54 protein-coding genes and 1 tRNA gene (1 of these 55 only partly in view) are annotated in these 56,589 nt (G+C 73.4%); 15 read left to right on the top strand and 40 right to left on the bottom strand.

The features are described from left to right. Positions 1-264, top strand: partial view of a hypothetical protein gene (locus Q6349_RS04895; protein ID WP_171247036.1) — the 3' portion only. 72 nt of this gene lie to the left of the window's left edge; the window shows 264 of its 336 coding nt (coding positions 73-336); its start codon lies off the left edge, out of view; it ends in the stop codon at positions 262-264. Between the two features lie 57 nt (positions 265-321). On the opposite strand, the gene Q6349_RS04890 is transcribed toward Q6349_RS04895, so the two are convergent. The 3 genes from Q6349_RS04890 to Q6349_RS04880 all read right to left on the bottom strand — a co-directional run bounded on the left by Q6349_RS04890 (position 322) and on the right by Q6349_RS04880 (position 3,418). Continuing rightward, positions 322-397: transfer RNA gene (locus tag Q6349_RS04890), tRNA-Thr, on the bottom strand. A 125-nt stretch (positions 398-522) separates the two neighbouring features. Next, a complete protein-coding gene (locus Q6349_RS04885; RefSeq protein WP_304603129.1) occupies positions 523-1,389 on the bottom strand; it encodes a thioredoxin domain-containing protein in 867 nt (288 codons plus the stop codon). Positions 1,390-1,534: 145 nt separating this feature from the next. Continuing rightward, positions 1,535-3,418: a serine/threonine-protein kinase gene (locus Q6349_RS04880; RefSeq protein WP_304603128.1), complete on the bottom strand. Its 1,884-nt coding sequence runs from the start codon at positions 3,416-3,418 to the stop codon at positions 1,535-1,537. A gap of 154 nt (positions 3,419-3,572) precedes the next feature. On the opposite strand from Q6349_RS04880, the gene Q6349_RS04875 reads away from it, so the two are divergent. From Q6349_RS04875 to Q6349_RS04860, 4 genes are all read left to right on the top strand, one after another. Then, positions 3,573-5,045 carry a trehalose-6-phosphate synthase gene (locus Q6349_RS04875; RefSeq protein WP_171247033.1) on the top strand — a complete coding sequence of 491 codons (1,473 nt, stop codon included), beginning with the start codon at positions 3,573-3,575 and terminating at the stop codon, positions 5,043-5,045. Next, entirely contained in the window at positions 5,038-5,877 is an 840-nt protein-coding gene (gene otsB, locus Q6349_RS04870; RefSeq protein ID WP_304603127.1) for a trehalose-phosphatase, read from the top strand. Before Q6349_RS04875 ends, otsB begins: the two co-directional genes overlap by 8 nt. 221 nt (positions 5,878-6,098) lie before the next feature. Then, complete coding sequence (locus Q6349_RS04865) at positions 6,099-7,220, top strand: ABC transporter ATP-binding protein (protein ID WP_171247031.1); 1,122 nt, start codon at positions 6,099-6,101, stop codon at positions 7,218-7,220. A 158-nt stretch (positions 7,221-7,378) separates the two neighbouring features. Continuing rightward, a complete protein-coding gene (locus tag Q6349_RS04860; RefSeq protein ID WP_304603126.1) occupies positions 7,379-8,665 on the top strand; it encodes a DUF4032 domain-containing protein in 1,287 nt (428 codons plus the stop codon). Positions 8,666-8,936: 271 nt separating this feature from the next. On the opposite strand, the gene rlmB is transcribed toward Q6349_RS04860, so the two are convergent. Genes rlmB through Q6349_RS04845 form a run of 3 tightly spaced genes read right to left on the bottom strand, consistent with a single transcriptional unit; the run spans position 8,937 to position 12,585 of the window. Next, positions 8,937-9,923 (bottom strand): 23S rRNA (guanosine(2251)-2'-O)-methyltransferase RlmB, encoded by a 987-nt coding sequence (rlmB, locus tag Q6349_RS04855; protein WP_171247029.1) that lies wholly within the window; start codon positions 9,921-9,923, stop codon positions 8,937-8,939. Next, positions 9,923-11,353 carry a cysteine--tRNA ligase gene (gene cysS, locus Q6349_RS04850; protein WP_304603125.1) on the bottom strand — a complete coding sequence of 477 codons (1,431 nt, stop codon included), beginning with the start codon at positions 11,351-11,353 and terminating at the stop codon, positions 9,923-9,925. The genes rlmB and cysS overlap by 1 nt, the downstream gene beginning before the upstream one ends. 47 nt (positions 11,354-11,400) lie before the next feature. Then, positions 11,401-12,585, bottom strand: a complete 1,185-nt coding sequence (locus Q6349_RS04845) for an alanine racemase (protein WP_304603124.1) — start codon at positions 12,583-12,585, stop codon at positions 11,401-11,403. A 54-nt stretch (positions 12,586-12,639) separates the two neighbouring features. On the opposite strand from Q6349_RS04845, the gene Q6349_RS04840 reads away from it, so the two are divergent. After that, positions 12,640-14,007, top strand: a complete 1,368-nt coding sequence (locus tag Q6349_RS04840; protein WP_304603123.1) for a D-arabinono-1,4-lactone oxidase — start codon at positions 12,640-12,642, stop codon at positions 14,005-14,007. A gap of 105 nt (positions 14,008-14,112) precedes the next feature. Here Q6349_RS04840 and ispF read toward each other — a convergent pair whose 3' ends face one another. Genes ispF through Q6349_RS04825 form a run of 3 tightly spaced genes read right to left on the bottom strand, consistent with a single transcriptional unit; the run spans position 14,113 to position 15,808 of the window. Then, entirely contained in the window at positions 14,113-14,595 is a 483-nt protein-coding gene (ispF, locus tag Q6349_RS04835; RefSeq protein WP_171247025.1) for a 2-C-methyl-D-erythritol 2,4-cyclodiphosphate synthase, read from the bottom strand. Then, on the bottom strand, positions 14,592-15,329 hold the full coding sequence (gene ispD / locus Q6349_RS04830; RefSeq protein WP_304603773.1) for a 2-C-methyl-D-erythritol 4-phosphate cytidylyltransferase: 738 nt from the start codon (positions 15,327-15,329) through the stop codon (positions 14,592-14,594). The genes ispF and ispD overlap by 4 nt, the downstream gene beginning before the upstream one ends. Continuing rightward, positions 15,326-15,808 (bottom strand): CarD family transcriptional regulator, encoded by a 483-nt coding sequence (locus tag Q6349_RS04825; protein WP_171247024.1) that lies wholly within the window; start codon positions 15,806-15,808, stop codon positions 15,326-15,328. The genes ispD and Q6349_RS04825 overlap by 4 nt, the downstream gene beginning before the upstream one ends. Positions 15,809-16,053: 245 nt before the next feature. Between Q6349_RS04825 and Q6349_RS04820 the strand changes: the two genes are divergently transcribed. Continuing rightward, entirely contained in the window at positions 16,054-16,518 is a 465-nt protein-coding gene (locus Q6349_RS04820) for a hypothetical protein (RefSeq protein WP_304603122.1), read from the top strand. 100 nt (positions 16,519-16,618) lie between these two features. On the opposite strand, the gene pstB is transcribed toward Q6349_RS04820, so the two are convergent. The 6 genes from pstB to Q6349_RS04790 all read right to left on the bottom strand — a co-directional run bounded on the left by pstB (position 16,619) and on the right by Q6349_RS04790 (position 22,953). Continuing rightward, entirely contained in the window at positions 16,619-17,398 is a 780-nt protein-coding gene (gene pstB / locus Q6349_RS04815) for a phosphate ABC transporter ATP-binding protein PstB (protein WP_171247022.1), read from the bottom strand. A gap of 42 nt (positions 17,399-17,440) precedes the next feature. Continuing rightward, positions 17,441-18,397, bottom strand: a complete 957-nt coding sequence (pstA, locus tag Q6349_RS04810) for a phosphate ABC transporter permease PstA (protein WP_304603121.1) — start codon at positions 18,395-18,397, stop codon at positions 17,441-17,443. Continuing rightward, on the bottom strand, positions 18,397-19,380 hold the full coding sequence (gene pstC, locus Q6349_RS04805; RefSeq protein WP_171247020.1) for a phosphate ABC transporter permease subunit PstC: 984 nt from the start codon (positions 19,378-19,380) through the stop codon (positions 18,397-18,399). The genes pstA and pstC overlap by 1 nt, the downstream gene beginning before the upstream one ends. Positions 19,381-19,512: 132 nt before the next feature. Further along, a complete protein-coding gene (gene pstS, locus Q6349_RS04800; RefSeq protein ID WP_369810853.1) occupies positions 19,513-20,640 on the bottom strand; it encodes a phosphate ABC transporter substrate-binding protein PstS in 1,128 nt (375 codons plus the stop codon). Positions 20,641-20,905: 265 nt separating this feature from the next. Continuing rightward, positions 20,906-21,616, bottom strand: a complete 711-nt coding sequence (locus Q6349_RS04795; protein ID WP_171247018.1) for a response regulator transcription factor — start codon at positions 21,614-21,616, stop codon at positions 20,906-20,908. Then, on the bottom strand, positions 21,613-22,953 hold the full coding sequence (locus Q6349_RS04790; protein WP_304603119.1) for a cell wall metabolism sensor histidine kinase WalK: 1,341 nt from the start codon (positions 22,951-22,953) through the stop codon (positions 21,613-21,615). The genes Q6349_RS04795 and Q6349_RS04790 overlap by 4 nt, the downstream gene beginning before the upstream one ends. A gap of 158 nt (positions 22,954-23,111) precedes the next feature. Between Q6349_RS04790 and phoU the strand changes: the two genes are divergently transcribed. After that, positions 23,112-23,780, top strand: coding sequence for a phosphate signaling complex protein PhoU (gene phoU, locus Q6349_RS04785; RefSeq protein ID WP_304603118.1), 669 nt, complete (start codon positions 23,112-23,114; stop codon positions 23,778-23,780). A gap of 74 nt (positions 23,781-23,854) precedes the next feature. Here phoU and Q6349_RS04780 read toward each other — a convergent pair whose 3' ends face one another. From Q6349_RS04780 to lysS, 8 genes are all read right to left on the bottom strand, one after another. Further along, positions 23,855-24,595, bottom strand: a complete 741-nt coding sequence (locus tag Q6349_RS04780; RefSeq protein ID WP_171248419.1) for a phosphoglyceromutase — start codon at positions 24,593-24,595, stop codon at positions 23,855-23,857. A 98-nt stretch (positions 24,596-24,693) separates the two neighbouring features. Continuing rightward, positions 24,694-25,128 carry a nitroreductase family deazaflavin-dependent oxidoreductase gene (locus Q6349_RS04775; RefSeq protein ID WP_171248418.1) on the bottom strand — a complete coding sequence of 145 codons (435 nt, stop codon included), beginning with the start codon at positions 25,126-25,128 and terminating at the stop codon, positions 24,694-24,696. Positions 25,129-25,184: 56 nt separating this feature from the next. Then, the gene (locus Q6349_RS04770) at positions 25,185-25,334 is read right to left on the bottom strand and encodes a hypothetical protein (RefSeq protein WP_304603117.1); all 150 of its coding nucleotides are present in this window, start codon (positions 25,332-25,334) and stop codon (positions 25,185-25,187) included. Between the two features lie 327 nt (positions 25,335-25,661). Next, the gene (gene mshA, locus Q6349_RS04765; RefSeq protein WP_304603772.1) at positions 25,662-26,951 is read right to left on the bottom strand and encodes a D-inositol-3-phosphate glycosyltransferase; all 1,290 of its coding nucleotides are present in this window, start codon (positions 26,949-26,951) and stop codon (positions 25,662-25,664) included. 29 nt (positions 26,952-26,980) lie between these two features. After that, entirely contained in the window at positions 26,981-28,069 is a 1,089-nt protein-coding gene (locus Q6349_RS04760; protein ID WP_304603116.1) for a beta-propeller fold lactonase family protein, read from the bottom strand. Between the two features lie 126 nt (positions 28,070-28,195). Next, positions 28,196-28,528, bottom strand: coding sequence for an Lsr2 family protein (locus Q6349_RS04755; RefSeq protein ID WP_304603115.1), 333 nt, complete (start codon positions 28,526-28,528; stop codon positions 28,196-28,198). Between the two features lie 104 nt (positions 28,529-28,632). Then, positions 28,633-28,803 (bottom strand): hypothetical protein, encoded by a 171-nt coding sequence (locus tag Q6349_RS04750; RefSeq protein ID WP_171248414.1) that lies wholly within the window; start codon positions 28,801-28,803, stop codon positions 28,633-28,635. A gap of 11 nt (positions 28,804-28,814) precedes the next feature. Continuing rightward, positions 28,815-30,329 carry a lysine--tRNA ligase gene (gene lysS, locus Q6349_RS04745; protein ID WP_304603114.1) on the bottom strand — a complete coding sequence of 505 codons (1,515 nt, stop codon included), beginning with the start codon at positions 30,327-30,329 and terminating at the stop codon, positions 28,815-28,817. 80 nt (positions 30,330-30,409) lie between these two features. Here lysS and nadC point away from each other — a divergent pair, with 80 nt between their 5' ends. Then, positions 30,410-31,345 (top strand): carboxylating nicotinate-nucleotide diphosphorylase, encoded by a 936-nt coding sequence (gene nadC, locus Q6349_RS04740; protein ID WP_304603113.1) that lies wholly within the window; start codon positions 30,410-30,412, stop codon positions 31,343-31,345. Positions 31,346-31,414: 69 nt separating this feature from the next. On the opposite strand, the gene Q6349_RS04735 is transcribed toward nadC, so the two are convergent. The 15 genes from Q6349_RS04735 to Q6349_RS04665 all read right to left on the bottom strand — a co-directional run bounded on the left by Q6349_RS04735 (position 31,415) and on the right by Q6349_RS04665 (position 47,829). Further along, positions 31,415-33,091, bottom strand: a complete 1,677-nt coding sequence (locus Q6349_RS04735; protein ID WP_304603112.1) for an L-aspartate oxidase — start codon at positions 33,089-33,091, stop codon at positions 31,415-31,417. After that, a complete protein-coding gene (gene panD / locus Q6349_RS04730) occupies positions 33,088-33,498 on the bottom strand; it encodes an aspartate 1-decarboxylase (RefSeq protein WP_246246266.1) in 411 nt (136 codons plus the stop codon). Before panD ends, Q6349_RS04735 begins: the two co-directional genes overlap by 4 nt. An 83-nt stretch (positions 33,499-33,581) precedes the next feature. Continuing rightward, the gene (panC, locus tag Q6349_RS04725) at positions 33,582-34,547 is read right to left on the bottom strand and encodes a pantoate--beta-alanine ligase (RefSeq protein WP_304603111.1); all 966 of its coding nucleotides are present in this window, start codon (positions 34,545-34,547) and stop codon (positions 33,582-33,584) included. After that, a complete protein-coding gene (locus Q6349_RS04720; RefSeq protein WP_304603110.1) occupies positions 34,544-35,494 on the bottom strand; it encodes a Rossmann-like and DUF2520 domain-containing protein in 951 nt (316 codons plus the stop codon). The genes panC and Q6349_RS04720 overlap by 4 nt, the downstream gene beginning before the upstream one ends. After that, on the bottom strand, positions 35,491-37,059 hold the full coding sequence (locus Q6349_RS04715; protein WP_304603109.1) for a PH domain-containing protein: 1,569 nt from the start codon (positions 37,057-37,059) through the stop codon (positions 35,491-35,493). The genes Q6349_RS04720 and Q6349_RS04715 overlap by 4 nt, the downstream gene beginning before the upstream one ends. Next, positions 37,056-37,559 carry a PH domain-containing protein gene (locus Q6349_RS04710; RefSeq protein ID WP_304603108.1) on the bottom strand — a complete coding sequence of 168 codons (504 nt, stop codon included), beginning with the start codon at positions 37,557-37,559 and terminating at the stop codon, positions 37,056-37,058. The genes Q6349_RS04715 and Q6349_RS04710 overlap by 4 nt, the downstream gene beginning before the upstream one ends. Positions 37,560-37,604: 45 nt before the next feature. Then, positions 37,605-38,075, bottom strand: coding sequence for a DUF3180 domain-containing protein (locus Q6349_RS04705; RefSeq protein ID WP_304603107.1), 471 nt, complete (start codon positions 38,073-38,075; stop codon positions 37,605-37,607). Between the two features lies 1 nt (position 38,076). Next, positions 38,077-39,810, bottom strand: coding sequence for a 2-amino-4-hydroxy-6-hydroxymethyldihydropteridine diphosphokinase (gene folK / locus Q6349_RS04700; protein WP_304603771.1), 1,734 nt, complete (start codon positions 39,808-39,810; stop codon positions 38,077-38,079). Between the two features lie 14 nt (positions 39,811-39,824). Next, on the bottom strand, positions 39,825-40,718 hold the full coding sequence (gene folP / locus Q6349_RS04695) for a dihydropteroate synthase (protein ID WP_171245582.1): 894 nt from the start codon (positions 40,716-40,718) through the stop codon (positions 39,825-39,827). 3 nt (positions 40,719-40,721) lie between these two features. Then, on the bottom strand, positions 40,722-41,309 hold the full coding sequence (gene folE, locus Q6349_RS04690; RefSeq protein WP_171245932.1) for a GTP cyclohydrolase I FolE: 588 nt from the start codon (positions 41,307-41,309) through the stop codon (positions 40,722-40,724). A 42-nt stretch (positions 41,310-41,351) separates the two neighbouring features. Continuing rightward, a complete protein-coding gene (gene ftsH, locus Q6349_RS04685; RefSeq protein WP_304603106.1) occupies positions 41,352-43,457 on the bottom strand; it encodes an ATP-dependent zinc metalloprotease FtsH in 2,106 nt (701 codons plus the stop codon). Positions 43,458-43,566: 109 nt separating this feature from the next. Continuing rightward, positions 43,567-44,118 (bottom strand): hypoxanthine phosphoribosyltransferase, encoded by a 552-nt coding sequence (hpt, locus tag Q6349_RS04680; protein WP_304603105.1) that lies wholly within the window; start codon positions 44,116-44,118, stop codon positions 43,567-43,569. A 4-nt stretch (positions 44,119-44,122) separates the two neighbouring features. Then, positions 44,123-45,229: a tRNA lysidine(34) synthetase TilS gene (gene tilS, locus Q6349_RS04675; protein WP_304603104.1), complete on the bottom strand. Its 1,107-nt coding sequence runs from the start codon at positions 45,227-45,229 to the stop codon at positions 44,123-44,125. Between the two features lie 7 nt (positions 45,230-45,236). Beyond that, positions 45,237-46,364 (bottom strand): zinc-dependent metalloprotease, encoded by a 1,128-nt coding sequence (locus Q6349_RS04670; RefSeq protein ID WP_304603103.1) that lies wholly within the window; start codon positions 46,362-46,364, stop codon positions 45,237-45,239. A 49-nt stretch (positions 46,365-46,413) separates the two neighbouring features. Further along, the gene (locus Q6349_RS04665; RefSeq protein ID WP_304603102.1) at positions 46,414-47,829 is read right to left on the bottom strand and encodes a D-alanyl-D-alanine carboxypeptidase/D-alanyl-D-alanine-endopeptidase; all 1,416 of its coding nucleotides are present in this window, start codon (positions 47,827-47,829) and stop codon (positions 46,414-46,416) included. 170 nt (positions 47,830-47,999) lie between these two features. On the opposite strand from Q6349_RS04665, the gene Q6349_RS04660 reads away from it, so the two are divergent. Then, positions 48,000-48,494 (top strand): inorganic diphosphatase, encoded by a 495-nt coding sequence (locus Q6349_RS04660; protein WP_171245588.1) that lies wholly within the window; start codon positions 48,000-48,002, stop codon positions 48,492-48,494. Between the two features lie 95 nt (positions 48,495-48,589). Here Q6349_RS04660 and Q6349_RS04655 read toward each other — a convergent pair whose 3' ends face one another. Continuing rightward, positions 48,590-50,161: a hypothetical protein gene (locus Q6349_RS04655; protein ID WP_304603101.1), complete on the bottom strand. Its 1,572-nt coding sequence runs from the start codon at positions 50,159-50,161 to the stop codon at positions 48,590-48,592. 330 nt (positions 50,162-50,491) lie between these two features. Between Q6349_RS04655 and Q6349_RS04650 the strand changes: the two genes are divergently transcribed. Further along, positions 50,492-51,823 carry a bifunctional o-acetylhomoserine/o-acetylserine sulfhydrylase gene (locus Q6349_RS04650; RefSeq protein ID WP_304603100.1) on the top strand — a complete coding sequence of 444 codons (1,332 nt, stop codon included), beginning with the start codon at positions 50,492-50,494 and terminating at the stop codon, positions 51,821-51,823. Between the two features lie 78 nt (positions 51,824-51,901). Beyond that, a complete protein-coding gene (locus Q6349_RS04645; RefSeq protein WP_171245591.1) occupies positions 51,902-52,963 on the top strand; it encodes a zinc-dependent alcohol dehydrogenase family protein in 1,062 nt (353 codons plus the stop codon). Positions 52,964-52,969: 6 nt separating this feature from the next. Here the strand turns inward: Q6349_RS04645 and Q6349_RS04640 are convergent, their stop codons facing one another. After that, positions 52,970-53,362 carry a hypothetical protein gene (locus tag Q6349_RS04640; RefSeq protein ID WP_304603099.1) on the bottom strand — a complete coding sequence of 131 codons (393 nt, stop codon included), beginning with the start codon at positions 53,360-53,362 and terminating at the stop codon, positions 52,970-52,972. Positions 53,363-53,626: 264 nt separating this feature from the next. Between Q6349_RS04640 and Q6349_RS04635 the strand changes: the two genes are divergently transcribed. The 3 genes from Q6349_RS04635 (at position 53,627) to Q6349_RS04625 (ending at position 56,472) form a co-directional block, all read left to right on the top strand. After that, positions 53,627-54,856 (top strand): homoserine O-acetyltransferase, encoded by a 1,230-nt coding sequence (locus Q6349_RS04635; protein WP_304603098.1) that lies wholly within the window; start codon positions 53,627-53,629, stop codon positions 54,854-54,856. A gap of 77 nt (positions 54,857-54,933) precedes the next feature. Further along, a complete protein-coding gene (locus Q6349_RS04630; RefSeq protein ID WP_370375396.1) occupies positions 54,934-55,416 on the top strand; it encodes a VOC family protein in 483 nt (160 codons plus the stop codon). Between the two features lie 96 nt (positions 55,417-55,512). After that, on the top strand, positions 55,513-56,472 hold the full coding sequence (locus tag Q6349_RS04625) for a zinc-binding dehydrogenase (RefSeq protein ID WP_304603097.1): 960 nt from the start codon (positions 55,513-55,515) through the stop codon (positions 56,470-56,472). The last annotated feature ends 117 nt before the right edge of the window (positions 56,473-56,589 follow it).

Genomic DNA, 56,589 nt, shown 5'->3' with positions numbered 1-56,589 from the left:
ATCATCGGGACCATCGGCGGATGGGACCCGCCCCCTCCGGGTGCCGTCGCCAAGCTGTCCCGCAGGGATGGGTCGGACGAACTGGTGATCTTCTACGACGAGCGGGGAACCACGCTCGACGAGCAGCGCGAGATCTTCACGGCGGCGTGGGAGGCCATCCGCACGGGGCTCGGCTATCCCGAGAAGTGGGACGTCGTCGAGGGCACCGACCCCGACACGGGCGAACCGGTGCGCTGGCGGGTGCTCTGGCTCTACTGGGAATGAGCTCGCCGGGACGACGGCCCGTCGGTCCGCGTCGTCGCAGACCGACGGGCCGTCGGGTGGAGCCGCCTGTCGGGTTCGAACCGACGACCTTCCGTTTACAAGACGGGAGCTCTACCAGCTGAGCTAAGGCGGCGGGCGGGGACCATCGTACCGATGACGACGACCCGGCCGGGACGTCGAAGGCGTCAGGCCCGCCGCGCCGGTTCCGGTGCGACGGGCCTCACGTCCGGTGCGACGGGCCTCACGCCCACGGCGAGGTCACTCGTCGGCGGACTCGCCCTCGGCGTCGGCGCCGGCGGCACCGTCGCCCTGGACGGCGCTCAGCAGGGCGCCCGGCTGGTTCCAGGTCTCGAAGCGCTCGCCGTCGACCAGGATGGTCGGCGTGCCGAAGCCGCCGTTGGCGTTCGCCAGGTCCGGGTTCGCGGACGCCTCGCTGGTCAGCGAGTACACGTACTGGCCGAACGTGCCGCGGGCGGTCCCGTCGGCGATGCCGGCAGCGACGTCGGCCGGGACGCCGGCCTCCTCGGCGATCGACGCCATCTCCTCGTCGCTCAGGCCCTCCGTGTTCTCGGCGGGCTGGTTGACGAACAGGGCCTCGTTGAAGGCGAAGAAGGACTCCGGCGCGCGGTCGGCCACCCAGTAGGCGGCCGAGGCCGAGCGCGTCGAGAAGTCGGTGCCCTGGGACATGCGGTCCAGGATCGAGACGGGGTGGAAGACGACGGTCGCGTCGCCCTCGGTCAGCATCGTCTCGACGTCGGCGGCGTTGATCTCCTCGAACTGGCCGCAGACGGGGCACATGTAGTCGAGGTACTCGTCGACGACGGGCGCTCCCTCGTTCTCACCGCCGGCCACGAGGTCGGACCCGACCGGGATGCCGCCACCCTCCAGCGCCGTCGACGGGACGTCCGCCACCTCGGCCAGCGGGATGTCCTCGACGCTCTTCTTGTCCGCCTCGCCCATGAGGATGAAGACCGCGACGGCGACGAGTGCCGCGATCGCCACGCCGAGTGCCGCGAAGACGATCATCCGGTTGCGGCGGTCGCGCTGGGCCTGCTGCTGCTGGACGGCGAGCGCCTCGGCACGGGCTTCGTCCCGGCGCTGCGACTTGTTCTGCTTGTTGGACATCTCGGTGCGGATCCTTCGGGTCGAGTCGGGCGGGGCGATCCGGCGGCCAGCCTACCCGTGGGCCGGTCCACCCGGAGCGGAGGGCGGGGCGTCCCCGCGCCCCGACGCTAGGGAGCGAACCTGGGGAGATCCTGGGAATCCGGTCTCAGAACAATGACGGCGCGCTGTTCATGGGCCACCACACGATCTCGACGGGGTCGGTGACGAGCTGGGAGTACAGGACCCAGGACCCCACCAGGCAGATCGCCACGACGATCGCCGCCCCCGCCAGCCCGGGGGCGAGGTTGTTGAGGATCCGCCGGGCCCCGTCACGTGCGGTGCGACCGGCCGGGCCGAACCAGGTGGCCAGCAGCGCGACGAGCATCGCTCCGGCCAGCACCACCGAGAACACGAAGGGCGCGTTCCGACCGCCCACCGACCGGGACTCGACGTCCCCCAACGGCGCGACGATCAGGTTGCCGTCGCCGAACAACCAGTACCCGCCCATCGTCGCCAGGAGTCCGACGCAGCCGCCGACCACGGCCGCCGGGATGACACCGAGCGCGCCGAGCACCGCGTGATAGGGCAGCAGCAGACCGGCGACCCAGCCGTCCGAGGACCGCACCCCCTTGCGCTGGCGGCGTTCGTGGAACCGCTGGCCCGAAGTCCCGACGATCCGGCACAGCACCGTCAGGCCGACGAAGGCCCCGAACGCCACGAGCGGGTAGAAGGCCGCGAGCACCACGAACGGCAGCCCCACCGCGAGCGCCGTGCCCCAGCGCCGCGGGTGGACCGGCGGCACGTAGGGTCCGGCCGCCTCCTCCTCCCCGTCGTCCGCGCCGTCGGCGAGCTCGTCGTACGTCCGGTACCGCACGTCCCCGAGGGGGATGGCCCGCGTCGCGCCGTCCTGCGCACCGGCCCGCGCCCGCTCCTCGGAGGTCATCGTGCTCGCCGTCCCGCCGGGCGGCTCGGGCGACACCGCGGGCGGACCGACGACGGCGGTGTCGGCGAGCGCGGGCGTGGCGCTCCCCGCCGGCGAGTCCGGAGACCCGGCGTCGGGCGAGCCGTCCGGCGACGTCCCGGCGCTCCCCGCCAGACCCGCCGCCGTGGCCGCGGTGGCGGCACCGGCCGCCACGACGATGCGCTGCGTGGCCTGCGGGTCCTCGGACTGCTCCGCGGCCGTGCTCTCGCCGTCGGCCAGGTCGCGGCGGATCGCGCGGACCACGTCCGTGGGTCCCCAGCGCCGGGTCGGGTCGGGCTGCAGGGCCCCGGCGAGCGCCCGTGCCGTGCGGGCGGGGACGCCGTAGAGGTCGGCCCGGCCCTGCCGCGAGCGCCGCAGCACGACGTCGGTGGGCCGCACGCCGAAGGGCGACCGGCCCGTGGCGGCGAAGGCGAGCAGGGCCGCCCAGCTCCACCAGTCCGTCTCCGGGACCGGGTCCCCGCCGTCGAGCAGCTCGGGGGCGATGTACCCCGGCGTCCCCATGACGAACCCGGTCATCGTGGTCCGCGTGTCCCCGGTGCTCTGGGAGATCCCGAAGTCGATGAGGCTGGGCCCGTCGGCGGTGACCATCACGTTCGAGGGCTTGAGGTCCCGGTGCACGACGCCGGCCGCGTGGACGGACTCCAGGGCGTCGGCGAGCTGGTCGGCCAGCGAGAACAGGTCGGCCACGTCCAGGGCGCCGCGGGCGTCGATCTCCTCCTCGAGGGTGAGCCCCTCGACGAGCTCGGTGACGACGAAGGCGTACGGACCCTCGAACTCCGCGTCGAGCACCTGCGCGACGGCCGGGTGCCGCAGCCGCTGCAGGGCCGCGACCTCACGGCGCAACCGCTGGCGACCCGCGGGGTCGGCGTCCAGGTGGGCGTGCAGCACCTTGAGCGCGACCCGTTCGCCCGCACCGTCACGTGCCTCGTAGACCGCCCCCATGGCACCACGCCCGAGGGTGGAGACCACGGTGTAGCCCCCGACGTCGGTCCCCGGCTCGAGCCCGCCCTCGGGCCCCGAGGCCGACGTCTCGTGCGTCAGCACCTCCGCGTCGTCACCCACACCCATGGGGCACACCGTAGCGTCGCGCCCTCCACGGCGCGCCCCGGCTCGCCAGGGTTCACCCCGCGCGGGGGAAGGGCTGCGCCGATATGGTGCGCGCAGGACTCCGCACTACCCAGTGCATCGGGTCGGCGTCCACCAACCTTGGGAGAGAACAGCGTTGACAGGTCAGGGATCGTCCAGCACCACGACCGGCGGCGACGGGTCGACCGGTTACGACCTCGTCGTCGTCGCCAACCGGCTTCCCGTCGACTTCGCGGTGGACGACGAGGGCAACCTCGACTGGAAGCGGTCGCCGGGCGGGCTGGTCACCGCCCTCGAGCCGGTGATGCGCGAGAACGACGGCGCCTGGGTCGGCTGGTCCGGCGCGCCCGACCTCGCGCACGAGCCGTTCGAGGCCGACGGCATGCTGCTGGTCCCCGTGACGCTGTCCGCCAGCGAGATCAGCAAGTACTACGAGGGCTTCTCCAACGACACGCTCTGGCCGCTGTACCACGACGTGATCGCCCCGCCGACGTACCACCGGCAGTGGTGGGACGCCTACCGCAAGGTCAACCAGCGGTTCGCCGAGGCGGCGGCCGCCCAGGCGGCCCACGGCGGCGTGGTCTGGGTGCACGACTACCAGCTCCAGCTCGTGCCGAAGATGCTGCGCGAGCTGCGTCCCGACCTGCGCATCGGCTTCTTCGACCACATCCCCTTCCCCGCCGTCGAGCTGTTCCAGCAGCTGCCCTGGCGCAAGGCCATCGTCGAGGGGCTCCTGGGCGCCGACCTCATCGGGTTCCAGCGCGGCGGCGACGCCTCGAACTTCGTGCGCGCGGTGCGCCGGCTCACGGACCACCCCACGCGCGGCTCGATCATCTCCATGGGGTCCGACGACGCGACGCCGGGCCGACGCGTCCGTGCGGCCTCGTTCCCCATCTCAATCGACACCCAGTACTTCGACGAGCTCGCCCGCCGTCCCGAGGTCCAGGCCCGCGCCAAGGAGATCCGCACGGACCTGGGCGACCCCGAGGTCGTGATGCTCGGCGTCGACCGCCTCGACTACACCAAGGGCATCCGGCACCGGATCAAGGCCTACGGCGAGATCCTGCAGGACGGCCGGATCGACGCCGCGAACACCACGCTCGTGCAGGTCGCCAGCCCGTCCCGGGAGAACGTCGGCGCCTACCAGGAGCTGCGCCAGCACGTGGAGATCCTCGTCGGCCGGGTCAACGGCGAGTTCGGCGAGCTCGGCCACTCGGCGATCCACTACCTGCACCACTCCTACCCGCCCGAGGAGATGGCGGCCCTGTACCTGGCGGCGGACGTCATGCTCGTCACGTCGCTGCGGGACGGGATGAACCTGGTGGCCAAGGAGTACATCGCGGCCCGCTCGGACCTCGGCGGCGTGCTGGTGCTCAGCGAGTTCACCGGCGCCGCCGACCAGCTGGCCCCGGGACCGCTGCTGTGCAACCCGCACGACATCGACGGCATGAAGGACATCATCGTCGCCGCGGCGGAGATGTCCCCCAAGGAGAAGCGTCGTCGCATGCGCAACCTGCGGCGCAAGGTCATGGGCGACGACGTCGCCAAGTGGTCGAAGTCGTTCCTCGGGGTGCTCACCGCCGTGCCCGGCCGCGACACCTATGTCTGAGCAGCTCGACCCCGCGCTGGACGGTGCACTGCACGAGTTCACCGCCGACGACGGCGCCGCGCTCCTGGTGGCCCTGGACTTCGACGGCACGCTCGCCCCGCTGGTGGACGACCCGACGGCGTCGCGCATGACCCCGGCGGCCCGCACGGCCGTGGACGAGCTGGGGGCCCTGACGGTGCCCGGTGACGGCGACGCGCCGGCGTCGCGTGTGCGGCTGGCGCTCGTCTCGGGGCGCGACCTCGACGACCTCGCGACGCGGGCCGCGCCCCCGGTCGGGTCGTACCTGGTCGGCAGCCACGGCGCCGAGACGGGGCACGTCACGGCGGACGGGGTCGAGACGGTCCCGCTCGAGCTCAGCGACTCCCAGCGTGAGGACCTGGCCGCGCTGCGCTCCGCCCTCGAGGCGGCGGTGGCCGGCCGCGAGGGCGCCTGGGTGCAGCACAAGCCGAGCGCCGCCGTCCTGCACACCCGGCTCGCCGGTCCCGAGGACTCCGCCGCGGCCGTCGAGGCGGCCGACGCCGCCGCCGACCGGCTCGGGCTCGAGCCGATGCACGGCAAGGACGTCGTCGAGATCGCGGTGCTGCCCACGTCCAAGGGCGAGGCGCTGCGGCGCCTGCGCACCGTCGTCGGACGCGACGTCGGCACCGAGCGCGTGCGGGTGCTGTACGCCGGGGACGACACGACCGACGAGAAGGCCTTCGCCGTGCTGACCAGCGGCGACCTGGCACTGAAGGTCGGCCACGGCGAGACCCTCGCGGCGCACCGGGTCGCCGGTGCGGACGACGTCGCCGGGGTGCTGGACCGGCTGCGCGCCGCGTTGCGGCCCTCCTGACCCGTCCCGACCTGCCCCGTGCGGCGTGCCGGGACGGCTGCGCCCGAGGGGGTGATCGGAGTCACGGCCGTGTAGGATCGATCCGCGCGACGCCGCCGGAACGGTCCGGTGAAGCCGCGCGGACAACAGAATGTGTCGCCGCCGACACGCCAGTCGTGAACGCAGCACACCCGACCACAACGGATCGTCCGGCACGTACCTGCCGGTGGAGGGACACCATCATGGCTTCGGTCACCTACGACCACGCGACGCGTATCTACCCGGGCACCGAGCGCCCGGCCGTGGACCAGCTCAACCTGCAGGTGGAGGACGGCGAGTTCCTCGTCCTCGTCGGCCCCTCGGGCTGCGGCAAGTCCACCTCGCTGCGCATGCTGGCAGGCCTCGAGGACGTCAACGGCGGGCACATCTACATCGGGGACCGCGACGTCACCGACGTGCAGCCCAAGGACCGCGACATCGCGATGGTCTTCCAGAACTACGCGCTGTACCCGCACATGTCCGTGGCCGACAACATGGGCTTCGCGCTGAAGATCGCCGGCACCCCGAAGGCGGAGATCCGCCAGCGGGTCGAGGAGGCCGCCAAGATCCTCGACCTCACCGAGTACCTGGACCGCAAGCCGAAGGCGCTCTCCGGCGGTCAGCGCCAGCGTGTCGCCATGGGCCGCGCCATCGTGCGTCAGCCCCAGGTGTTCCTCATGGACGAGCCGCTGTCGAACCTCGACGCCAAGCTGCGTGTCCAGACCCGTACGCAGATCGCCTCCCTGCAGCGCCGCCTCGGCGTCACGACCGTCTACGTGACGCACGACCAGACCGAGGCCCTCACCATGGGTGACCGCATCGCCGTGCTCAAGGACGGCCTGCTCCAGCAGGTCGGCACGCCGCGCGAGATGTACGACACCCCGGCGAACACCTTCGTGGCCGGCTTCATCGGCTCGCCCGCGATGAACATCGGCACGTTCGAGGTCCGCGACGGCAAGGCCATCGTCGGGCACGCCGCGGTGCCGCTGGAGCGCCACGTGCTCGACCAGCTCACCGACGCCGACAACGGCCAGGTCGTCGTGGGCTTCCGTCCGGAGTCCCTCGACATCGCGCACGACGACTCGCAGGACGCCTTCCAGGTGAAGGTCAACCTCGTCGAGGAGCTCGGCTCCGACGCCTTCGTCTACGGCGAGCTGCAGGCGGACGGCTCGGCCGGCGACCTGCACTCCGGTTCCTCGGACCAGGTCATCGTCCGCATCGACCCGCGTGAGGTCCCGATGAAGGGTGACACCATCCACGTCACCATCAAGCAGGGCCAGGAGCACGTCTTCTCCCCGTCCACGGGTGCTCGTCTGAGCCACTGAGCATCCCCGACGACGACGGGGCGGATCCGGCCGGGCGCCGGGTCCGCCCCGTCGTCGTCTACGCTGAACCTGCCCCCCATCGCTGTGGGCAGGAAATCTGCAGGTCCGCCGCAGGGTGCCCCTGCAGATCTCATGCCCACAACAGACCTGGAGATGCCGTGGAGCAGCTGAAGATCACCTCGGCGACCCCGAACTCGGCCCTGCTGGACCTGCCCTGGCGCCGCCCCCTCATCGAGTGGCCCGCCGAGGTCCTCGCGGCACTCCCCCGCGGCATCTCGCGGCACGTCGTGCGCTTCGTCCGCCTGGACGGCCGGGTCCTGGCCGTCAAGGAGATCAGCGAGGACGTCGCCTTCCGCGAGTACGGCATGCTGCGCCAGCTGCGCAAGCTCGAGATCCCCGCGGTCCGGCCGATCGGCGTCGTCACCGGACGCACGGCCGAGGACGGGACGCCCCTCGAGGCGGCGCTCGTCACCGAGCACCTGGCGTTCTCCCTGCCCTACCGGTCCGTGTTCAGCCAGTGGCTGCGCGACGAGACGGCGAACCGGCTCATCGACGCGCTCGTCGTCCTCATCGTCCGGCTGCACCTCGCCGGGTTCTTCTGGGGCGACGTCTCGCTGTCCAACACGTTGTTCCGGCGTGACGCCGAGCTCTTCGCCGCCTACCTGGTCGACGCCGAGACCGGTGCCCTGCACCGCGAGCTGACCCGTGGCCAGCGGGAGCACGACCTGGAGATCGCCCGCGTCAACATCATCGGCGAGCTCATGGACCTCGCCGCCGGCGAGCTGCTGGACAGCGAGATCGACGAGGTCGCGTTCGGCAACTCGCTCGTGGACCGCTACCACGAGCTGTGGGAGGCGCTGACCGGTGTGGAGGCGTTCGCCTCCGACGAGCGCTGGCGCGTGGCCGCCCGCATCGAACGGCTCAACGCCCTCGGGTTCGACGTCGGCGAGCTCGACATCACCACCGACATCGACGGCACGACGGTCCGGATCCAGCCCCAGGTGGTCGACGCCGGGCACCACTCGCGCCGTCTGGCCAAGCTCACCGGCCTGGACGTGCAGGACAACCAGGCCCGGCGACTGCTCAACGACCTGGACTCGTACCAGGCCGCGACGGACCGCCAGGAGGACGACTCCCAGCTCGTCGCCCACGACTGGCTGCAGAACGTCTTCCAGCCGACCGTCCGGGCCGTCCCGCGCGAGCTGCGCCGCAAGCTCGAGCCCGCGCAGCTGTACCACGAGGTCCTCGAGCACCGGTGGTACATCTCCGAGCAGGCCGGGCACGACGTGCCGATGCCGGAGGCGGTGCAGTCCTACGTGACGAACGTGCTGCGGTACCGGCCGGACGAGAAGGCGATCCTCGGCATGGCTCCCGAGGAGGAGCCCCAGGGGCCCGAGGCGGACTACTTCCACTACGCCGCGTCCGAGCCGGGCGACGTCGACTGACGCTGCCCGACGATCCGCGCGGCCCGCGGGTCAGGACGCGCTCGCTCGAGTCAGGCCGTACCTTCGCGAGTCAGGGCCCCTCTTGCGCGAGTCAGAACTCTCGTGCGCGAGTCAGGATCGCTCGACCGGCACGACCTCACCCTGGGTCGCCGGGCGCGCCCTGACCCGCGGGACCCTGCCCTGACCCGTCGCCTTCCGCCCTGACCCGCCGGGCACCGCCCTGACCCGCGGGATCTCGTCCTGACCCGCGGGCCGGGCGTGAGCGGTCGGCTCAGGAGGCCGAGCGGGCCTGCGCGACCTCGTAGAGCGTGATGCCGGCGGCCACACCCGCGTTCAGCGACTCGACGTCCGAGGAGATCGGGATCGAGGCCACGGCGTCGCAGGTCTCCCGCACGAGTCGCGAGAGGCCCTTGCCCTCGGAGCCGACGACGATCACCAGCGGGTCCGTGGCGAACGCCAGGTCGCGCACCGAGACGTCCCCGCCGGCGTCGAGCCCGACGACGAACAGCCCCGACTTCTTCAGGTCGGTCAGCGTCCGCGACAGGTTGGTCTCCTTGGCGACCGGCACCCGCGCGGCCGCCCCGGCGGAGACCTTCCACGCAGAAGCGGTGACCGACGCCGTGCGCCGCGACGGCACCAGCACGCCGTGGGCGCCGAACGCGCCCGCGGACCGCAGCACCGCCCCGAGGTTGCGCGGGTCGGTGACCGAGTCGAGCGCGACGATGAGCGGCGGCTCCCCCGCCTCGGCGGCCGCGTCCAGCAGGTCGTCCACCGATGCGTACTCGTACGGCGGCACCTCCAGGGCGACCCCCTGGTGCACGGACCCCTCGGTGAGCTGGTCCAGCGCCCCGCGCGAGCTCTCCAGCACGCGGGCGCCGTGCATCGAGGCGAGCTCGAGGATCTCCCGGGTGCGGTCGTCGTGGTCGATGCGCTCGGCCAGGTGCACGGCGGTGACCGGCACGTCCGTGCGCAGCGCCTCCAGGACGGCGTTGCGGCCGGCCACGACCTCGGCACCGCCGGTCGCCTTGCGAGTGCCCCGGGCCACGCCCTTGCGTGCCCCGGTGGGCGCCTGCGCGGCCGCCCGCTTCTCGGCGGCGACCTTCTTCTTGTAGGCCGGGTGGTAGGTGCGCTCCTCGGCCTTCGGCGTCGGACCCTTCCCCTGGAGGCCCTTGCGGCGCTGACCGCCGCTGCCGACCTGCGCGCCCTTCTTGGTGCCCGCCTTGCGCTTGGCACCGGGTCGCTGCGAGTTTCCCGCCATCATTCCCCCTTCGCGTCGGACAGCGTCCAGCGGGCGCCGTCCGGAGAGTCCTGCACGACGACGCCGGCCGCGGCCAGGCGGTCCCGGATCGCGTCGCTCGTGGCATAGTCCTTCGCGGCTCGCGCCGCGGCCCGTGCGTCCAGCTCGGCCTGCACGACGGCGTCCAGCGCGTCGGCCACGCGCGTGTCCGCGGCGCTGGCCCACTGCGGGTCGGCCGGGTCGAGCCCCAGCACGTCGAGCATCCCCCGCAGCGCCACGAGCGCCGCCCGCGCACCGTCGTCGTCGGACGACGCGAGCGCGGTGTTCCCGGCCCGGAGCGTCTCGTGCACGACGGCGAGCGCCGCGGGCACGTTGAGGTCGTCGTCCATCGCGGCGACGAACCCGGCGGGCAGCCCGGCCGTGTGGACCTCGTCGCGCGGGACCTCGCCGACACGTTCGGTCGCCCGGTCGACGAACCCGGTGAGCCGGTCCCAGGTGGTCCGGGCCTCGTCGAGGGTGTCCGGGCCCCACTCGAGCATGGACCGGTACTGGACGGAGGCCAGGGCGTAGCGCACGACAGGGGCCGGCACCTGGGCGAGCAGCTCGCTCATGAGCAGCCCGTTCCCGAGCGACTTGCTCATCTTGACGCCCTGCTGGGTGACCCAGGCCGAGTGCATCCAGCGGTCCGCGAACGGGTACCCGGCGGCGCGCGACTGCGCCTGCTCGTTCTCGTGGTGCGGGAACCGCAGGTCGAGGCCACCGCCGTGGATGTCGAACGCGTCGCCCAGGTAGCGCTGCGCCATGGCCGAGCACTCCAGGTGCCAGCCGGGTCGGCCGCGCCCGAACGGCGTGTCCCACGCGGCGGTCTCGGGCTCGCCCGGCCGCGGCGTCTTCCACAGCGCGAAGTCGTGCGGGTCGCGCTTCTCCGAGGTGACGGCGTCGTCCCCGCCCTCGGGGTTGAGGTCCTCGAGGCGCTGCGCGGTGAGCTCGCCGTACTGCGGCCAGGAACGCACGTCGAACCAGACGTTGCCCGGTCCGGTGGAGTAGGCGTGCCCGCGCTCGACGAGGCGCTGCATGAGCGCGACCATCTGCGGCACGTGCCCGGTGGCCCGCGGCTCGTAGGTGGGCGGCAGCACACCGAGCGCGTCGTAGGCGGCGGTGAACGTCCGCTCGTAGGTGGCGGCGTGCGCCCACCACTCGACGCCCGCCGCCTCGGCCTTGGCGAGGATCTTGTCGTCGATGTCGGTGACGTTGCGGATGAGCGTCACGTCGAGCCCGGAGCGGGTCAGCCAGCGGCGCAGCACGTCGAAGGCGACCGCGGGACGCAGGTGACCCACGTGCGGGGCCGACTGGACGGTGGCGCCGCACAGGTAGATGCCGACCTTGCCGGGTGTCCGGGGGACGAGCTCGCGCACGGAGCGCGTGGCGGTGTCGAAGAGCTGCAAGGTCACCGGTCCAGGGTACCGGTCGGGTGCGCGACCCTGCGGTCTGCGCGCCCTCAGCCGAACGCCCGGCCCTCGCCCCGGTAGGTGGGCACCTCCTCGACGACCTCGTCCCCGCGCACGAGGTGCACGGTGGCGAAGCGTTCCATCAGCTCACCGGCCTTGGCGTGCCGGAACCAGACCCTGTCCCCGACGCGCAGGTCGCGCCCACCGCGCCGGCGACGCATCGGCGTCTGCACCTCCCCGGCCCCTTCACGTCGCGTCAGCGCCCAGCCGGGGGTGACGAGGCGCGGCAGCCGCGACGGACCGGCCGGCCCGGAGGCGACGTACCCGCCCCCGAACGCGGTGGCCCAGCCCGGCCCGGGCGAGCGGACGACGTCGAGCCCGAAGTACGCCGCCGGCCGGGCCTCGAAGGACCGGTAGCGGTCGAAGGTCGCGGGGACGAACAGCCCCGACCCGGCGGTCACCTCGGTGACACCGGTGCCGGCGGCGGAGGACTCCAGCGAACCCGTGCCGCCGGCGTTGACGAGCTCGACGTCCCGTCCGACGGCGGACCGGACCGCGGCGAGCACGGCGCGGCGGCGACGCTCGACGTCGCGGATCGACAGCCGCTTCACGGTCCGCACCGCCGGGCTCGTGTCGGGCAGGCCCGCGACCTGGGCCTCGTAGAACATCAGGCCGCGCACGTGCAGCCCGTCGACGGCCTCGACGGCGGCGGCGAGGTCGGCCACCTGCGCAGGGGTGCGCAGCGGGGACCGGCGGGTGCCGAGGTGGGCCCGCCACGGTCCGAGGCCGACGCGCAACGAGCTGTCGACGTCCAGGCAGAGGTCGCCGTCACCGCCGCCCGCCCGTGCGGCACGCAACGCCGCGCGCACCCGCTCGACCTGGGCGACGTCGTCGACCATGAGGGTGATCTCCCGGCGCGCGGCCGGGTCGGCGGCCCAGCGCGCGAGCGCGTCGCGGTCCACGGTCGGGTAGCCCACCAGGACGTCGCGGACCCCGGTGCCGACGAGCCACAGCGCTTCGTCGAGGGAGTAGGCCATCACGCCGGTGAAACCGGCCCGCTGGGCCCGTCCCACCAGCGAACGCACGCGGACGGACTTGGTGGCGACGCGCACGGGGGTGCCGGCGGCCCGCCGGAGCAGGTCGGCCGCGTTGGTGTCGAACACGTCCAGGTCGACGACGGCGAGCGGCGCCGGCGACCCGGCGGTCGCCCTGCTCAGCCGGTCGGTCGCGGACATGTCGGCACGCTACACCGCGGCATGGCACCGCAGGCCCGTGACAGAGTGTGCGACGTGAACTTCACCACCTGGGGCCGCACCTACCGGGCCTCCCCGGCGCGGTGGTCGCAGCCGCGGGACGAGGCCGAGCTGCGTGCCGTCGTGGCCCGTGCCGCGGCCGACGGTCTGCGGGTCCGTGCGGTGGGGGCCGGCCACTCGTTCACCGACGTCGCCGTGACCGACGGCCTCCTGATCGGCCTGGACCGGCTGAGCGGGCTGGAGTCGCTGCGGCGGCTGCCCGACGGCTCCGCCCTGGTCACCGTCGGTGCCGGCACCCGCCTGCACGAGCTCAACCGGCTGCTCGCGACGCGAGGACTGGCGATGCGCAACCTCGGCGACATCGACCGGCAGTCGGTCGCGGGGGCGATCTCCACCGGGACCCACGGCACGGGGGCGCTGCTGGGCGGCCTGGCCACGCAGGTGCGCGCGCTGCGCGTCGTGCTGCCGGACGGCTCCGTGCGGTCGGTGTCGGGCGACGACGCCCCCGGTTCCCCGGACCGCGAGCTGTTCGAGGTCGCCCGCCTCGGGCTGGGCACCGTGGGCGTGCTGTCCGCCGCCACGCTCGAGGTCGTGCCGGCCTACCTGCTGCGCTCGACCGAGCAGGTCCGCCCCTGGGACGCGGTGGTCGAGGGCATCGACGCCCTGTTCGACGGTCACGACCGGTTCGACGCCTACTGGTTCCCCGGCACGGACCGGATGCTCACCTGGAGCCACGACCGCGTCCCGGCGGCCGAGGCGGCCCGCCACCGCGCGTCCCGCCGCGGGGTCCTGGGCGCGGCTCGGACCCTGGGTGACGCCGCCCGGTCCGTCCTGGACGAGGAGGTGCTGGCCAACGGTGTCCTGGGGGGTGTGATGCAGGTGGCGACCGCCGCTCCGCGGACCGTGCCGCGCCTGAACGCGGTGTGCGCCGCCGCGCTCGGGGACCGGACCCACGTGGCGCCGTCCGACCGGGTGATGGTGAGCCGGCGGCGGGTGCGCTTCGCCGAGATGGAGTACGCGCTGCCGAGGGCGGGGCTGGCCGACGTGCTGCGCGAGCTGGAGGGCTGGTTGCGATCGTCCGGCGAGCCGGTGCCGTTCCCGGTCGAGGTGCGCTGCGCGGCGGCCGACGACGTGTGGCTGTCGACGGCACGCCGCCGGGACACCGCCTACGTGGCGGTGCACCAGTACCACCGGATGCCGCGCGAGCGGTACTTCGCCGCGGCGGAGGAGATCTTCGTGGCGGCGGGCGGCCGCCCGCACTGGGGCAAGCTGCACACCCGCACGGCCGCGGACCTGGCGGCACACTACCCGCTGGACGACGTCGCGCGGGTGCGGGCCGCCGTCGACCCGGACGGCGTGCTGCGCAACGACTACACCGACCGGGTGCTCGGCCTCCCCGCCTGACCTCCGCCGCGACCCCTTGTCGTTGTGGGCATGAAATCTGCCGCCGCGACCCCGTCGAAGGCTGCAGATTTCATGCCCACAACGACGGGGCGGGGCGGGGAGCCGTCAGCGGGCGGCGACGAGCGCGGTGGCGATCGCGGCGACGCCCTCGCCGCGGCCGGTCAGGCCGAGCCCGTCGGTCGTGGTCGCGCTGACGGAGACGGGCGCGCCGACGGCCTCGGTCAGCGCGGCCTCGGCCTCGGTACGGCGGGGCTCGACCTTGGGCCGGTTGCCGACCACCTGGACGGCGACGTTCCCGATCTCGAACCCGGCGGCCCGGACCCGGCGGGCGGCCTCGGCCAGCAGCACGACGCCGCTCGCCCCGGCCCACTCGGGCTCGCTCGTGCCGAAGTGCGTGCCCAGACCGCCGATGCCGGCCGCGGAGAACAGCGCGTCCGCGGCGGCGTGCGCGGCGACGTCCGCGTCCGAGTGGCCGTCCAGACCCCGCTCGCCGGGCCAGTGCAGCCCGCCGACCCAGAGCTCACGGTCCGAGCCCTCCGGGGCGAAGGCGTGGACGTCCACGCCGATCCCGGTGCGCGGCAGGTTCATCGGCCCTCCAGCAACAGCTCGGCCACGGCCAGGTCGTACGGCGTGGTGATCTTCAGCGCGGCGGAGTCGCCGCGCACCAGGTGCACCGGGACGCCGAGCGCCTCGACCAGCCCGGCGTCGTCGGTCGCGGCCAGGTGCTCGGCGGCGGCCCGGGCCGCCCCCTCGGCGTGCGCACGCTGCAGGAGCTCCCGGTCGAAACCCTGCGGCGTCTGGACCGCCCGCAGCACGGTCCGGTCGAGCGTGTCCACGACCCGCTCGACCGCGGGGCCGGTGTCGTCCCCGGGTGCGGCCGGGGCGCCGCCGTCGGGCGCGACGCGCTTGATCGTGTCCGTCACCGGCAGCCCGGGGACGACGGCGGGGTGTCCGCTGCGCACGGCCGCCACCACGCGGGCGACCAGGGCGGGCGGGGCGAGCGGACGGGCGGCGTCGTGCACGAGGACGACGTCGGTGCTCGCGTCGGCACGGCGGAGCCCGGCGGCGACCGAGGCCTGCCGGGTGGATCCCCCGTCGACGACCTCGACCGGGATCGGGAGCGCGCCGAGCGCGGCGACCATGTCGGCCGCACGCCCCGGCGGGGAGGTCACCACCACGGCGTCGACCGCGCCGGAGTCGGCGAGGCCGCGCGCCGCCAGGGCGATCATCGGCACGCCACCGACCGGCACGAACGCCTTGGGGATCTCCCGTCCGAGCCGCGTGCCGGAACCGGCCGCGGTGAGGACAGCGAGGGTCGTCAGGAGGCGAGCACCTCGTCGATGATGGCGCCGGCCTTCTCCTCGTCGACACCCTCCGCGAGGGCGACCTCGGACTCGAGGATCTGGCGCGCCTTGGCCAGCATGCGCTTCTCCCCGGCGCTCAGGCCGCGGTCGGAGTCGCGGCGGGACAGGTCGCGGACGACCTCCCCGACCTTGATGACGTCGCCGGACGCCAGCTTCTCCAGGTTCGCCTTGTACCGGCGCGACCAGTTGGTCGGCTCCTCGGTGTACGGCGCGCGCAGCACGTCGAACACCTTGTCCAGGCCCTCCTGGTCCACCACGTCACGCACCCCGACGAGGTCGACGTTGTCCGCCGGGACCTCGATCGTCAGGTCGCCCTGAGCGACCTTGAGCTTGAGGTACATCTTCTCTTCGCCACGGATCTTCCGGGTCTTGACCTCTTCGATCAGCGCGGCGCCGTGATGAGGGTAGACAACCGTCTCGCCTACTGTGAACGTCATCTTCAGATGTCCCCTTTCCCAGTGACCGAGTCTATCACGGTGGGCACCTGCGCCCGTGGCGCGGGGGGTGCGCGGAGGATCCACAGGACCACTGTTTCCGCAGGTCAGGGCGCTGCCAGCGGGCGGGTGGGTGACCACCCCGCCGCCCCACTAGGATGGTGCGGGGCGCGTCGCGTCCCTCACCCCAGTGACATCCCGTGCGCGGGCCCCGAGCCCGCCGCACCGCTCCAGCAGAAGGAGAGCACGTGGCCCGCTCCGCCCGTACCGCCCGTTCCGCCCTCGCCGCCGGGGTCGCCGTCGGCGCGCTGGCGCTCGGCGCCTGCGCACCCATCACCACCCAGATGGGCTACGCGCCGTCGGACGGGACGCGCGTCGACTTCGAGGACACACAGGTCCGCGGCCTCAACCTGCTGGTCATCGCCACCGAGGAGGGCGGCGACGGCAACCTGCTGGGCGCGCTGGCGAACAACAGCGACGAGGACGTCGAGTTCACCCTGACCGCCAGCGGCGCCGCACCCGTCACGGTGCCGGTGCCCGCGGAGGAGACGGTCTACCTCGGCACCGACGGCGAGGAGACCCTGCTCGGCCCGGTCGACACCATCCCGGGCGGGACCCTCGAGGCCACGCTCGAGGTCGCCGGGCAGAGCGAGACGTTCTACCTGCCGGTCTTCGACGGCACCCTGCCGGAGTACGCCGACTACCTGCCCTGATCCCCCGGCGACGGGCTCCCCGTCGCAGCACGAAGGCCCCTGCGCTCCGGGAGCGCAGGGGCCTTCGTGCGTACCGACGAGGCCGGCACGGCGGGTCGGATCAGCCGAAGCGGCCCGAGACGTAGTCCTCGGTCGCCTTCTCGGCCGGGGAGGAGAAGATCGTCGCGGTGTCGTCCATCTCGATGAGCCGGCCCGGCTTGCCCGTCCCGGCGATGTTGAAGAAGCCGGTCCGGTCGCTCACGCGAGCCGCCTGCTGCATGTTGTGCGTCACGATGACGATCGTGTACTCCTGCTTCAGCTCGCCGATGAGGTCCTCGATGGCGATCGTCGAGATCGGGTCGAGAGCCGAGCAGGGCTCGTCCATCAGCAGCACCTGCGGCTTGATCGCGATCGCCCGGGCGATGCACAGCCGCTGCTGCTGACCGCCCGAGAGTCCGGAGCCCGGCCGGTCCAGGCGGTCCTTGACCTCGTTCCACAGGTTCGCCCCGTGCAGCGAGGACTCGACGAGGTCGTCGGCGTCGGACTTCGAGATGCGCTTGTTGTTGAGCTTCACCCCGGCCAGGACGTTGTCGCGGATGGACATCGTCGGGAACGGGTTCGGCCGCTGGAAGACCATGCCGACGTTCTTGCGGACGGCGACCGGGTCGACGTCCGGGCCGTACAGGTCCACGCCCTCCATCTCGACGGTGCCCTCCACGCGGGCCCCGGGGACCACCTCGTGCATCCGGTTGAGCGTCCGCAGGAACGTCGACTTCCCGCAGCCGGACGGCCCGATGAGGGCGGTGACCGACTTGGGCTCGATCGTCATGTTGACGTCTTCGACGGCGCGGAAGTCGCCGTAGTAGATGTTCAGGTCCTTGGTGTCGATGCGCTGTGCCATCGTGAGCTTCCTTCGTGAGTGTGGCTGATCGTCGGCTGCGCGTCAGCCCAGCTTCGGGGCGAACCAGCGAGTGATCAGGCGGCCGATGAGGTTGAGTGCCAGGACCATGGCGATCAGCACGAGTGCCGCGCCCCAGGCGTTCTGGGAGGCGATGTCCGAGACGCACGTCGCCGTGTCCCCACCGGGGCACGGGGCGTTGCCCTGCGAGTACTGCCGGTAGGCGAACACCGGCAAGGTCATCATGCGCCCGTCGAACGCGTTGGCGTTGATCGAGTCGGTGACGCCGACGGTCACGAGCAGCGGCGCCGTCTCGCCGATGACCCGGGCGATCGCGAGCAGCACGCCGGTGGTCAGCCCGGCGACGGAGGTGCGCAGCACGACCTTGACGATCGTCAGCCACTTCGGGACGCCGAGCGCGTACGAGGCCTCCCGCAGCTCGTTCGGCACGAGCTTGAGCATCTCCTCGCAGGAGCGCACCACGACCGGGATCATCAGCACCGACAGGGCCACGGCCCCCATGACGCCGATGCGGACGGCCGGGCCGAAGATCAGCGCGAAGAGCGAGAACGCGAACAGGCCGGCCACGATCGAGGGGATGCCCGTCATGACGTCGACGAAGAAGGTGACCGAGCGGGCCAGCCAGCCCTTGCCGTACTCGACCAGGTAGATCGCGGTCAGGATGCCGATCGGCACCGAGATCACGGTCGCCAGGGCCGTGATCACGACCGTGCCGAGGATCGCGTGGTAGATCCCGCCGCGCGGGTCCCCGCCGAAGATGTTGCGCATCGACTGGAACAGGAAGTCGAGGCTGATCCGGTCGGCGCCCTGGGCCACGACGGTGAAGATCAGCCAGCCCAGCGGGATCATCGCCAGGCCGAAGGCGGTGTAGATCAGGACCTGCATGACGCGGTCGGTCCGGCGACGACCGGGGTCCACCGTGGAGAGCAGTCGGGCGGTCTCCGAGCTGCCTCGTCCGGGGTTCTGCGTGGTGACGCTCATCAGTTGGCTCCCGAGAAGTCCTTGCGGCGCGCCACGACCCAGCGCGCCGTCATGTTCACGGCCAGCGTGATCACGAACAGGGCGAGTCCCGCGGCGATCAGCGTGTTGACACCGAGACCGGTCGACTCCGGGAAGTCGGCGGCGATGTAGGCCGCGATGGTCTGGTGCTGGCCGGCGGCCAGGATGTCGAGGGTGTACGTGAACCCGGGCGAGAGGATCATCAGCACGGCCATCGTCTCCCCGAGCGCCCGGCCCAGGCCCAGCATCGACGCGGAGATGACGCCCGAGCGGCCGAAGGGCAGCACCGCGGTCCGGATGACCTCCCACCGGGTCGCCCCGAGCGCGAGCGCCGCCTCCTCGTGCAGCTTCGGGGTCTGCAGGAAGACCTCCCGCGACACCGCCGTGATGATCGGCAGGATCATGATCGCCAGGACGACCCCGACCGTGGCCATCGAACGGCCCGTCGGCGAGACCTGGCCGCCCCACAGGGGGAACCAGCCGAGGTTCTCGTTGAGCCACGTCCAGAACGGCGTGAGCACCGGGGCCAGCACGAAGAAGCCCCAGAGGCCGTAGATGACCGAGGGGATCGCGGCCAGGAGGTCGACCAGGGCTCCGAGGACCTGGGACAGCCGGCGCGGCGCGTAGTGCGAGATGAACAGCGCGATCCCCATCGCGACGGGCACCGCCAGCACCAGGGCCAGCACGGCGGCGAGGACCGTGCCGAACACGAGCGGTCCGAGGTACGCCAGCAGGGAGGTGTCCTCCGGGTAGCGCGGGACCCCCGCGGCGAGCTCCTCGGGGCTCGCGGTGATCGCGGGCCAGGCCTCGGAGATCAGGAAGAGCGCGACCGCCGCGAGGACCGCCAGGATCGTGGCGCCGGCTCCGACGGCGATCCATCGGAAGACGCGGTTGAAGCCCCGGTCGGTGTTGCCGCTGCGGCGGCGCCGGGAGCTCTTGGCCGGTGGACTGACTGTGGTCGTCACAGGGACCCCTCGTTGGTGCTTGGGCACTGGTCTCGTCACGTGCTCGGGTGCCGGACGGCCGGAACGGCGGCCGGGCGGGACGCTGCGAGCGTCCGACCCGGCCGCCGGCGGCCGTTCAGGCGATGAACCTGGTCAGCCCGCGGAGATCGACTCGATGCCCGGCATGATGGCCTGGCGGATCGTGTCGGACAGCGGGGCGGACCCGGCGGCGTCCGAGGCGGCCTGCTGGCCCTCCTCGCTGGCGACGTAGCCGAGGAAGCCCTTGACCAGCTCGGCGGTCTCCTCGTCATCGTAGGTCGTGCAGGCGAGGCTGTACGACACCAGGACGATCGGGTAGGTGCCCGCGATGTCGCGGTCGAGGTCGATCGTGTAGACGTACTCGCTGGTGCCCTCGGTCCGCGGCGACTGAGCCACGACCTCCGCTGCGGCCTCGGCCGAGTACTCGACGAAGTCACCGCCGACACCGACCGCGACGGTGCCGAGGTCGCCGACCTGGGAGGCGTCGGCGTAGGTGATGGTGCCCTCGCCGGCCTGGGCGGCGCCCACGACGCCCGAGGTGCCCTGCGCCGACTCCTGGCCGTCGACCGGCCACACGCCGGAGGGCTCGGCCGTCCAGATGTCGGGGGCCACCGTGTAGAGGTACTCCTCGAAGTTCTCCGTGGTGCCCGACTCGTCGGAGCGGTGCACGACGGTGATCGGCGTGCTGGGCAGGTCGGCGTCCGGGTTGTCCGCGGCGATCGCCTCGTCGTCCCAGGAGGTGATCTCACCGAGGAAGATGTTCGCGATCGTCTCCGGGCCCATGTTGAGCGAGTCGACGCCCTCGAGGTTGAAGGCCACCGCGACCGGGCTGACGTAGCCGGGGAACTCGATGACGCCACCCTCACCGCACTGCGCCTCGGCGGCGGCGAGCTCCTCGTCGTCCAGCGCGGCGTCCGAGCCGGCGAACTTGTAGGAGCCGTCGCCGAAACCGGTGCGGCCGCCGCCGGAACCGACGGGGTCGTAGTTCACCGTCGCGTCAGGGTTCGCCTGCTGGAACCCGGCGCGCCAGGCGTTCATGGCGGCCTCCTGCGACGAGGCGCCGCCGCCGGAGAGCGTGCCGGACAGGCCGCCCTCCATGTCGCCGGAGTCTTCCGTCGTCTCGGTGCTCTCGTCGCCGGCGGAGCCCGCGGGCTCGGGGTCCGAGCCGCAGGCCGCGAGGCTGAGAGCCAGCGCGCCGACGGCGACGGCAGATCCGGCACGGGTGAATCGGCTGAGGTTCACGAGTCGTTCCATCCTGTTCACACGGTGGTGGCACCGGCGGCCGCCGGCGTTCGTTGGGAACGTTAGGCAGGCGAGGTGGCTCGCCGGCCAGGAGCAGATGAACGAACGATGAACAGCCGTCGGACCCTGGGACACCGGGCGTCCGGGGCTCCGCCTCAGCCCTCGGGCTCGAGGGTCGGGCGGCGGCTGCACTCGCGAGCTCGCTCCGCCTCAGCCCTCGGGCTCGAGGGTCGGGCGGCGGCTGCACTCGCGAGCTCGCTCCGCCTCAGCCCTCGGCGTCGGCGAACTTGTAGCCGAGACCGCGCACCGTGAGGAGCAGGGACGGCGCGCTCGGGTCGGTCTCGATCTTGGACCGGATGCGCTTGACGTGGACGTCGAGGGTCTTGGTGTCGCCCACGTAGTCGGCGCCCCAGACACGATCGATGAGCTGGCCGCGGGTCAGCACCCGGCCGGCGTTGCGCAGCAGCAGCTCCAGCAGGTCGAACTCCTTGAGCGGCAGGGAGACCGCCTCGCCGCGCACCGCCACCGTGTGCCGTTCCACGTCCATGCGCACCGGACCCATCTCGAGCACGGACTCCCCGTCGTCGTCGGGCGTGGCGCCGGCGTCGCCCCCCGGGCCGCGCCGCCGCATCACCGCCCGCATGCGCGCGAGGAGCTCGCGGAACGAGTACGGCTTCGTGACGTAGTCGTCGGCCCCGAGCTCGAGCCCCACGACCTTGTCGATCTCGGAGTCCTTCGCCGTGAGCATGATGATCGGCACGTCGCCGCGCTGCCGGAGCTCACGGCAGACCTCGGTGCCGCTGAGGCCCGGCAGCATGAGGTCGAGCAGCACCAGGTCGGCCCCGCCGTCGTCGAACCTCTCGAGCGCGTCGTTGCCGTCGGCCGTCGCGACCACGTCGTAGCCCTCGCGGGTCAGCTGGTACGTCAGCGGGTCGCGGTACGACTCCTCGTCCTCGACCACCAGGATGCGCATCACGCGCTTACCTCCTCGTTCCTCGGGCCGTCTCCGGCACCGTGCCGATGGGGTCCGCCCGCGGAGCTGCCCGGGGCGGTCGACGGGCCGCTGTCGGACCCGTCCGTGCTGCCGCCGGACGCCCCGCCGTCGGGCGGGGCTCCGGCCGGACCGTCGTCGGACGGTCCGCCGTCCGGTGTGGCGGCCGACGCGTCCAGCGCACCCGCCGCGAGGTCCGCGGCCGGGATGCGCAAGGTGAAGGTGGAGCCCTTGCCCGGCTCCGACCAGACCCGCACGTCACCGCCGTGGTCGGCGGCCACGTGCTTGACGATGCTCAGTCCGAGTCCCGTCCCGCCGGTGTCCCGGGACCTGGCCGGGTCCACGCGGTAGAAGCGCTCGAAGACGCGCTGCTGCTCCTCGGTGGAGATCCCGACGCCCTGGTCGACGACGTCGATCTCCACGAGGCCGTCGCGCTCGTGCACGCCGACCCCCACGCGGGTGTTCTCGCCGGAGTAGGAGACCGCGTTGTCCAGCAGGTTGCGGACCGCGGTGACCAGCAGGTTGTGGTCGCCGAACACGATGCTCTCCGACGTCCCGCCCACGGTGATCGCGATGTTCTTGCCCTGCGCCTTCGTCCGGGCGCGGTCGACGGCCTCGTCGACGACGTCGACCACCGAGACGGGTTCGATCTGCTGCAGGGCACCCGCCACCTGCAGCCGGGAGAGCTCGATGATCTCGTGCACCAGCTCGGACAGCCGGTGCGCCTCGGACTGCATCCGCTCGGTGAACCGCCGGACGGCCTCGGGGTCGTCGGCAGCGTCCTGGACGGTCTCGGCCAGCAGCGCGAGCGCACCGACCGGCGTCTTGAGCTCGTGCGACACGTTGACGACGAAGTCGCGCCGGATCGCCTCGACCCGGCGGGCCTCCGTGCGGTCCTCGGCCAGCACGAGGATGTTGTCCATCCCGAGCGGCGCGGCCCGCACCTGCAGCAGCACGGTGCCGGAGCCGATGGGACCGCGCGGCAGCTCCAGCTCGCGCTCACGGATCACGCCGTCGCGCCGCACCTCGTGGACCAGCTCGACGACGGTCTCGTGGGCGAGGGCGTCGTTGCGCACCACGCCGAGCGCGTACGCCGGCGGGGAGGCCCGGACGACGTCGTCGTCGTCGTCGATCACGACCGCGGCGGACCGCAGCACCGACAGCACGCGGACCAGGCCCTCGTCGAGCGCACCGGGTTCCGACTCGGCCTCCCGCTGCTGCGCACGGTCGGAGAGGCGGAAGGCGAGGGCAGCGACGAGCCCGACGACGACGCCGAGACCACCGGCGATGACCGCCGTGACACCCTGGATGATTCCTTCCACAAGTGCCAGCCTAGGTCTCGGAGGGGTCGTTGCCGTGCCACGGCAGCAATTGCTCCCTGACGCGTCGCCCACTGTTCACCTGGAGCCCGCGTCACGTTCACTTCGCCGTCCGAGGCACCTGTGAGGGTTGATCAGCACCGATCTTCGAGAGGACACCCATGCGAGAGATCTTCGATGCCGAGCTGAAGCACATCGGCGACGGTCTGGTCGAGATGAGCCGACTGGTCGAGTCGGCGATCACGCGAGCCGGTACGGCGCTGCTCGACGGCGAGCACCAGCTCGCCCAGGACGTGATCGCCTCCGACCACGAGATCGACCGGCTGGAGCGGGAGCTGGACGAGCGGTGCGTCCACGTGCTCGCCCAGCAGGCTCCGGTCGCCACCGACCTGCGCGTGGTCATCACCGCGCTGCGCATCAGCTCCACGCTGGAGCGGATGGGTGACCTCGCCCGGCACGTCGCCGAGGTCGCCCGCGGACGCTACCCCGCGCTGGCCGTGCCGGACGCCGCCCGCGAGACGTTCGTCGCGATCAACGAGGCGGCCGGACTCGTGGCGCGGCGCACCTCCGAGCTGCTCTCCACGCGGGACGTCGCGCTCGCCGCGGAGATCGAGGCCGGCGACGACGTCATCGACCGGCTGCACCAGGACACGTTCGCTGCGACGCTGTCGCCGGACTGGACCGGCACCGCGCAGGAGACGATCGACGTCACCCTGCTGGCCCGCTACTACGAGCGGTTCGGCGACCACGGCGTGTCGGTGGCGCGTCGCATCACCTACCTGGTGACGGGCGACTTCGAGGCCGAGATCCACGCGCCCGCCGACGTCTGACGCGTCGCCGCACCGACGACGGAGGGGCCCTTCCCGCAGTGGGAAGGGCCCCTCCGTCGTCGTGTCGGGCGCCGTTACTTGCCCTGGCTGGCCACGGCCGCGATGGCGTCCTTGGCCGCCTCCGGGTCGAGGTAGGTGCCGCCCGGGTTGGTCGGCTTCAGCGTCTCCTCGTCCAGCTCGTAGACCAGCGGGATCCCCGTCGGGATGTTCAGCCCGGCGATCGTCTCGTCGTCGATGCCGTCGAGGTGCTTGACCAGCGCGCGCAGGGAGTTGCCGTGCGCGGCCACCAGGACGGTCTTGCCCTCCTGGAGGTCCGGGACGATGGCCGACTCCCAGTACGGCAGGAACCGGTCGAGGACCTGCTTGAGCGCCTCGGTCCGCGGGATCGGCTCGCCGGCGTAGCGCGGGTCGGCGTCCTGGGAGTACTCCGAGCCCAGCTCGATCTCGGGCGGCGGCACGTCGTAGGAACGACGCCAGAGCATGAACTGCTCCTCGCCGTACTGGTCACGGACCTGCTTCTTGTCCTTGCCCTGCAGGGCGCCGTAGTGGCGCTCGTTGAGGCGCCAGCTGCGCTTGACCGGGATCCAGTGCCGGTCGGCGACGTCGAGGGCGAGGTTCGCCGTCGAGATCGCACGGCGCAGCAGCGAGGTGTGCAGGACGTCGGGCGTCAGGCCGGCCTCCTGGAGGAGCTCGCCGCCGCGCTTCGCCTCCTCGGTGCCCTTCTCCGACAGCGGGACGTCGACCCAGCCGGTGAAGAGGTTCTTCGCGTTCCACTCGCTCTCGCCGTGGCGGAGCAGCACGAGGGTGTAGGTCATGGCCCCATCCTGCCCTGCCGGGCCGTCCGCCTGCAGCCCGGGCCGGATCTCGGACACCGGGGTACCAGGATGTGCTGACGGCTCGGCAGGACGACGGGTCAGTCCCGCTCGAGCACGAAGACGGGGATCTCGCGGTCGGTCTTCTTCTGGTACTCGGCGTAGTCCGGCCACGCCTCGACCGCGCGCTCCCACCAGACAGCCTTTTCCTCGCCGGTGACCTCGCGGGCCGTGTACGCGTGCTTCTCCGGCCCGTCCTGCAGCTCCACGCGCGGGTTCGCCACGATGTTGTGGAACCACACGGGGTGCTGGGGGGCGCCGCCCATCGAGGCGACGACGGCGTAGTCGCCGTCGTGCTCGACGCGCATCAGCGGGATCTTGCGCAGCTTGCCGGACCTCGCGCCGACGGTCGTCAGGATGATGACCGGCTTGTCGCGCATCGTGGTGCCCTCGGTGCCGCCCGAGGACTCGTAGGTCTCGACGTGGTTGGCCACGAACTCGGACGGGCTGGGGACGTACTCTCCGGTGATCGCCATGCCCGCGGCAACGTTCCCGCGGTCCGTGGGCATTCCCGCCGGGTGCGACGGCGCGGTCAGGAGCGGCAGTCGACGAGGACCACGACGCGCCAGGACACGTCCTCCACGTCGGCACGTTCCCAGGCGAACCGCACCCCACCGCCGTCCGGCCGGACGACGCACGTCGGGTCGCCGTCCTCGTGCCAGGTCCCCGGGGATCGATCCACCGGACCGTGCCCCGGGCGAACGCGTAGGTCCAGTCCTCGTCGTGCAGCACCACGACGTGGTGGTCCCGCGGCGGGTCGACGCCGACGAGCTGGACCCGGCCCTCGGCCCACTGCGTCGTCGACGAGCCCCACCGACGGCCCGCGACCCCGAGGACCAGGACGACGAGCAGGACGACGACGGTGAGCCGACCACCGCGTCGTCGCGTCAGGGCCGGAGCGGCCGCCGCATCGAGCGTCGTGCCGGTGATCCTTGCGCAGGTCAGCACGTGAGCGCTACCTCTTCTGCCTCGCGGGATCGGGTCCTGACCCGCGAAGTTCCGTCCTGGCTCAGCGGGTGCGGCGGACCTTCGCGGCCTGGGAGTACACGTCCAGCATCGCCGCCGCCGCACGGTCCCAGGAGAACCGCTCGCTCGCGCGCCGCGCCCCGGCCGCCAGGCGCTCCCGCCGTTCGTCGTCGCCCAGCAGCGCGCCGAGCTCGGCCGCCCACGTCCACGGGCTGTGGTCGTCCACGAGCACCCCGGAGACGTCGTCGACCACCACGGTCCGCAGCCCGCCCACGGCCGCCGCGACGACCGGCGTGCCGCAGGCCTGCGCCTCGGCCGCCACGAGTCCGAACGACTCGTTGTGCGACGGCACCGCGACGACGTCCGCCGCCCGGTACCAGTCGGCCAGCTCCTCGCGGGACACCGGGGGGCGCACCACCACGTGGTCGGTCACCCCCATCTGGTACGCCAGCGCCTCGAGCTCGCGCACCGCCGTCGGACGCCCGCTCGCGCCACCGAGCACCGCGAGGGTCGGCACCCGCGACCCGCCGCCGTCCCGCAGGGCGTCCGGATCGGCGACCGTCGCCGCGTGGTCGGCCATGACCCCGAGGGCGCGCACCAGCACGTCCGGGCCCTTGAGCAGCTGCACGCGCCCCGCGAAGAGCACCAGCGGGCGGTCGACGGGCAGCCCGAGCCGCGCCCGCAGCGCACGCCGCGCCTGCGCCGCCGTCTCCCCCGGTGCCGGCTCCAGCGGCGCGAAGGCGTCCAGGTCGACGCCCGGCGCCACCACGTGCAGGCGGTCCGGGTCGGCGCCGTAGTGGCGGACCAGGTCCTCGGCCTCCTCCGTGGTGGACGCCACCAGCGCGTCGGACTCCGCGACGACCTGCTCCTCGCCGATGACCCGGCTGTGCGGCTCCGGGGTGTCCCCGGGGGCGAGGGCGGCGTTCTTCACCCGCGCCATCGTGTGCATGGTGTGCACCAGCGGCACGTCCCACCGGTCGGCGGCGAGCCAGCCGACCTGACCGGACAGCCAGTAGTGGGAGTGCACGACGTCGTACCAGCCGGGCGGTCGGTGCGCCTCGGCCCGGAGCACCCCGGCGCTGAAGAAGCAGAGCTGGGCCGGCAGGTCCTTCTTGTCGAGCCCTTCGTACGGACCCGCGGCGATGTGCACGACCCGGATACCCGGTTCCGCCTGGACCACCTTGGGCTGGGCCGACGACGTCGCCCGGGTGTAGATCTCCACCTCGGCCCCCCGGCGCGCCAGGGCACGGGACAGCTCCAGGACGTACACGTTCATCCCGCCGGCGTCCCCGGTGCCGGGCTGGTCCAGCGGCGAGGTGTGCACGGAGATCATCGCGACCCGCGGCCCCCCGCGGTCCGCGCTCACCGGGCCTCCAGCACGCACGAGGGCGGGGTGGCCCACGCGACGCGGTCGACGACCGCACCCGCCCCGGTCGCGGGGTCGAGACGCACCGTGGCCAGCTCGCTCGTGCCCTGCAGCGCGACCACCGCGAGCTCGGCACCGTCCGTCGCGGCGAAGACCTCGTGGTGACGCGGCCAGGAGCCCTCGCCGAGCGGGACGTCGGCCAGGTGCGCGATCTCCGGGGTGCGGTCGCCGGACACCGAGTGCACGGCCAGCAGGTCCGGTCCGCGCACCCCGACGTGCAGGCGACGGCCGTCGGCGCTGAGCGTGACGTGCCCGGGGAAGGCGTCCCCCGCGATCGCCCGTGGCGAGACGGGCACGCTCCCGGCGTGGTGCCAGGCACCGTCGGCGGGGAGCAGCACGTGGAGCCGGGCGTCGAGCTCCCCGGCGACGACCAGCGCCCCTCCGGGCAGGACGACGAGGTGGCGAGGCCCGGTCCCGGCGGGCAACCACGCGGCGACGGAGCCGCCGTCGTCCGCGAGCACGCCGCCGTCGCCCGGTGCGGGGTCGAGGGGGTAGCGCCGGACCACGTCGGCGCCGAGGTCCGTGACGAGCACCTCGCCGTCGAGCACGGTCACCTGGTGCGCGTGCGGGCCGTCCTGCCGGTCCGTCACCGGTCCGGTGCCGGACCCGGCGTGCAGGGAGCGGTGGTCCGCGACGGGGGTGCCGTCCTCGGCGAGGCCCACCGCGGCGGCGACGGCGTCCCCGTAGTTCGCGACCCAGGCCGTCCGGTCCGCGGCGGCGACGTGGCAGGGGTCGTCCCCGCCGGAGCCGACGGACGAGAGGACCTCGAGCGTGCCGTCACCGACGTCGCGCAGTGCCGTCAGCCTCCCGTGAGGGGTCTCGGTCACCGCGTAGACGACCGGGGCGGAGGGGTGCCGGGCCAGGAACGACGGCGACGGGACCTCGGCGGCGACGCGCGGCGCACCGAGCGAGCCGTCGGACCGGTCGAGGTCGACGCGCCACACCGCTTCTCCGCTGCCTGCCGCCGTCCCGGCCGACGGGTAGGTGCCGACCCACAGCGGCACGGAGGCGCTCGGAGTGGTCATGGGTCCAGGGTAGGCGTCCGCGGCCGGTGCTCACCGCGCACCTCAGGAGCGGGCGCGGTCTTCCCCGGACAGCACCGCGCCCCGACCGGAACGAACCGATCGGGGCGAGGGCAGCCGATGCCGGGCTCAGTGAGCCGCTTCGTACGCTTCCAGGATGCGTGCCGGGATGCGGCCGCGGTCGTTCACCTCGTGGCCGTTCTCGCGCGCCCACTCGCGGATCTTCTGCAGCTGGGCACGGTCGGTCCGGCCACGACGGGGGCCGGCGGCGCGTCCCGCTGCCTTCGGGCCGGCCTTGCGGCCGTGCCCGATCCACTTCGAGAAGGACTCACGCAGCTCCGACGCATGTGCCGATGTGAGGTCGATCTCATAGGAGACGCCGTCCAGCGAAAAAGTGACGGTCTCGTCACCTTCGGTGCCGTCGATGTCATCCAACAGCACGACCTGGGTCTTCTGGACCACGTTGCCACCCTTCTCAGGAACCGAAATGCAATGACCTTTTCAGGATGCACCGATCAAGAATGGAATGTCAACTCGCCACGAGGGGAATGCAATAGCAACCCGGGTCAACCATTCAACGGCGACGATTCATCGCGACGCGCTTCCGCCTCGTAGCGCTCCTGCGCGGCCCGCTCATTGCGGTCCGCACGCACGATCTTGCGCATGGCGAACCAGAACAGCAGGCCGACCCCGATCGAAGGGATGAGACCGGCCACGACGGCCCAGAAAGTATCCATGATCGTCGTCCTCAGTGCGTGGGCTTGACCAGGGGGAAGAGGATCGTCTCGCGAATTCCCGCACCCGTGAGCGCCATGAGAAGTCGGTCGATCCCCATGCCCATGCCGCCGGCCGGCGGCATGGCGTACTCCATCGCCGTGAGGAAGTCCTCGTCGAGCGCCATCGCCTCGTCGTCGCCGGCCGCCGCGAGGCGTGCCTGCTCGGCGAAGCGCTCGCGCTGCACGACCGGGTCGACGAGCTCGGAGTAGGCCGTGGCGAGCTCGAAGCCGCGCACGTAGAGGTCCCACTTCTCGACGACACCCGGGGTGGTGCGGTGGGCACGCGTCAGCGGGGAGGTCTCGACGGGGAAGTCCCGCACGAACGTCGGCGCGTACAGGTCGTTGCCGACATGGTGCTCCCACAGCTCCTCGACCAGCTTGCCGTGGATCATCTGCTTCGGGTCGATCGAGATCTCCACCTTCTCGGCGAGCTCGTTGAGATGCTCGACCGACGTCTCCGGCGTGATCTCCTCACCGATCGCCTCGGAAAGCGACCCGTACATCGTGAGGTGCGCCCATTCCCCACCGAGGTCGTACTCCTCGCCGTCGGGCAGCGTCACCACGGTCGTCCCCAGCGCCTCTCGCGCAGCGGTCTGCACGAGATCCTGCGTGAGAGCCGCCATCGTGTCGTAGTCGCCGTACGCCTCGTAGGCCTCGAGCATCGCGAACTCCGGCGAGTGCGAGGAGTCCGCACCTTCGTTGCGGAAGTTTCGATTGATCTCGAAGACGCGTTCCACGCCGCCCACGACGGCTTCCTTGAGGAACAGCTCCGGCGCGATACGCAGGAACAGCTCCATGTCATAGGCATTCATGTGCGTGGCGAAAGGCCGCGCCGACGCACCCGAGGCGACGACCTGCAGCATCGGCGTCTCGACCTCGAGGAAGTCGCGGGCGTGGAAGTTCTCGCGCAGCGAGCGCACGACGGCGGCGCGCAGCCGGACCATGTCCCGCGCGGCCGGGCGGGCGATGAGGTCGACGTACCGCTGCCGGACCCGCGCCTCCTCCGAGAGCTCCTTGTGCAGCACCGGCAGCGGCCGCAGCGCCTTGGAGGCCATCTGCCACGAGTCCGCGAAGATGCTCAGCTCCCCCCGGCGCGAGGAACCCACCCGGCCGTGGACGAACAGGTGGTCGCCGAGGTCGACGTCGGCCTTGAAGGCGCTCAGCGACTCGGCGCCGACGACCTTCTGGCTGAGCATCGCCTGCAGGCGGTTGCCCTCGCCGTCCTGCAGCGCGACGAAGCAGAGCTTGCCGGTGTTGCGCAGGAACACCACGCGGCCCGCGACACCGACGACGTCGTCGGTCTCCTGCCCCGCCTCCAGGTGGTCGTACGCACCACGGACCTGCGCGATCGTGTGCGTGATCGGCAGGCCGACCGGGTACGCCTCACCGCCCTCGGCAATGATCCGGTCGCGCTTCTCACGGCGGACCCGGAGCTGCTCGGGCAGGTCGTCGGACACGGCGGAGTCGGCATTCTCGGGGGTGGTCACCGTCCGATTCTACGGTCCGCCGCCAAGCCGCCCCACGCCTTTCCACCGTGCCTCGGACACCCGGGCAGTACCGTGTCGCCGTGAGCACGCCCGACGCCCTCCCGGTCCGCACCACGCCGTCCGCTGTCGACCCGGGCCTCGATCCCGACTGGATCCGCCGCACGGTGGAGACCGCGCTGGACGAGGACCTCGGTCCCGCCCCTGGTCGTGACGTGACCACGCAGGCCACGATCCCGCCGTCGGCCACGGGGACCGCCGACCTCGTGGCCCGTGCGGCGGGAACCGTCGCCGGGCTCGTCGTCGTCGCCGAGACGCTGCGGCAGACCGCCTCGCGGCTCGGTCTGCCGACCCCGGACGTGACGTTCCACACCCAGGACGGGGACGCCGTCGTGCCGGGGCAGGTGCTGGCCCGCCTCACCGGGCGGACCCAGGTGCTGCTGGTGGCCGAGCGCACCCTGCTCAACCTCGCCTCGCGCGCCTCCGGTGTGGCGACCGCCACGGCGGCGTTCGCCCGGGAGCTGGCCGGCACCGGGGCGCAGGTGCTCGACACCCGCAAGACGACGCCGGGCCTGCGCGCCCTGGACAAGTACGCGGTCCGCGCCGGGGGCGGCACGAACAAGCGGATGGGTCTGTACGACGTCGCGATGGTCAAGGACAACCACGTCGTCGCGGCGGGATCGGTGAGCGCGGCGGTCACCGCGGTGCGCACGGCGTTCCCCGACGTGCTGGTGCAGGTCGAGGCGGACACGACCGCGCAGGCCCTGGAGGCGCTGGACGCGGGTGCGGACTTCCTGCTGCTCGACAACATGCCGACCGAGGTGCTGGCGGACACCGTCGCGGCGGTCCGGGACCGCCAGGGCCACGACGGCGTACCGGCGCACGTCGAGCTCGAGGCGACGGGCAACCTCACGGTCGAGCGGGCTCGCGAGGTCGCGTTCACCGGGGTGGACTACCTGTCGGTGGGGGCCCTGACGCACTCGGCGCCGATCCTCGACCTGGCCCTCGACCTGCACTGACCCGGCGCGAACCGTCCTGACCCGGCGCGAGTCAGGCCTGACCCGCGCGAGTCAGGCCTGACTCGCGGGTCAGCCGGCGGTGAGGGTGCCGTCGTCCTCCAGCGCCACCGTCACGCGCCGCTCCCAGGCGGGGTCGCGGTCGGGGAAGTCCGCGCGGAAGTGACCGCCCCGGCTCTCGGTCCGCACCGCGGCGGCCCGGACCAGGGCGCGTGCCACCTGGTGGATGTTCGTCGTCTCCCACTCGGCCACCTGCGGGGCCGCCACCACGCCGACGTCCCCGTGGGCCGAGGTCGTCACGCCCGCCAGGGCGGTGTCCGCGCGGGCCAGGGACTCCGCCGTGCGGATCGGCCCCGCCCCCTCGGACGTCATGCGCTGGATGCGGGAGCGTGCGGCCGCGGCGACGAGCGCCGAGCCGCCGGGCCGTTCCACGGGGTCCGGGGCCGTGGACAGCTCCCCGGTCTCGAACCGCGCCACCACGTCGGCCGCCGCCCGGTGGGCGAACACGAGTCCCTCGAGCAGCGAGTTCGACGCCAGTCGGTTGGCGCCGTGCACGCCGGTGCACGCGACCTCCCCCACCGCGTACAGCCCCGGGACGGACGACCTGCCGTGCAGATCGGTGACGACACCCCCGGAGTGGTAGTGCTGGGCCGGCGCCACCGGCACCGGCTCCTCCGTCCAGTCGATGCCGTGGTCGGCCAGCCGGGCGGTGATCCCCGGGAACCGGCGACGCAGGAAGTCGGCCCCCAGGGCGCGGGCGTCCAGCAGCACGTGGTCGGCGGAGGTCGCCGCCATCTGCCGCACGATGGCGTGCGCCACGACGTCTCGGGGCGCGAGCTCGGCCATGGGGTGCACGTCCGGCATGAACCGGTGCCCGTTCACGTCGAGCAGCAGCGCACCCTCGCCACGCACCGCCTCGCTGATCAGCGGGAGCTGGCCCCGGGCTCCGGCACCCAGCCACAGCACCGTGGGGTGGAACTGCACGAACTCCAGGTCGCCGAGCACGGCACCGGCACGCAACGCCGCCGCGATGCCGTCCGCGGTCGCCCCGGGCGGGTTGGTCGTGGAGCGGAAAACCTGCCCCACGCCCCCGGTCGCCAGCACCACGACCGGGGCCAGCGCGGCACCGACCCCGTCGCGCGACCCCTCGCCGCGCACGTGCAGCGTCACACCGGCCACCGGGCGCTCCCCCGCGGCGTCCGGCGCCCCGGTGAGCACGTCGAGGACCAGTGCGTTGGAGATCACCTCGATCCCCGGGTCGTGCCGCACGGCCTCGATCTGCGCCACCAGCGCGCGCGAGATCTCGGCCCCGGTGGCGTCACCGCCCGCGTGCGCGATCCGGTCGGCCCGGTGGCCGCCCTCCCGGGTGAGCGCGATCCCGCCGTCGTCGGCACGGTCGAAGCTGGCCCCGCGAGCCACCAGCTCGTGCACCCGCTGCGGGCCCTCGGTGACCAGGACCTCGGCGGCCTCCGGGTCGCTCAGGCCACCGCCGGCCTCGAGCGTGTCGTGCAGGTGCGCCTCCGGGGTGTCGTCCGGGTGCAGGACGGCGGCGATCCCGCCCTGCGCCCACACGGTCGACCCCGAGGACAGCGCGCCCTTGGTGACCAGCAGGACGTGCGGCACCCGGGCCCGCAGCTCGAGCGCCGCCGTGAGTCCGGCGATCCCCGAGCCGACGACGACCGCGTCCGCGCGCGTCGTCCAGCCCGGGGCGGGCGCGACGAGGGAACGGGCGAGCCGGTCCGGACTCACCGCGCGCCGAGAGGGATACCCGAGCTGACGAGCCCGTAGCCGTCCGGGACCTGCCCGGGGTCGTCGTCCACGTCCACGATCCGGTTCTCGCCGTCGACGAACACGACGTTCGGCAGGAACGAGCGGGCGTCGGCGTCCGAGAGCATGCCGTAGGCGATGATGATGACCTTGTCGCCGGGGTGCACGAGGTGCGCCGCGGCGCCGTTGATGCTGATCTGGCCGGACCCCGGCTCACCGGGGATGACGTACGTCGTCAGGCGGGCGCCGTTGTCGACGTCCACGACGTCGACCTGCTGGCCGGGGATCAGGTCCGCGGCGTCCAGCAGGTCGGTGTCGACCGTGATGGATCCCACATAGTGCAGGTCGGCCTGGGTCACCGTCGCGCGGTGGATCTTGCCGATCATCATCGGGCGCTGCAGGGACGCCGCGCGGCGCGTACCGGTCCGGCGGTCCGCCGGGGTCGTGCCCACGGACGATGCAGTCTGGTCAGTCACGGGGTTGCCTCCTGGCCTGCGGTTTCGTCCTCCGCGGAGGACGCGACGACATCCACGGCCTGGTTGTCGATCAGTCGTGTGGTGCCCACGCGCGCGGCGACGAGCAGCAGGGCGGGACCGGTGTGGTCACCGGCTACCTCCTCCACAGTATCCGGGTCGACGAGTGCCAGGTAGTCCACCACAACGTCGGGGACCGCGTTGAGGATTCCCGACGCCGTCGCGAGCACCGCCGCGGCGCCGTGCCCGGCCTCGGCCTCCACCGCACCGCCCCGCAGCGCGCGCGACAGCGCCAGGGCCGCGTCCCGCTCCCCCGCGGACAGGTACGTGTTGCGGGACGACAGCGCCAGGCCGTCCTCGTCACGCACGGTGGGCACGCCGACGATCTCGACCGGCAGGTCCAGGTCACGCACCATGCGGCGGACGGCGAGGAGCTGCTGGGCGTCCTTCTGGCCGAACAGCGCGACGTCCGGGCGGGTGAGCTGGATCAGCTTCAGCACCACGGTCAGCACGCCGTCGAGGTGCCCGGGGCGGAAGGCCCCCTCGAGCACCTCGCCGATCCGACCGGCGGACACCCGCACGATCGGGTCGCCGTCGGGGTAGACGACGTCCGGCGTCGGCGCGAAGACGACGTCCGCCCCCACCTCGGCGAGCCGTTCCAGGTCGCCGTCCAGGTCCCGGGGGTAGGCGTCCAGGTCCTCGCCCTCGCCGAACTGCAGCGGGTTGACGAAGATCGTCACCACCACCTGCCCGCCGGGGCCGACCTCGGCCCGGGCACGCCGGACCAGCTCCAGGTGCCCCGCGTGCAGCGCCCCCATCGTCATCACCACGGCACGGCGGTCGGTCGGGTCGGCCCCGCCCAGCGTCCACGCGGCGAGCGCGTCCCGCAGCTCGGTACGGGTCCGTGCGACGACCCCGTCGGTGTCGGCGGACGACGACGTCGCCCGGTCGGCAGGTGCGGTCATGAGTCCCCCTTGGGCGGTTCGCCGAGGACGTCCAGCAGCGCCCGTGCTGCCGCGTCGTCGATGCGGTGGCTCGCGAGCGCGCGCCGCGCGGCCCCGCGGGCGAGCTCCGTGTAGCTGTCGGGGACGTCCGTCGCCCCCGTGTCGGCCGCGAGGTCCCCGAGGACCTCCAGGTGGGTGGTCACCGTGCCGGCGTCCCCCCGGGCGACCGGGCCGGTCAGCGCCGCGATCGCCCCGGGGCCCTCGCCGTCGCGCACGTCCGCCGCGCGGGTCGCCCCGTCGAGGGCGGCGCCCAGCAGCGGGGCCAGCACCCGGCCCGGGTGCTCGATCCCGGCGGCCTCCAGCGCCTGCGCCGCCTGGGCCACGAGGACCACCAGATGGTTCGCCCCGTGCGCCAGCGCGGCGTGGTAGAGCCCCCGGGACGCCTCGTCGACGACGACGGGCTCGCCCCCGATCTCGACCACGAGCGCCTGCCCGATGGGCAGCACCGCCCCGGGTCCGGTGACGGCGAAGGTGCAGCCCGACAGCCGGGCCAGGTCCAGCGAGGTCCCGGTGAACGTCATCGCGGGATGGATCGCCAGCGGGATCGCACCCGCCCGCTGCGCGGGCCCCAGCACCCCCGTGCCGTAGCGGCCCGAGGTGTGCACGACGATCTGGCCCGGCTGCCAGGCGCCGACGTCGGCCAGACCGGACACGAGGTCGGCGAGCGCGTCGTCGGGCACCGCCAGCAGCACCAGCTCGGACCGCTCGACGATCTCCGGCACCTCCAGGTGCGGCACGCCGGGCAGCATCGTCTCGATCCGCTCGTGCGAGGCGTCCGAGACCCCGGAGGCGCCGACGACGGCGTGCCCGGCCGACCGCAGCGCGCTGCCCAGCACGGCCCCGACCCGGCCGGCGCCGACGACGCCGACCCCGAGCCGACCCGGGCGGGTCGTCTCCGGCGCCGTCACGGGGTCTCCTCCGCGTCGCCGTCGGTGGGCCGCGACCTCGCCAGGGGCGCCACCCGCTCCATCCACCGCTCCGGCACCTGGTGCGCCCGGGCCGAGCGCGCGCGGACCGCCTGCTCGCTCAGCAGGTGCACCGCGTCGGGGGCGTCGAGGTGGTGGGACCGGGTCGTCACCGGTCCCGGCGTGGAGTGCACCGCGAAGGTCGCCAGGCCCCGGCCGCGCTGCCACGGCCCCTGCTCGAGGCCCAGGGACTGGGTCCGCTCGTGCGGCACCACGGAGAGTCGCCGCGTCAGGCGTCCGCCACGCAGCAGCAGCGCACGGTCGGCGACCGCGAACCCGTTGCGCCGCCAGCTGAGCGGGTCCAGCAACCGGGCCCTCCGCGGGCTCGTCGTGAAGAACCGGTCGGTCCGGCTGTCGCCCGCCAGGCCCTCGTCCAGCAGCTCGGTCAGCTCGTCGGCCCCGAGGTCGGGCAGCACCAGCCACAGGGCCGCCAGTGCCTCGGAGCGAGGACCCACCGGCAGCAGCACGTTCTGCGTACCGTTCTGGTCCTCGCTGCCGTAGCCGGCCACGTTGACCGTGATCCGCCACCAGTCCTTGCCCCGCCACCACAGCCCCTGGGTGAGCTCCAGCGCCTGGACCCGCCCGGGAGGGATCGTCTGCGCCCGCGTCTCCAGCAGCCCGTGCCGCAGCCTGATCCCGTCCGGGGAGATCGCCGCCCGGAACCCGAACTCGCCGGCGAAGCGGTTGAACAGGAACGTCCCGACGCCGAGGGCGACCGGCAGCATCGAGAACAGCACCCCGACGGCCTGCGTGGCGGCGACGAACACGACGAGGCCGATCAGCACGGCCAGCGCGATCCACACGGCGGGCAGGCGCAGCAGCGAGACGACCAGCCGGCCCGGGGGCACCTCGTAGACCAGGTTCTCGGGTGCCTCCTGCGCCGGTTCGGCGACCTCGGCCGGTGGCGAGTCGTGGGACGAGGCGGTGGGCGACGCCGCCCCTCCCGCGCCGTCGCCGGCACCGACCGTCTGCCCGTCGGTGCGACGCGCCTTGACGCCGGCCGCGCGCGCCAGCAGCTCGGCCCGCAGCTGCTTGGCGTCGTCGAGCCGCAGGAACCCGATCACCACCCCGGAGTCCGACCCGCCGGCGACCTCGAGGGTCAGCTCCGCCAGCCCGAACAGCCGCGCCAGCAGCGGCTGGCGGACGTCGACGGCCTGCAGGCGGTCGAGGCGCGCGTGGCGTTGCTGCCGGAAGAGGATGCCCCGCCGCAGGTGCGCGGCGTCGTCGTCCACCGCGTAGGAGGTCATGCGCCAGGCCAGCGCCGAGACGCCGAAGATGACCGCCAGCAGGACCACCACGAGGACGACCACGATCCACCACACCTGGGCCACGCCGTCGACCACGGCGTCGGCGTACTCGACACCCTCGGCGAGCTGCTGCCCCACGACGAACAGCAGCACCGCGATGACGGCCCAGCCGCGCACGACCGGCGTGATGGGGTGCACCCGTCGCCACTCGCGCGCCGGTGCCGTCCGGGGGACGTCCGGCGTCGGTTCCGCAGCGCTCACAGGCCGGCCAGCCTCGCCTCGCCGCGCGCCGTCAGACGATCACGCAGACGTTCGGCCTCGTCCGGCGTCAGCCCCGGGATCTCGGCGTCCGTGCTGGCCGAGGCCGTGTGGAGCTGGACCTTGGCGATGTTCAGCCGACGGTCCAGGGGGCCGGCCGTGACGTCCACGAACTGCATCCGTCCGTAGGGCACCACGACCAGCTCGCGGAACAGGATCCCGCTGCGGATCAGCAGGTCGTCGTCACGCTCGGCGTACCCGATGGCACGGACCTGCCGGGGCACCAGCACCCCGACCCACGCGAGCAGCACGACGAGCGCGGCGGTCGCGATCCACAGCCACGGGGTGACCAGCACGGCGAGGAGGACCGTGGCGACGAGCGGCAGTCCGAGCCAGATGCCCACGACGACCAGACGCGCGGGGATCAGCCGGGGCGACACCCGGTCCCACGTCACGCCCGGCGGGTCGAACGGGTCGGCCGGACCCGGTGCGGGGTGTGTCATGTCCCCATCTTCGCAGAACAGCGGCACGGGACGGCCCGCGCCGTCTCAGGACGGGACCGCCTCGGTCCCGTCGTCCTCCTCGGGAGGCGGCGCCTCGCAGAACTTCTCGACGACGAGCCCCACGACCGCGAGCCCCACGGCGGCCAGCGCGGCCACCCCCGACGTGACGGCGACCCCCCGGCGCGGCTCCACGTCCAGCTGCGGCAGCACCAGCAGCACGGAGGCGACGTACCGGCCGGCCAGCAAGGCCCCCGTGTACGCCGCGGCCTTGGCCATGGCGAACGTGCGCGCCGCGCGCAGCGGGTCCAGGTCGGGGCGGTCACCGCGCAGGTAGGACCGGACCGCCCAACCGGCCCACAGCACGAGACCGGCGAGCAGGACGAGAGCCGCCACCTCCACCCAGGCGGCGCCGGGGACGAAGATCCCCCGGGACTCGAGCAGTCTCAGCAGCAGCAGCCCGACGGCGGCGACGCCGACCGCGACGGCCGCGAGGGTCCGGACACGGGTACGCCGCACGTCAGGAGCGCTCCGGGTGCTCGGCGTCGGGGGCGGGCGGGATCGGGGCGTGGATCCCGGCGGCCGCCACGAAACCGCGTGGCTCCTGGACCTGCGGCACCTGGCCGGAGGTCTCCCTCCGCTGCGGCAGCTCGGTCGACGGCTCCCGCCGCGGCAGCTCGGCGGGGGTGTCCCGCTGCGGCAGCCGGGCCGACGGCTCCCGCCGGGGCAGCTCGCCCGACGGCTCGCGCCACGGTTCGGCGGAGGGGTCCGCGGACGGGACCGGTGCCGACGGCGCGGCCTGCGCCGGGAACGCGCTGGTGGCCGGCGCCGAGGTCGAGGACTGCTCCCCGGCCGGAGGCGGGTCCGCCTCCGGCCGGCGGCCCGCCTCCGGCTGCGGCTCCGGCTCCGGCTCCGGCTCCGGCTCCGCGGGCACCGTCCCGGTGGCGGCCGGTCCGGTCAACCAGTCCAGCGCGAGCCACCGGATGCCCGCTCGGTCGGGGGCCGTCGCGGCCAGCTGGGCGACCGAACCGCCGCCGAGCCCGCCCAGCACGGCCTGCGGGTCGACCTCCGCCCACGGCACCAGCACGAACGCCCGCTCGTGCGCGCGGGGGTGCGGCAGCTCCAGGTCCTCGGCGGTCGACGTCAGGTCGTCGTACTGGATGAGGTCGACGTCCAGCGTCCGCGGACCCCAGCGCTCCTCGCGGACCCGGCCGTGCAGCATCTCGACGTCCTGGCAGACGCCCAGCAGGCCGCGGGCCGGCAGCGTGGTCCGCACCAGCAGCACGGCGTTGAGGTAGTCCGGCTGCTCGGGGCCGACAGCGACCGTGCGGGCGAGCGGCGAGACCTCCATCACCTGCACCCCCGAGACCCGGTCGATGTCGGTCACCGCCTCGCGCAGCGTGCCCTGGGCGTCACCCAGGTTCGCTCCGAGGGCGATCACCGCCTCGACGGGGGCCTCCGGCACCGCGTCCAGGGGGTCGACGGCCGGGGCGGGCACGTGCTCCGGTTCCACGATCGCCACCTCCGCCACGGGCGAGGACTCGGCGGCCGACGACTCCGGCACGGCGGGCTCGGGGGCGCGCGGTGCGGGAACGGGTGCTTCCGCGACGGGACGCTCGGGCGCCGGTGGCACGGACACGGCGGGCGTCGGCACCGACGAGGCGGACGGCACCGAACCGGCGGACGGCGACGGGGCCGGGGCGGGCACGGCCGCCGACGGCACCGGCACCGGCGCGGACGCGGGTGTCCCCGCGACCGGCTGCGGCGGGGCCGGAGGCGGTGGCACCGCGGGAGCCGCCGGCTCCGGGGCGGGGCCGGACGACGAGACCTGCACCGGCGACCCGGCAGGGAGCGCCGGCACCGACGGCCGGTGCTCCCGGTCGCGGCGCACCACGATCTCGACGTCGTCGAACGGGACGGCGATGGGCGCCTCCGGCTTGTGCACCCGCACGTCGACGGCCTGGACCGCCGGGTGCTCCAGCACGACGGCGGCGACCCGTTCGGCCAGCGTCTCGACGAGATCGACCGGCGGACCGCAGAGCACGTCGTGCACGTCCTCGGCGACCTCGGCGTAGCTGACCGTCGCCGCGAGGTCGTCGGCACCGGCAGCGGCCCGCACGTCCAGGTGCAGCACCACGTCGGCGCGGAACGTCTGCCCCTCGGCGCGCTCCTCCGGCAGCACGCCGTGGTGGCCGGTGGCGGTCACGCCCGTCAGTCTGATCTGGTCGAGGGGTCGGCCGTCCGACCCCGTCACGGCGTCGGCGAATGTCACGCGGTGCCCTCCATCGTCTCGGCCTGCCTCCAGGCGGCCGCCACTCGTACGGCGTCAACGCTCGCACGCGCGGCGTGGACGCGCACGCACCACGCCCCGGCGTGTGCAGCCAACGCCGAGATCGCGGCCGTGGCGTCGTCCCGGGCGCCGGGCGGTACCGGCTGGTCGTCCGCCGTGCCGTGCACACCCGCCAGCAGGTGCCCGAGGAACCGCTTGCGGGACGCACCCACGAGCAGCGGTCGCCCCAGCGACTCCAACGCGTCCAGGTGGGCGAGCAGCGGCCAGTTCAGCGCACCGGACTTGGCGAAACCCAGGCCCGGGTCGAGCACGACCTGCTCGGGGGCCACCCCGGCGTCGTGCAGCGCGGCGACGCGCGCGGCGAGCTCGTCACGGACGTCGGCCACGACGTCGTCGTAGTCCTGCAGCGAGTCCATGACGTCGCTGTGCCCCCGCCAGTGCATCGCCACGTACGGCACCCCGGTCTCGGCCACGACCGTGGCCATCTCGGGGTCGGCGAGGCCGCCGGAGACGTCGTTGACCAGGCGCGCGCCGGCGGCGACCGCACGCTCGGCGACGGCGGCCCGCGTCGTGTCGACCGACACCACGGCACCGGCGGCGGTGAGGCGCCCGATCACCGGGATGACGCGACGCAGCTCCTCCGCCTCGGTCACCCGGTCCGCCCCGGGACGGGTCGACTCCCCGCCGACGTCCAGGACGTCGGCGCCCTCGGCGAGCAGGTCGAGCCCGTGCTGCACGCCGGCCTCCGGCTCGAACCATTCCCCGCCGTCGGAGAAGGAGTCCGGCGTGATGTTGACCACACCCATCACCAGGCAGCGTCCTGTCCCCGACAGCTCCGGCAGCCCGGCGACGGCGACGTCGCGCGTCCTCATGCGTCAGCGCCCCAGGATCAGACTCATCGCCTCGGCACGCGTCGCGGTGGCCTGCAGCTGCCCCCGCACGGCGGACGTCACCGTCCGGGCGCCGGGCTTGCGGACGCCCCGCATCGACATGCACAGGTGCTCGCACTCGACGACGACGATGACGCCCCGCGGGTCGAGGATGCTCACCAGCGCGTCCGCGACCTGCGTGGTCAGGCGCTCCTGGACCTGGGGACGCTTGGCGTAGACGTCGACGAGCCGCGCCAGCTTCGACAACCCGGTGATCCGCCCGTCGGCGCTGGGGATGTAGCCGATGTGGGCGACGCCGTGGAACGGCACCAGGTGGTGCTCGCAGGTGGAGTACACCTCGATGTCCTTGACCAGCACCAGCTCCTCGTGACCGAGGTCGAAGGTGGTGGTCAGCACGTCCTCCGGCTCGCGGTGCAGCCCGGCGAAGATCTCCCGGTAGGAGCGCGCCACCCGTGCGGGCGTGTCGCGCAGGCCCTCGCGGTCGGGGTCCTCCCCGACGGCGATCAGCAGCTCACGGATCGCCGCCTCCACCCGCTCGGGGTCGTAGGGCGGCACCTCCGACGCCGACCGCATCCCGAGGGAGACCGGCGACAGCGGGAGATCCGGCTCGGCCACTCAGGCCTCCTCGCCGTCGGACCGCTCCGCGGTCGTGCCGTCGTCGCCCGAGGGCCGCGCGACACGCTCGTCGACGGTGCGCGACGCCGCGGCCTCGGCCTCGACGTTGCCGACGACGGCGGCCTCGTCCTGCGGCAGCCCGCCGGCGTGGCCGTTGGTGGCGTAGGCGGCCTTCTCGCCCTCGGTCATCACCGGACCGCGGGTGTGCACGGTGCGCTCGGTGCTGGACAGCCACACGTCGCGGGCCGGGCGCTTGCTCACCGGGGCGAAGACCTCGGCCAGCTCGGCCTGGTTCAGGGTCTCGCTCTCCAGCAGCTGCAGCACGAGCTCGTCCAGGACGTCGCGGTACTGGGTCAGCACCTCCCACGCCTCGTCGTGCGCCGCCTCGACGAGCTTGCGGACCTCGTGGTCCACGGTCCCCGCGACGGCCTCCGAGTAGTCGCGCTGGTGGCCCATGTCCTTGCCCAGGAAGGGCTCGGACGAGGCGGAGCCGAGCTTGAGCGCGCCGACCTTCTCGCTCATGCCGTACTCCATCACCATCTTGCGGGCGATGGCGGTGGCCTTCTCGATGTCGTTGCTCGCACCCGTGGTGGGGTCGTGGAACACGATCTCCTCGGCCACGCGCCCACCCATGGCGTAGGCGAGCTGGTCCAGGAGCTCGTTGCGGGTGGTCGAGTACTTGTCCTCGGTGGGCATGACCATCGTGTACCCGAGAGCACGTCCACGGGGCAGGATCGTCACCTTCGTCACCGGGTCGGTGTACCGCATCGCGGCCGCCACCAGGGCGTGGCCGCCCTCGTGGTACGCCGTGATCTTCTGCTCCTTGATCTTCATGACCCGGGTGCGCTTCTGGGGGCCGGCGAGCACACGGTCGATCGCCTCGTCGAGCGCCCGGTCGTCGATGAGCTGCGCCCCGGAGCGGGCGGTGAGCAGCGCGGCCTCGTTGAGCACGTTGGCCAGGTCGGCGCCGGTGAAGCCGGGCGTGCGGCGCGCCACGGCCGCCAGGTCGACGGACTCGACCATCGGCTTGCCCTTGGCGTGCACCTGCAGGATGTGCTCGCGCCCCTTGAGGTCCGGCGCCTCGACGGCGACCTGCCGGTCGAAGCGGCCCGGGCGCAGCAGCGCGGGGTCGAGGATGTCGGGGCGGTTCGTCGCGGCGATGAGGATGACGTTCGTCTTGACGTCGAACCCGTCCATCTCGACGAGCATCTGGTTCAGCGTCTGCTCGCGCTCGTCGTGCCCGCCGCCCATGCCGGCGCCGCGGTGCCGGCCGACGGCGTCGATCTCGTCGACGAAGATGATCGCGGGCGAGTTGTTCTTCGCCTGCTCGAACAGGTCCCGCACGCGCGATGCGCCCACGCCGACGAACATCTCGACGAAGTCCGAGCCGGAGATCGAGTAGAACGGCACCCCGGCCTCTCCCGCGACGGCGCGGGCGATGAGCGTCTTGCCCGTGCCGGGCGGGCCGTACAGCAGCACACCCTTGGGGATCTTCGCCCCGACGGCCTGGAACTTCTCCGGCTCGGAGAGGAACTCCTTGATCTCGTGCAGCTCCTCGACGGCCTCGTCCACGCCCGCGACGTCGGCGAACGTCACCTGCGGGGTGTCCTTGGTGATCATCTTCGCCCGGGACTTGCCGAAGCCCATGACACCGTTGCGCCCGCCGCCCTGCATGCGCGACAGGACGAACCAGAAGACGACGAGGATGATGAGGAACGGCACGAGGAAGGAGAGCATCGAGCCGAGGAACGACGGCTGCGGCACGTAGGTGTCGTAGCCCTCGGACAGATCCGCGGACTCGACGGCGGCGACGACGTCCTCGCCCTGCGGCGCCACCCAGAAGAAGTCGACCTTCTCGCCCAGGTCCCGCTCGTCCTCGGTCCCCTCGTCGACGACGTAGGGCTCGCTGAGCTCGAGCTCGACGCGCTGGTCGCCGTCCACGATGAGCGCGTGGTCGACCGTGTCGCCGGACAGCAGCTCCAGGCCCTGCGACGTCTCGACACGCTCGATCCGCTCACCGGAGAAGGCCGAGAACGCGAGCGCGACCAGGATGAGGCCGAGCGCGATCCAGATGAGCGGTCCGCTGAAGATCTTCTTGAAGTTCATCCGTGACGGGGGCGTGCCCCGCTTCCCTTCGGTCGGGCGATGGTTCGACCTACGAAACTACACGGGACCGCGGAAAGTTCCCGCGCCTGTTCGCCCAGGGCGTCAGGCGTCACGAGTAGACGTGCGGCGCCAGGGTCCCGATGAACGGCAGGTTCCGGTACTTCTCGGCGTAGTCGAGGCCGTAGCCGACGACGAACTCGTTGGGGATGTCGAAGCCCACGTAGCGGACGTCGACGTCGACCTTGGCCGCGTCGGGCTTGCGCAGCAGCGTCGCGATCTCCACGGACGCCGGACCGCGGGACCGCAGGTTCTGCACGAGCCACGACAGGGTCAGACCGGAGTCGATGATGTCCTCGGCGATGAGGACGTCACGGCCGGTCAGGTCCGTGTCGAGGTCCTTGAGGATGCGGACCACGCCGGAGGACTTGGTGCCCGAGCCGTAGGACGACACCGCCATCCAGTCCATCTCCAGCGGGTGGTGGAGCCGGCGGGACAGGTCGGCCATGACCATGACCGCGCCCTTGAGCACGCCGACGAGGAGCACGTCCTTGCCGGCGTAGTCGGCGTCGATCTGCGCCGCCATCTCGTCCAGGCGGGTGCCGATCTGCTCCTCGGTGATCAGGATGTCGGCGAGGTCGCCGGCGACGTCCGACTTGTCCACGGGGCTACTCCTCGGGGTGCGGGGCAGGGTGACGCGGTCCCGTCACCGACGGCCGCAGGAACAGCCTGCCACAGTCCCGCGTGGCCCGGACGTCCGCGGGCAGGTGCACCTCCCCCTGGCCGCGCCAGCGCACCACCAACGCGTCGAGCGCGTCCACGTGCCGTGCCGTCGTCGTCCCGGGCGGGCACCCGACCCGGAGCGCCGCCTCCCGCAGCGCCCGCCGCCGCAGGGCGGCCGGTGCGGCGGCCAGCGGTGCGACGTCGAGCACGAGGGCGGCCCCGTCACCGGCGGGCCCGTCCTCGGCCACGGCCGTGCCGGGGTCGGGCAGGGCACGGGTGAGGAGATCGGCGGCCTGGGCGTCGAGCACGGCCGCGTCGTCCCGGAGCTGGTCGGCGCTGCGGGCGAGCGCCTCCACCGCGCCGGGGCCGAGCACGTCGGTCAGGACCGGCAGCAGCCGTCCGCGCACCGCCGACCGCAGCGGCACGGGTCCGCCGTGGACGGCGTCCGGGTCGTTCGTCGGGTCGTGCCACGGCTCGAGACCGCTCGCGACGCACGCCGCGGCGGTCTGCGCGCGCCGCAGCCCGAGCAGCGGACGGCGGTACCGTCCCCGGCGCGCCGGCATGCCGCCGAGCGACCGCGCGCCGCTGCCGCGCGCGAGCCCGAGCAGGACCTGCTCCGCCTGGTCGTCGAGGGTGTGCCCGAGGAGCACCGCGGTCGCGCCCGTCTCCTGCGCGACGGCCTCCAGCGCGGCGTACCGCGCCGCGCGGGCCGCACCCTCGGCGCCGTCGCGCGTCCCGACGACCGCGGCCTCCCGCACCACGACCGGGTCCAGCCCCAGGGCGCGGCACTGCTGCGCGGCGCGTTCGGCGACGGCGTCCGACCCGGGCTGCAGACCGTGGTCGACGACGACGGCGCCCGCTCGCACGGCGTACCCGCGCGAGCGCACCGACCGGCCCACGCGGCGCGCCTCGTGCGCGACGGCGGCGGCGAGCGCCAGGGAGTCGGGGCCGCCCGAGCAGGCGACCAGCACCAGGTCGTCCGGGCCCAGGTCGGCGAGGTCGGCGCGGACGGCGGTGCGGACGGCGGCGAGCGCCGGGTCGATGCGGGGCACGGGACTCTCAGGAGTGCACGCGACGCACCCAGGCGCGGGGGTCGGAGATCTCGCGCGCGCTCGGGAGGTTCCCGGGCTCGGCCCAGACGGCGTTCAACCCGTCCCGGCCGACCTTCTCCTCGACGGCCCGCACGAACGCGGCCCCGTCGCGGTACTGGGCGATCTTGGCGTCCATGCCGAGCACCCGGCGCAGCACGACGTCGACCCGCGGCGCACCCTCGCCGTCACGACGCTTCTCGAACCGCGACCGGATGGTGCGCACGCTCGGCACCACACGCCGTCCGACGGCGTCCATCATGACGTCGGCGTGCCCCTCGAGCAGGGCCATGACGGCGGTGATCTCGGCGAGCTGCTCCTTCTGGTCCGGTCCCAGCACCTGGTCGACGGGCGTGGTGAGGTCGCCCCGGACCGCGTCGAGCAGCGTGCGCCCCACGAGGGCGACCTTGTCGCGCAGCGGCGCGTGGCTGAGCGCGACCGACGAGGCGGTGACGTCCCGCAGCAGCGCACCCATGCGGTCGGCGAGGTGCCCGGCGAGCCAGGGCGCGGCGGCGAACTGCAGGGCGTGGGTCTGCTCGTGCAGGCAGACCCAGAGGCGGAAGTCCTGCGGGTCGAGCTGCATGGCCCGTTCCGCGGCGAGCACGTTGGGCGCCACGAGCAGCAGGGTCGGTCGCCCGGGACCGTACGGGTCGAACTGACCGAGCACCTTGGAGGACAGCAGGGCGAGCAGCCCGCCGACCTCGGCGGCGGCGGCCAGGCGGGCGGTGGAGGACTCGACGGGACGGGCGGCCAGGTCCAGCCCGGCGAGCACCGGGTCGGTGAGCGCGGCCATCGACGTCGTGTTCGCCCGGGCCCAGGTGGCGCGGTCGACGACGCGGACGTCGCCGAGGTCGGCGTGCTCGACCCGGACGCGCCGGGTGAACCGCCCGGAGGAGTCCCGCTCGCGCTCCACGTCGGCGTCGGCGGGCCGCATGCGCGTCACCCGCAGCACGTGCGGCACGGCGTCCTGCGCGGCGGTGCGCAGCCCCTCGACGAGGCCGTCCAGCTCCGCGCGGGACGCCACCGGGCCGGGGCGCCCGACGCGCCGTGCGATCTGGGCCGCGGTCTGCCAGTCGACGAGGGTGCTGGTGGAGGTCACGGGACCACCGTAACGGCGGGTCGCCGGGCGTGCGCCGGACGTGGGCCCGTCAGCGCCCGGGACGGCACCCGCAGGCGGCGAGCTCGCCGACGAAGCGGTCGATGATGAGGTTGGCGCCCCAGGACTGCCCGTCCGGGATCCGGTCGGCCATCACGGTGAACAGCAGCAGCCGGTCGTCGGAGGTGACCACGGTGCCGGACAGCGCCCGGGTGTCGGGCAGGCTGCCGGTCTTCGCCTGCGTGTACCCGCGCCCGGGGTTGCCCGTCCCGAACCGGTCCGCGAGCGTTCCCTGCATCCCCGCGATCGGCAGCCCGACGAGGGTCTCGCGCAGCGCGGGGTCCCGGGCGGCGAGGTCCAGGGTGTCGACGAGCTGGCGGGACGTCATCCGGGACCCGGTGCCGAGGCCGGACAGGTCCGCCAGCTCGGCACCCGACAGGTCGACCCCGAGACGCTCGACGACCGCCATCACCTCGCTGACCGCGGCCGAGCCCGTGCCGGGCAGTCCGGCGTCGACGGCCACGATCCGGCCGACCACCTCGGTGAGGGTGTTGTCCGACTCGACGAGGAAGTAGTCGACGACCTCCCCCAGCGGCGCGGACTCGACCCGCCCGATCTCCCGGGCCGAGGAGGGCGCCTTCTGCCGGTCGACGCGGCCGTCCACCCGGAGCCCCCGCTCCGAGAGCGCGTCCGCGAACGTCTCGGCGGCGGCCATCGCCGGGTCGGACTGTCGCGGGGCGTACTTGTCGTCGTCCAGCCGTGCGACGTCGACGGCGAGCGCCGCGACGGGGGCCACGTACCCGGCGTCGGCGTCGCTCTCCCGGACCGAGGGGGCGACGGCCGGCCCGCGGAACAGCGTGTCGTCGACCGACACGGTGACGGCGTCCGGGCCGGTCAGCCCGAGCTCCGCCACGACCTGGTCGGCCAGGTCGCCGAGGCCCGCCCGCCCGTTGACGGCGTCGGGGTCCCCGGCGTCGGGGGCGAGCATCATGTCCCCGCCGCCGACGAGCACGACGTGGGAGGTCCCCTGCAGCACGGCGCGGGTGGGGAGGGTGACGTCACCGCCGGGCCCCTCGTAGGCGGCCACGGCGGTGAGGATCTTCTGCGTGGAGGCGGGCACCATGAAGCGGTCCGCCCGGTGGGCGCCGAGCGTCTCGCCGGAGTCGGCGTCGGTGACCAGCACGCCCACCCGTCTCCCGAGCCGCTCGTCGTCGGCGAGGTCGGTCACGAGCCGGCCGACCGCGTCGGCGTCCGGGACGGGCGCCTCGGACGACAGCGGCGGCACGGCGACCCGGGGGCTGGGTCCGGTGGTGGCACCCGGCGCGGAGGGGAACGGGGCGGGCGACTCGTGGGGCGGGTCGAACGTGACCATCCCGGGCACGACGTCGTAGGCGTCGGCCACGAGGTACCCGCCGAACAGCGTGAGGACCGACGTCACGGCGGCACCGACCCTCAGGCGCCACCCCATGCGATCCTCCCCCGGTGTCGTGAACCTGGTCACACGCAGGCTCGGTCAGCCCGCATTGTCGCACGCCCGGGTCGCACCGCGAGCGCGCCGAGCCGCCGCTCACGCGCTCGTCGCGCGCCCCTGCATGGCACACTTGGGGAGGCGCACAGGCATTTCAGAGCGGAGGAACTGTGGAGTTCGACGTCACCATCGAGATCCCCAAGGGTCAGCGGAACAAGTACGAGGTGGATCACGAGACCGGTCGCATCCGTCTGGACCGCATGCTCTTCACCTCGACGCGATACCCGGACGACTACGGGTTCATCGAGGGCACCCTCGGCGAGGACGGTGACCCGCTGGACGCCATGGTCCTGCTCGAGGAGCCGACCTTCCCCGGCTGCCTGATCAAGTGCCGCGCGCTGGGGATGTTCCGCATGCGCGACGAGGCGGGCGGTGACGACAAGGTGCTGTGCGTCCCGACGGGCGACCAGCGCGCCGCCTGGCGCCAGGACATCGACGACGTCTCCGACTTCCACCGCCTGGAGATCCAGCACTTCTTCGAGGTCTACAAGGACCTCGAGCCGGGCAAGTCCGTCGAGGGCGCCCACTGGGTCGGCCGCGAGGACGCCGAGCACGAGATCAACCGCTCGATCCAGCGCGCGAAGGACTCCGGCTACCACCACTGACCCCGGCGTCCGCTGCCACGCGGCGCCCTGACGAAGGCCCCCACCCGCTGCGGCGGGTGGGGGCCTTCGTCGTCCCGGGCGGGTCGCGGCCCGGGTCAGAGGTGGTAGATCGTCACCCGCGGCGACCGGCGCTTCGCGACGTGCTCGCTGTCGGCGGGGATGTAGCGGATGCGGAGATAGACCCGTCCCGTCCGCCCGCCGACCTTGTCGAGGTAGCGCCCGGGGACCTTGATCCGCTGGACCCCGTCCTCGCTCCGGCTGAGCCACCACGACTTCCGTGAGCGCCAGCCGTCGTTCTTCGCGGCGGGGTCACGGGTCTGCAGCACCAGCTTGCCCACCTCGGGCACCCCCGTCGTCCGGACGACGATCCGGCCCGGCTTGCCGCCCGTGAGGTCGGCGTACGCCAGGTAGGCGGTGCGCTTCATGCGCAGCCGCACGGTCGGCTGCGCCTTGCGGACCCGCTGCGTCCACGAGGTGCGCGACGCTGCATGGTCGGGCGTGGCCGGGACGAACTTCGCGACGATCGTGCGCCGGCCCGGCTCGACCTTCTTGCCGCGGACGTCCGCGGACGCGTGGCCCTGCACCAGGTCCGCCCCGGCGATCCTGGTCCCCGCCTGGTAGAGCACGACCCGCCCCTCGGGCGTCCCGGCCGGGGACGTGACGTCGACGGTGACGGTTCGACCCGTGCCGTACGTCCAGCGAGAGGCGGTGGAGACCACGGTGCGCGTCGCTGCGGGCAGGACGTCGACCGTGTACTGCTTCCGGGTGCTCTCGAACCCGTCTCCCGTCGCGACGCTCACCTCGATCTGCTGCTCCCCGCCCGGGAGGTCCGCGACGTCGACCGCGAGCTCCGCCCGCCCGTCGACGAGGCTCTCCCGCGTCAACGGGACTCCCGCGCCGTCGTCCATCAGGGCCACCGAGACGGCCCCGGTGGGCGTCCCGTAAGCGGACGTCACCTCGACCGGGATCCGCACGATCTCGCCCCGGCGCCAGGTCCCGGGGATCTCGGCCTCCACGGTGACCGGAGCCGGCAGGACGTCGACCGGCAGCCGCCAGCGCGTCAGGACCTCCCCGTCGGCCCGGCGCTGCACCAGCACGATCATCGAGCCGGTGACCTCGTCGCCGGCGATCTCGAGATCGGCCACGCCGTCCACGAGCTGCGCAGCGACCGAGTCGTGCAGCTGCAGCTCGACGGACCCGAGGGTGGGCAGGTCCGTCCCCGTGACGTCGAACCGGAGCGTGGTCGGGGCGCCATGGATCCACGACGCGGGCGTGAGGAGCGGTGCCGACGGCTCGAGGATCTCCACCGACGTCGTCGCGGAGGAGGCGCAGCGGCACTCCGACGTCGCGTCCGGGTCGAGGTGCCGGACCTCGAGCTCGTGCACGCCGACGGTGTGGAGATCCGTGAACAGCGGCAGCGTGGCCCTGCCCCCGCTGAGCTCGATCAGCGGCACCTGGCGCGATCCATCCACGAAGAGCTGGACGTGACCTTCCGCCGGCGCACCGCCCTCGGTCACGGTGACCGGCACGTCGGCGATCTGTCCGAACCACGCATGGTCGGTGTCCAGCTCGATCGTCGTCACGCCGTCCACCGCGACGGCTGCCGGGACCACGGCCGCGCCCGAGGTCAGCGCCAGGCCCATCGTCACCGCCCCCGCCGTCGCCACCCGCGCGATCCTGCCCCGCACACCCCGGTCGCCACGCCCCATCGCCGGCCACTCCCTCGGTTGTCGACCCACGTCCGACGAACCTAGCGAACCGCCAGAAGGCCGTAAAGCCCCCATCTCGCCCAGGACGTCTCGCTGGGTGGACACCCCCTTCCGCTCAGCGAGACTCCCGGCCTACCGTCGGGTCATGACCACGCGTCGAATGTGCCGCTGACCCAGCGCACGTTCGCCTGCCCACGTCCGGCCGCCCGGCCCGGACCGTGTCGGCCCGGCCGTGGGAGCACGTGCGCGCCACCCGTCCTCCCGCCCGCCGGAACCCAGGAGCCACCCATGACCGACACGCCCCGCTGGTCGTTCGCGACCCGCCAGATCCACGCCGGCCAGACGCCCGACCCCGCCACGGGGGCACGCGCCCTGCCGATCTACCAGACCACGTCGTACGTCTTCGACGACGCCAAGACCGCCGCGAACCGCTTCGCGCTGGCCGAGCTCGGCCCGATCTACACGCGCATCACCAACCCGACCCAGGAGACGGTCGAGAACCGCATCGCCGACCTCGAGGGCGGCGTCGGCGCGCTGCTGCTCGCCTCCGGTCAGGCCGCCGAGACCTTCGCGATCCTCAACGTCGCCGAGGCCGGCGACCACGTCGTCGCCAGCGCCAGCCTGTACGGCGGCACCTACAACCTCCTGAAGCACACGCTGCCGCGGTTCGGCATCACCACGACGTTCGTCGAGGACGCCCACGACGCCGACGCCTGGCGCGCGGCGGTGCAGGACAACACGAAGGCGTTCTTCGCCGAGACCATCCCCAACCCCAAGAACGACGTCCTCGACATCGCCCTCGTCGCGGACGTCGCGCACGCGGCGCAGGTGCCGCTCATCGTCGACAACACCGTGGCGACGCCGTACCTGGTGCGCCCGATCGAGCACGGGGCCGACGTCGTCGTGCACTCGGCGACCAAGTACCTCGGCGGGCACGGCACGACGGTGGCCGGCGTCGTCGTGGACTCGGGGAACTTCGACTACGCCCGCCACCCCGAGCGGTTCCCCGGGTTCAACACGCCCGACCCCTCGTACAACGGGCTCGTCTACGCCCGCGACCTCGGCGTCGGCGGGGCGCTCGGCGCCAACCTGGCCTACATCCTCAAGGCCCGGGTCCAGCTCCTGCGCGACCTCGGCGCGGCCGTCTCTCCCTTCAACGCCTTCCAGATCGCCCAGGGCGTCGAGACGCTGTCGCTGCGGATGGAGCGGCACGTGGACAACGCCCAGCGGGTCGCGGAGTGGTTGGAGGCCCGCGCCGACGTGCGGACGGTCCACTACGCCGGCCTCGAGTCCAGCCCGTGGCACGCCGTCCAGCAGCGCTACGCCCCGCGCGGGTCGGGCGCCGTGCTCGCGTTCGAGCTCGACGGCGGCGCGGACGCCGGGCAGGCGTTCGTCTCGGCCCTGCGCCTGCACTCGCACGTGGCCAACATCGGCGACGTGCGGTCGCTGGTGATCCACCCCGCCTCGACCACGCACAGCCAGCTCACCGAGGCCGAGCAGGCGCTGTCCGGGGTCACCCCCGGCCTGGTGCGCCTCGCGGTGGGCATCGAGGACGTCGAGGACATCCTCGCGGACCTCGAGCTCGGCTTCACGGCCGCCAAGGCGGCGCTCGCCGGCTGACCGACGGTGACCGGAGCCACCTCCGGCCGCGGCCGACGACGGCGGGTGCCACCGCCGTCGTCGGCCTACGGTGGGTCCATGCTCGCCACCATGATCCACGCCCCGCGCGACATCCGCGCCGAGAACCGCCCCGACCCCGTCCTGCACACCGACCACGACGCCGTGCTGCGCGTGGTGGCGGCGTGCGTGTGCGGTTCCGACCTGTGGCCCTACCGCGGCGTCACCCGGACCCGGGAGCCGCACCCCATCGGCCACGAGCTGGTCGGGGTCGTCGAGAAGGTGGGCGCCGCGGTGACGTCCGCGGCCCCCGGGGACTTCGTCATCGTGCCGTTCTCGCTGAGCTGCGGGGAGTGCCAGTCCTGCCGCGCCGGCTTCCCCTCCGCCTGCGACCACGTCACCGGCTTCGGGTCCACGGACCGCGACGGCCACCCGGTCGACGGCGCGCAGAGCGAGCGCGTGCGCATCCCGCTCGCGCAGCACTCCCTGTTCCCGGTCGGTCGCAGCGAGGAGGAGCTCGAGGCCGCCGGGCTCGTGCCGGACCTGCTGGCGCTGGCCGACGTCATGTCGACGGGCCACCACGCCGCCGTCTCGGCGGGGGTCGGCCCCGGGGACACCGTGGCGGTCGTGGGCGACGGCGCCGTGGGACTGTGCGGCGTCATCGCGGCCAAGCGGCTCGGCGCCGCCCGCGTCGTGGCGTTCTCGCGCCACGAGGACCGGGCCGCGCTCGCGCGCGAGCTCGGTGCGGACGACGTCGTCGCCGAGCGGGGCGACGAGGGTGTCGCGGCACTGCGCGACCTGCTGGGTGGCGAGCTCGCCGACGCGGCCCTGGAGTGCGTCGGCACGGAGCAGTCGATGGACCAGGCGCTCGGGTCGGTGCGCGGCGGCGGCCGGGTCGGGTTCGTCGGGGTGCCGCACGGCGGCTCCCAGGTGCCGATCGGGACCCTGTTCCGGCGGAACATCACCGTGGGCGGCGGCATGGCCCCGGCCCGCACGCACATGGCCGAGCTGCTGGACGACGTCCTGTCCGGGGCGATCCGACCCGGTCGGGTCTTCGACGCCGAGATGCCCCTGGCCGACGTCGCCGAGGCCTATGCCGCCATGGACGAGCGGCGGGCCACCAAGGTCCTGCTCCGGCCCTGACGACGGTCAGCGGGCCACCGCTTCCAGGGCCCGTGCGAGCGCCCCGGCGAAGGCGTCCACGTCACCCTGCAGGACCTCGAGGGCATCGGCGTCCAGCAGGGTGACGAGGTCGTCGTCCGGGGTGCGCCCGAGGACGACGGGACTGCCCGTGCGGGCGACGGACGACGCGACGTCGTCGGGCATCTCGTCGAGGTGCAGGAGCCGGACGGGCACGCCCAGGCCGGCGACGTACGCGTCCCAGGACCGCTTGCGCCGGAGGGCCCCGTGCGTGATGTCGCAGAGCGCGCAGTGCGCCGTGCCGCGCATCCTGCCCAGTGCGTACCGGACCTCGCCGAGCAGGCTGCCCTCGGCGTGGTAGATGCCGACGATCTCGACGACGCGACGGCGCGTCTCCCCCATCTGCCCAGCGTACGTCGCGTGAGGTGCGCCACGTCTCGCCACCCGTCCCCGACCGTCTCGACATGTGGTCCCGCATCGTGAGATCGGGCTGGGCACGCGCAGATCCGTTGGTTACCGTCGACGGCATGACACGTCGAATGTGCCCGTAGACCCCGCGCACGTTCGCCTGCCTGCGTCTCCACGCCGTGCAGCCCCACCCGCCGCGTGCGCTGCTCGTCCGCCCGCACCCCGCCGCCCGCACCGGCACCGCCGCCTGGAGAGACGATGACCCCCACGACCACCCACCTCACCGGTACCGAGACGGTCTGGAGGTCACCGCGCGGCGCCCGACGTGGACCCGCCGGTCCGGCCCCGGCGTCGGGTGCCTGGCGCGAGGGCCATCCGGCGGGTGACCGGCACTTCCGCGACGTCGGCACGTTCGACCTGGAGAGCGGGACCCGGCTCCCCGACGTCCGGGTCGCCTACGAGACCCACGGACGGCTCGCCCCCGACGGCTCCAACGCCGTCCTCGTGCTGCACGCCCTGACGGGGGACGCGCACGTGCGGGGCCCCGCGGGTCCGGGCCAGGCGACCGCCGGGTGGTGGGAGCCGATGATCGGGCCGGGGGCGCCGATCGACACCGACGAGTACTTCGTCGTGGTCCCGAACGTGCTCGGTGGCTGCCAGGGCACCACCGGACCGGCCTCGACCGCCCCGGACGGGCTCCCGTGGGGAGGCCGCTTCCCGCGCATCACGACCCGCGACCAGGTCGCCGTCGAGATCGAGCTCGCCCGGCTGCTCGGCATCCGGTCGTGGGCGACCATCATCGGCGGATCGATGGGCGGGATGCGGGTGCTGGAGTGGGCGCTGCTCGGCCCCGAGGCGGGCATCGAGGTGCGCTCGATCGTCTCGATCGCCACGGGCGCCCAGTCGACCGGCGACCAGATCGCGTGGGCGCACCCGCAGCTCGGGGCCATCCGCTCCGACCCCCGGTGGAACGGCGGCGACTACTACGACGCCCCCGACGGCGAGGGTCCGCACGCCGGGCTCGGCATCGCGCGCCAGATCGCGCACACCACCTACCGCACCGCGCGGGAGCTCGACGAACGGTTCGGCCGCATCCCCCAGGGCGGGGAGGACCCCCAGACCGACGGCCGCTTCGCGGTGCAGTCCTACCTGGACCACCACGGCGACAAGCTCGCCCGTCGCTTCGACGCCAACTCCTACCTGCGCCTCACCGAGTCGATGATGACCCACGACGTCGGACGCGACCGCGGCGGCGTCGACGCCGCGCTGGCCCAGGTCGAGGCCCGGGCGCTCGTCGTCGCCGTCGACTCCGACCGGCTGTTCCCGCCCGTGCTGTCCGACCGGATCGCCGCGGGGCTGCGGCACGCGACCGGCACCCACCTCATCAGGTCGGACTTCGGCCACGACGGCTTCCTGCTGGAGTTCGACCAGATGGGACCGCTGGTCCGCGGCTTCCTGGCCGACGTCGACCGGCACTCCCCCGCCTGACGCGGCTCCGCGAGTCAGGGTGGACCGGCACACCTCGACCCCGGTCGGCCGCGCGAGCGTCCCGGCAGCGACCTACCGTGGACGTGCCGCCGCCGGCGGAGCACCCGACCGTGGAGGTCACGATGGCACGGCTCACCCCTTACCTCAGCTTTCGCACCGAGGCGCGCGACGCCCTCGAGTTCTACGGGGCGGTGCTCGGCGGCGAGGTCGAGATCAACACCTTCGACTCCATCCCCGGCATGATCGACGACCCGGCCGAGGGACACCTCGTCATGCACGGCTCGGTGACCACCACCGGCGGACTGGTGCTCATGGCGTCCGACACCCCCTCCTCGACCCCCTACGTCGCACCGAACCGCGGCATCACCGTCTCGCTGACCGGAGGCCCGGAGGACCTGGCGTACGTCCGGGGCGTCGTGTCGGGCCTCTCCGACGGCGCGACCGACGTCATGCCGTTCGAGATGGCGCCGTGGGGCGACTACTACGGTCAGCTCACGGACCGGTACGGCATCGCCTGGTTGTTCGACGTCGGTGCGGAGGAACCGCAGCCGGCTCCCTGACTCGTCGCGGCACGGCCTGACTCGCGGGGATCGGGCCCGACCCGGGCGACGGCCGTGCCGGCGCTCCGCTGGACACCCGTGGGTAGGTTGGGGGGCATGCTTGCTGCCACCGTCGCCCGCTTCGCCCCGGACTCCCCGCTCGACGGTCTGGAGGTCACCGACCGTCCGGACCCCGAACCCCGTGAGCACTGGACCACCGTCGAGGTCCGCGCCGCGAGCCTGAACCACCACGACCTGTGGTCGCTGCGCGGGGTCGGGCTGCGCGAGGAGCAGCTGCCGATGATCCTCGGCACGGACGCGGCCGGTGTCGCACCCGACGGGACCGAGGTGGTCGTGCACGGGGTCGTCGGCGCCGACGGCCACGGTGTCGGGCCGCGGGAGCGGCGCACGCTGCTCAGCGAGAAGTACCCCGGGACCCTGGCCGAGAAGGTGTCCGTCCCCACGGCGAACCTGGTGCCGAAGCCGGCCGAGCTGTCCTTCGCCGAGGCGGCGTGCCTGCCGACCGCGTGGCTGACCGCCTACCGGATGCTGTTCCGCGCGGCGGACCTGCACCCCGGCGACCGCGTGCTGGTCCAGGGCGTCGGTGGCGGGGTCGCCACCGCCGCCATCGTCCTCGGCGCCGCGGCCGGCCTCGAGGTCGTCGCCACCTCGCGGGACGCCGCGAAGCGCGACCGCGCCCTCGAGCTCGGGGCGACCGCCGCTCTCGAGCCGGGTGAGCGGCTGCCGGCCCGGGTCGACGCCGTCATGGAGTCGGTCGGCAAGGCCACCTGGGCGCACTCGGTGCGGTCCCTGCGCCCGGGCGGGACGATCGTCGTGTGCGGCGCGACCAGCGGGGACGCCCCGCCGGCCGAGCTGACCCGCGTCTTCTTCAACGAGCTCCGAGTGCAGGGCGTGACGATGGGTTCGCGCGAGGACCTCGCCGCGCTGCTGCGGTTCTGCGCACGGACCGGGGTGCGGCCGGTCGTCGACTCGGAGATCGCCCTGCCCGACGTCGGGACCGGCCTGGCCCGGATGTCCGCCGGCGAGCAGACCGGCAAGATCGTCGTCCTGCCCTGACCCCCGTCGTTGTGGGTATGAGAATCGCGGGAGCGCAGCGCAGCGCGACCGCGATTTTCATACACACAACGCAGGGCGGGGTCAGGCGCAGCGGCTCCCGTAGGCCGCGCGCAGGGG

It is taken from the genome of Isoptericola sp. 178 (genome assembly GCF_030586525.1).
GTDB lineage: Bacteria > Actinomycetota > Actinomycetes > Actinomycetales > Cellulomonadaceae > Isoptericola > Isoptericola sediminis.
The sequence above is the reverse complement of the archived record's forward strand: the minus strand, read 5'-3'. Positions and strand labels throughout refer to the sequence as shown.

Coding starts and splice junctions, on each gene's coding strand:
- Q6349_RS04885 (WP_304603129.1), bottom strand. CDS start 1,389: ATGTCCAACAAGCAGAACAAGTCGCAGCGCCGGGACGAAGCCCGTGCC.
- Q6349_RS04880 (WP_304603128.1), bottom strand. CDS start 3,418: ATGGGTGTGGGTGACGACGCGGAGGTGCTGACGCACGAGACGTCGGCC.
- otsB (WP_304603127.1), top strand. CDS start 5,038: ATGTCTGAGCAGCTCGACCCCGCGCTGGACGGTGCACTGCACGAGTTC.
- Q6349_RS04865 (WP_171247031.1), top strand. CDS start 6,099: ATGGCTTCGGTCACCTACGACCACGCGACGCGTATCTACCCGGGCACC.
- rlmB (WP_171247029.1), bottom strand. CDS start 9,923: ATGGCGGGAAACTCGCAGCGACCCGGTGCCAAGCGCAAGGCGGGCACC.
- Q6349_RS04845 (WP_304603124.1), bottom strand. CDS start 12,585: ATGTCCGCGACCGACCGGCTGAGCAGGGCGACCGCCGGGTCGCCGGCG.
- ispF (WP_171247025.1), bottom strand. CDS start 14,595: ATGAACCTGCCGCGCACCGGGATCGGCGTGGACGTCCACGCCTTCGCC.
- Q6349_RS04825 (WP_171247024.1), bottom strand. CDS start 15,808: ATGACGTTCACAGTAGGCGAGACGGTTGTCTACCCTCATCACGGCGCC.
- pstB (WP_171247022.1), bottom strand. CDS start 17,398: ATGGCACAGCGCATCGACACCAAGGACCTGAACATCTACTACGGCGAC.
- pstA (WP_304603121.1), bottom strand. CDS start 18,397: ATGAGCGTCACCACGCAGAACCCCGGACGAGGCAGCTCGGAGACCGCC.
- phoU (WP_304603118.1), top strand. CDS start 23,112: ATGCGAGAGATCTTCGATGCCGAGCTGAAGCACATCGGCGACGGTCTG.
- Q6349_RS04780 (WP_171248419.1), bottom strand. CDS start 24,595: ATGACCTACACCCTCGTGCTGCTCCGCCACGGCGAGAGCGAGTGGAAC.
- Q6349_RS04775 (WP_171248418.1), bottom strand. CDS start 25,128: ATGGCGATCACCGGAGAGTACGTCCCCAGCCCGTCCGAGTTCGTGGCC.
- mshA (WP_304603772.1), bottom strand. CDS start 26,951: ATGATCTCCGTGCACACCTCGCCGCTGGACCAGCCCGGCACCGGGGAC.
- Q6349_RS04760 (WP_304603116.1), bottom strand. CDS start 28,069: ATGACCACTCCGAGCGCCTCCGTGCCGCTGTGGGTCGGCACCTACCCG.
- Q6349_RS04750 (WP_171248414.1), bottom strand. CDS start 28,803: ATGGATACTTTCTGGGCCGTCGTGGCCGGTCTCATCCCTTCGATCGGG.
- panD (WP_246246266.1), bottom strand. CDS start 33,498: ATGATGATCGGCAAGATCCACCGCGCGACGGTGACCCAGGCCGACCTG.
- panC (WP_304603111.1), bottom strand. CDS start 34,547: ATGACCGCACCTGCCGACCGGGCGACGTCGTCGTCCGCCGACACCGAC.
- Q6349_RS04710 (WP_304603108.1), bottom strand. CDS start 37,559: ATGACACACCCCGCACCGGGTCCGGCCGACCCGTTCGACCCGCCGGGC.
- folP (WP_171245582.1), bottom strand. CDS start 40,718: ATGAGGACGCGCGACGTCGCCGTCGCCGGGCTGCCGGAGCTGTCGGGG.
- folE (WP_171245932.1), bottom strand. CDS start 41,309: ATGCGGTCGGCGTCGGAGGTGCCGCCCTACGACCCCGAGCGGGTGGAG.
- ftsH (WP_304603106.1), bottom strand. CDS start 43,457: ATGAACTTCAAGAAGATCTTCAGCGGACCGCTCATCTGGATCGCGCTC.
- Q6349_RS04665 (WP_304603102.1), bottom strand. CDS start 47,829: ATGGGGTGGCGCCTGAGGGTCGGTGCCGCCGTGACGTCGGTCCTCACG.
- Q6349_RS04650 (WP_304603100.1), top strand. CDS start 50,492: ATGACCGACACGCCCCGCTGGTCGTTCGCGACCCGCCAGATCCACGCC.
- Q6349_RS04645 (WP_171245591.1), top strand. CDS start 51,902: ATGCTCGCCACCATGATCCACGCCCCGCGCGACATCCGCGCCGAGAAC.
- Q6349_RS04640 (WP_304603099.1), bottom strand. CDS start 53,362: ATGGGGGAGACGCGCCGTCGCGTCGTCGAGATCGTCGGCATCTACCAC.
- Q6349_RS04635 (WP_304603098.1), top strand. CDS start 53,627: ATGACCCCCACGACCACCCACCTCACCGGTACCGAGACGGTCTGGAGG.
- Q6349_RS04625 (WP_304603097.1), top strand. CDS start 55,513: ATGCTTGCTGCCACCGTCGCCCGCTTCGCCCCGGACTCCCCGCTCGAC.